52 protein-coding genes, 1 tRNA gene and 1 pseudogene (2 of these 54 cut by a window edge) are annotated in these 57,671 nt (G+C 45.1%); 23 read left to right on the top strand and 31 right to left on the bottom strand.

The genetic code is table 11. The annotated features are described in order from the left end of the window. Together EDC45_RS03350 and EDC45_RS03345 are read left to right on the top strand one after the other, a co-directional pair. Positions 1 to 1,287, top strand: partial view of a TonB-dependent siderophore receptor gene (locus EDC45_RS03350; protein WP_133543454.1) — the 3' portion only. Its footprint begins 924 nt before the window's first position; the window shows 1,287 of its 2,211 coding nt (coding positions 925-2,211); its start codon lies beyond the left edge, outside the window; the stop codon is at positions 1,285 to 1,287. A 63-nt stretch (positions 1,288 to 1,350) separates the two neighbouring features. Then, a complete protein-coding gene (locus tag EDC45_RS03345; RefSeq protein WP_133543452.1) occupies positions 1,351 to 3,111 on the top strand; it encodes an ABC transporter ATP-binding protein/permease in 1,761 nt (586 codons plus the stop codon). Positions 3,112 to 3,311: 200 nt separating this feature from the next. Here the strand turns inward: EDC45_RS03345 and pyk are convergent, their stop codons facing one another. After that, entirely contained in the window at positions 3,312 to 4,748 is a 1,437-nt protein-coding gene (gene pyk / locus EDC45_RS03340; protein WP_133543450.1) for a pyruvate kinase, read from the bottom strand. A 314-nt stretch (positions 4,749 to 5,062) separates the two neighbouring features. Here pyk and sixA point away from each other — a divergent pair, with 314 nt between their 5' ends. Next, positions 5,063 to 5,524 (top strand): phosphohistidine phosphatase SixA, encoded by a 462-nt coding sequence (sixA, locus tag EDC45_RS03335; RefSeq protein WP_133543448.1) that lies wholly within the window; start codon positions 5,063 to 5,065, stop codon positions 5,522 to 5,524. A 104-nt stretch (positions 5,525 to 5,628) separates the two neighbouring features. On the opposite strand, the gene EDC45_RS03330 is transcribed toward sixA, so the two are convergent. Next, complete coding sequence (locus EDC45_RS03330) at positions 5,629 to 6,165, bottom strand: ComEA family DNA-binding protein (RefSeq protein WP_133543446.1); 537 nt, start codon at positions 6,163 to 6,165, stop codon at positions 5,629 to 5,631. Positions 6,166 to 6,384: 219 nt separating this feature from the next. Further along, positions 6,385 to 7,812: a bifunctional D-glycero-beta-D-manno-heptose-7-phosphate kinase/D-glycero-beta-D-manno-heptose 1-phosphate adenylyltransferase HldE gene (gene hldE, locus EDC45_RS03325; RefSeq protein WP_133543444.1), complete on the bottom strand. Its 1,428-nt coding sequence runs from the start codon at positions 7,810 to 7,812 to the stop codon at positions 6,385 to 6,387. Positions 7,813 to 8,035: 223 nt separating this feature from the next. On the opposite strand from hldE, the gene EDC45_RS03320 reads away from it, so the two are divergent. Then, entirely contained in the window at positions 8,036 to 8,971 is a 936-nt protein-coding gene (locus tag EDC45_RS03320) for a Kdo(2)-lipid IV(A) acyltransferase (protein ID WP_133543442.1), read from the top strand. 53 nt (positions 8,972 to 9,024) lie between these two features. Here the strand turns inward: EDC45_RS03320 and smrB are convergent, their stop codons facing one another. Further along, on the bottom strand, positions 9,025 to 9,531 hold the full coding sequence (gene smrB / locus EDC45_RS03315; protein ID WP_133543440.1) for an endonuclease SmrB: 507 nt from the start codon (positions 9,529 to 9,531) through the stop codon (positions 9,025 to 9,027). A gap of 212 nt (positions 9,532 to 9,743) precedes the next feature. On the opposite strand from smrB, the gene prmB reads away from it, so the two are divergent. Continuing rightward, positions 9,744 to 10,694 carry a 50S ribosomal protein L3 N(5)-glutamine methyltransferase gene (prmB, locus tag EDC45_RS03310; protein ID WP_133543438.1) on the top strand — a complete coding sequence of 317 codons (951 nt, stop codon included), beginning with the start codon at positions 9,744 to 9,746 and terminating at the stop codon, positions 10,692 to 10,694. 63 nt (positions 10,695 to 10,757) lie between these two features. On the opposite strand, the gene EDC45_RS03305 is transcribed toward prmB, so the two are convergent. Continuing rightward, entirely contained in the window at positions 10,758 to 11,651 is an 894-nt protein-coding gene (locus tag EDC45_RS03305; protein ID WP_133543436.1) for a type I restriction endonuclease subunit R, EcoR124 family, read from the bottom strand. 153 nt (positions 11,652 to 11,804) lie between these two features. Here EDC45_RS03305 and EDC45_RS10375 point away from each other — a divergent pair, with 153 nt between their 5' ends. Continuing rightward, complete coding sequence (locus EDC45_RS10375; protein WP_208107243.1) at positions 11,805 to 12,179, top strand: hypothetical protein; 375 nt, start codon at positions 11,805 to 11,807, stop codon at positions 12,177 to 12,179. A gap of 63 nt (positions 12,180 to 12,242) precedes the next feature. Here EDC45_RS10375 and EDC45_RS03295 read toward each other — a convergent pair whose 3' ends face one another. The 7 genes from EDC45_RS03295 to nrdR form a co-directional block, all read right to left on the bottom strand. Further along, positions 12,243 to 13,496: a DNA cytosine methyltransferase gene (locus tag EDC45_RS03295; protein ID WP_133543435.1), complete on the bottom strand. Its 1,254-nt coding sequence runs from the start codon at positions 13,494 to 13,496 to the stop codon at positions 12,243 to 12,245. Positions 13,497 to 13,523: 27 nt separating this feature from the next. Continuing rightward, the gene (locus EDC45_RS03290) at positions 13,524 to 14,807 is read right to left on the bottom strand and encodes a hypothetical protein (protein ID WP_133543433.1); all 1,284 of its coding nucleotides are present in this window, start codon (positions 14,805 to 14,807) and stop codon (positions 13,524 to 13,526) included. Between the two features lie 4 nt (positions 14,808 to 14,811). Beyond that, positions 14,812 to 16,974: a sensor histidine kinase gene (locus EDC45_RS03285; RefSeq protein WP_133543431.1), complete on the bottom strand. Its 2,163-nt coding sequence runs from the start codon at positions 16,972 to 16,974 to the stop codon at positions 14,812 to 14,814. A gap of 1 nt (position 16,975) precedes the next feature. Further along, positions 16,976 to 17,086 carry a HaeIII family restriction endonuclease gene (locus tag EDC45_RS10440; RefSeq protein WP_279526594.1) on the bottom strand — a complete coding sequence of 37 codons (111 nt, stop codon included), beginning with the start codon at positions 17,084 to 17,086 and terminating at the stop codon, positions 16,976 to 16,978. Further along, positions 17,050 to 17,238, bottom strand: coding sequence for a HaeIII family restriction endonuclease (locus tag EDC45_RS03280; RefSeq protein ID WP_279526593.1), 189 nt, complete (start codon positions 17,236 to 17,238; stop codon positions 17,050 to 17,052). Before EDC45_RS03280 ends, EDC45_RS10440 begins: the two co-directional genes overlap by 37 nt. 325 nt (positions 17,239 to 17,563) lie before the next feature. Next, complete coding sequence (locus EDC45_RS10370) at positions 17,564 to 17,857, bottom strand: N-6 DNA methylase (protein ID WP_208107242.1); 294 nt, start codon at positions 17,855 to 17,857, stop codon at positions 17,564 to 17,566. Positions 17,858 to 18,916: 1,059 nt separating this feature from the next. Continuing rightward, positions 18,917 to 19,369 (bottom strand): transcriptional regulator NrdR, encoded by a 453-nt coding sequence (gene nrdR / locus EDC45_RS03265; protein WP_133543429.1) that lies wholly within the window; start codon positions 19,367 to 19,369, stop codon positions 18,917 to 18,919. Between the two features lie 139 nt (positions 19,370 to 19,508). On the opposite strand from nrdR, the gene EDC45_RS03260 reads away from it, so the two are divergent. The 4 genes from EDC45_RS03260 to EDC45_RS03245 all read left to right on the top strand — a co-directional run bounded on the left by EDC45_RS03260 (position 19,509) and on the right by EDC45_RS03245 (position 23,288). Further along, positions 19,509 to 20,006: a YbhB/YbcL family Raf kinase inhibitor-like protein gene (locus tag EDC45_RS03260; protein WP_133543427.1), complete on the top strand. Its 498-nt coding sequence runs from the start codon at positions 19,509 to 19,511 to the stop codon at positions 20,004 to 20,006. Positions 20,007 to 20,376: 370 nt separating this feature from the next. Then, on the top strand, positions 20,377 to 20,463 hold the full coding sequence (gene tnaC / locus EDC45_RS10455; protein WP_133543906.1) for a tryptophanase leader peptide: 87 nt from the start codon (positions 20,377 to 20,379) through the stop codon (positions 20,461 to 20,463). A 108-nt stretch (positions 20,464 to 20,571) separates the two neighbouring features. Then, positions 20,572 to 21,990, top strand: coding sequence for a tryptophanase (gene tnaA, locus EDC45_RS03250; protein ID WP_133543425.1), 1,419 nt, complete (start codon positions 20,572 to 20,574; stop codon positions 21,988 to 21,990). 59 nt (positions 21,991 to 22,049) lie between these two features. Beyond that, positions 22,050 to 23,288 (top strand): aromatic amino acid transporter, encoded by a 1,239-nt coding sequence (locus EDC45_RS03245; protein WP_133543423.1) that lies wholly within the window; start codon positions 22,050 to 22,052, stop codon positions 23,286 to 23,288. Between the two features lie 225 nt (positions 23,289 to 23,513). Here the strand turns inward: EDC45_RS03245 and hrpA are convergent, their stop codons facing one another. Continuing rightward, positions 23,514 to 27,425: an ATP-dependent RNA helicase HrpA gene (gene hrpA, locus EDC45_RS03240; RefSeq protein WP_133543421.1), complete on the bottom strand. Its 3,912-nt coding sequence runs from the start codon at positions 27,423 to 27,425 to the stop codon at positions 23,514 to 23,516. Between the two features lie 110 nt (positions 27,426 to 27,535). On the opposite strand from hrpA, the gene EDC45_RS03235 reads away from it, so the two are divergent. Beyond that, on the top strand, positions 27,536 to 28,351 hold the full coding sequence (locus tag EDC45_RS03235; RefSeq protein ID WP_133543419.1) for a 5'-nucleotidase, lipoprotein e(P4) family: 816 nt from the start codon (positions 27,536 to 27,538) through the stop codon (positions 28,349 to 28,351). A gap of 146 nt (positions 28,352 to 28,497) precedes the next feature. Here EDC45_RS03235 and mdh read toward each other — a convergent pair whose 3' ends face one another. After that, positions 28,498 to 29,433, bottom strand: a complete 936-nt coding sequence (gene mdh, locus EDC45_RS03230) for a malate dehydrogenase (RefSeq protein WP_133543417.1) — start codon at positions 29,431 to 29,433, stop codon at positions 28,498 to 28,500. Positions 29,434 to 29,663: 230 nt separating this feature from the next. On the opposite strand from mdh, the gene argR reads away from it, so the two are divergent. Together argR and EDC45_RS03220 are read left to right on the top strand one after the other, a co-directional pair. Continuing rightward, positions 29,664 to 30,125: a transcriptional regulator ArgR gene (gene argR / locus EDC45_RS03225; RefSeq protein ID WP_133543415.1), complete on the top strand. Its 462-nt coding sequence runs from the start codon at positions 29,664 to 29,666 to the stop codon at positions 30,123 to 30,125. A 2-nt stretch (positions 30,126 to 30,127) separates the two neighbouring features. Then, positions 30,128 to 31,015: a TIGR01777 family oxidoreductase gene (locus EDC45_RS03220; protein ID WP_133543412.1), complete on the top strand. Its 888-nt coding sequence runs from the start codon at positions 30,128 to 30,130 to the stop codon at positions 31,013 to 31,015. Between the two features lie 180 nt (positions 31,016 to 31,195). On the opposite strand, the gene EDC45_RS03215 is transcribed toward EDC45_RS03220, so the two are convergent. The 3 genes from EDC45_RS03215 to EDC45_RS03205 are packed head-to-tail and all read right to left on the bottom strand — an operon-like array spanning position 31,196 to position 33,651. Continuing rightward, positions 31,196 to 32,533, bottom strand: a complete 1,338-nt coding sequence (locus tag EDC45_RS03215) for an anti-phage deoxyguanosine triphosphatase (RefSeq protein ID WP_133543410.1) — start codon at positions 32,531 to 32,533, stop codon at positions 31,196 to 31,198. Positions 32,534 to 32,542: 9 nt separating this feature from the next. Further along, on the bottom strand, positions 32,543 to 33,229 hold the full coding sequence (locus EDC45_RS03210) for a CidB/LrgB family autolysis modulator (RefSeq protein WP_133543408.1): 687 nt from the start codon (positions 33,227 to 33,229) through the stop codon (positions 32,543 to 32,545). Continuing rightward, positions 33,226 to 33,651, bottom strand: coding sequence for a CidA/LrgA family protein (locus tag EDC45_RS03205; RefSeq protein WP_133543406.1), 426 nt, complete (start codon positions 33,649 to 33,651; stop codon positions 33,226 to 33,228). Before EDC45_RS03205 ends, EDC45_RS03210 begins: the two co-directional genes overlap by 4 nt. Before the next feature lie 178 nt (positions 33,652 to 33,829). On the opposite strand from EDC45_RS03205, the gene EDC45_RS03200 reads away from it, so the two are divergent. Genes EDC45_RS03200 through EDC45_RS03185 form a run of 4 tightly spaced genes read left to right on the top strand, consistent with a single transcriptional unit; the run spans position 33,830 to position 37,718 of the window. Next, positions 33,830 to 34,327: a thermonuclease family protein gene (locus EDC45_RS03200; protein WP_133543904.1), complete on the top strand. Its 498-nt coding sequence runs from the start codon at positions 33,830 to 33,832 to the stop codon at positions 34,325 to 34,327. Positions 34,328 to 34,339: 12 nt separating this feature from the next. Then, positions 34,340 to 35,539 (top strand): aminotransferase class V-fold PLP-dependent enzyme, encoded by a 1,200-nt coding sequence (locus EDC45_RS03195; protein ID WP_133543404.1) that lies wholly within the window; start codon positions 34,340 to 34,342, stop codon positions 35,537 to 35,539. A gap of 2 nt (positions 35,540 to 35,541) precedes the next feature. Beyond that, positions 35,542 to 35,928, top strand: coding sequence for a SufE family protein (locus tag EDC45_RS03190; protein ID WP_133543402.1), 387 nt, complete (start codon positions 35,542 to 35,544; stop codon positions 35,926 to 35,928). A gap of 17 nt (positions 35,929 to 35,945) precedes the next feature. Continuing rightward, entirely contained in the window at positions 35,946 to 37,718 is a 1,773-nt protein-coding gene (locus EDC45_RS03185) for a DUF4153 domain-containing protein (protein ID WP_133543400.1), read from the top strand. A gap of 272 nt (positions 37,719 to 37,990) precedes the next feature. On the opposite strand, the gene EDC45_RS03180 is transcribed toward EDC45_RS03185, so the two are convergent. The 8 genes and pseudogenes from EDC45_RS03180 to lptF form a co-directional block, all read right to left on the bottom strand. Next, entirely contained in the window at positions 37,991 to 38,320 is a 330-nt protein-coding gene (locus EDC45_RS03180; protein ID WP_133543398.1) for a helix-turn-helix domain-containing protein, read from the bottom strand. Continuing rightward, positions 38,317 to 39,638: pseudogene (locus EDC45_RS03175) on the bottom strand (type II toxin-antitoxin system HipA family toxin). The gene EDC45_RS03180 and the pseudogene EDC45_RS03175 overlap by 4 nt, the downstream one beginning before the upstream one ends. Before the next feature lie 204 nt (positions 39,639 to 39,842). Then, complete coding sequence (locus EDC45_RS03170; protein WP_133543396.1) at positions 39,843 to 41,354, bottom strand: DASS family sodium-coupled anion symporter; 1,512 nt, start codon at positions 41,352 to 41,354, stop codon at positions 39,843 to 39,845. A 156-nt stretch (positions 41,355 to 41,510) separates the two neighbouring features. Beyond that, positions 41,511 to 41,840, bottom strand: a complete 330-nt coding sequence (locus EDC45_RS03165; RefSeq protein WP_133543394.1) for a branched-chain amino acid transporter permease — start codon at positions 41,838 to 41,840, stop codon at positions 41,511 to 41,513. Beyond that, entirely contained in the window at positions 41,837 to 42,574 is a 738-nt protein-coding gene (azlC, locus tag EDC45_RS03160) for an azaleucine resistance protein AzlC (protein ID WP_133543392.1), read from the bottom strand. Before azlC ends, EDC45_RS03165 begins: the two co-directional genes overlap by 4 nt. A 27-nt stretch (positions 42,575 to 42,601) precedes the next feature. Further along, positions 42,602 to 43,528: a LysR family transcriptional regulator gene (locus EDC45_RS03155; RefSeq protein ID WP_133543390.1), complete on the bottom strand. Its 927-nt coding sequence runs from the start codon at positions 43,526 to 43,528 to the stop codon at positions 42,602 to 42,604. 154 nt (positions 43,529 to 43,682) lie between these two features. Continuing rightward, on the bottom strand, positions 43,683 to 44,753 hold the full coding sequence (gene lptG, locus EDC45_RS03150; RefSeq protein WP_133543388.1) for an LPS export ABC transporter permease LptG: 1,071 nt from the start codon (positions 44,751 to 44,753) through the stop codon (positions 43,683 to 43,685). 13 nt (positions 44,754 to 44,766) lie between these two features. Continuing rightward, complete coding sequence (gene lptF, locus EDC45_RS03145) at positions 44,767 to 45,864, bottom strand: LPS export ABC transporter permease LptF (protein WP_208107241.1); 1,098 nt, start codon at positions 45,862 to 45,864, stop codon at positions 44,767 to 44,769. A 318-nt stretch (positions 45,865 to 46,182) separates the two neighbouring features. Here lptF and EDC45_RS03140 point away from each other — a divergent pair, with 318 nt between their 5' ends. Then, the gene (locus EDC45_RS03140) at positions 46,183 to 47,664 is read left to right on the top strand and encodes a leucyl aminopeptidase (RefSeq protein ID WP_133543386.1); all 1,482 of its coding nucleotides are present in this window, start codon (positions 46,183 to 46,185) and stop codon (positions 47,662 to 47,664) included. 74 nt (positions 47,665 to 47,738) lie between these two features. Here EDC45_RS03140 and recR read toward each other — a convergent pair whose 3' ends face one another. The 6 genes from recR to rsgA all read right to left on the bottom strand — a co-directional run bounded on the left by recR (position 47,739) and on the right by rsgA (position 52,844). Continuing rightward, the gene (recR, locus tag EDC45_RS03135; RefSeq protein ID WP_133543384.1) at positions 47,739 to 48,341 is read right to left on the bottom strand and encodes a recombination mediator RecR; all 603 of its coding nucleotides are present in this window, start codon (positions 48,339 to 48,341) and stop codon (positions 47,739 to 47,741) included. Between the two features lie 66 nt (positions 48,342 to 48,407). Beyond that, positions 48,408 to 48,737 (bottom strand): YbaB/EbfC family nucleoid-associated protein, encoded by a 330-nt coding sequence (locus tag EDC45_RS03130; protein ID WP_133543382.1) that lies wholly within the window; start codon positions 48,735 to 48,737, stop codon positions 48,408 to 48,410. Positions 48,738 to 48,851: 114 nt separating this feature from the next. Then, positions 48,852 to 49,352: a PTS glucose transporter subunit IIA gene (gene crr, locus EDC45_RS03125; RefSeq protein ID WP_133543380.1), complete on the bottom strand. Its 501-nt coding sequence runs from the start codon at positions 49,350 to 49,352 to the stop codon at positions 48,852 to 48,854. Between the two features lie 60 nt (positions 49,353 to 49,412). Further along, positions 49,413 to 51,140 (bottom strand): phosphoenolpyruvate-protein phosphotransferase PtsI, encoded by a 1,728-nt coding sequence (gene ptsI / locus EDC45_RS03120; RefSeq protein ID WP_133543378.1) that lies wholly within the window; start codon positions 51,138 to 51,140, stop codon positions 49,413 to 49,415. A 100-nt stretch (positions 51,141 to 51,240) separates the two neighbouring features. After that, positions 51,241 to 51,498 (bottom strand): phosphocarrier protein Hpr, encoded by a 258-nt coding sequence (ptsH, locus tag EDC45_RS03115; RefSeq protein WP_133543376.1) that lies wholly within the window; start codon positions 51,496 to 51,498, stop codon positions 51,241 to 51,243. Between the two features lie 290 nt (positions 51,499 to 51,788). Continuing rightward, complete coding sequence (rsgA, locus tag EDC45_RS03110) at positions 51,789 to 52,844, bottom strand: small ribosomal subunit biogenesis GTPase RsgA (protein WP_133543374.1); 1,056 nt, start codon at positions 52,842 to 52,844, stop codon at positions 51,789 to 51,791. 74 nt (positions 52,845 to 52,918) lie between these two features. On the opposite strand from rsgA, the gene orn reads away from it, so the two are divergent. From orn to mutL, 5 genes are all read left to right on the top strand, one after another. After that, positions 52,919 to 53,467, top strand: a complete 549-nt coding sequence (gene orn / locus EDC45_RS03105; protein ID WP_133543372.1) for an oligoribonuclease — start codon at positions 52,919 to 52,921, stop codon at positions 53,465 to 53,467. Positions 53,468 to 53,555: 88 nt separating this feature from the next. Continuing rightward, positions 53,556 to 53,631 (top strand) — tRNA-Gly (locus EDC45_RS03100). A 192-nt stretch (positions 53,632 to 53,823) separates the two neighbouring features. Beyond that, positions 53,824 to 54,309, top strand: coding sequence for a tRNA (adenosine(37)-N6)-threonylcarbamoyltransferase complex ATPase subunit type 1 TsaE (gene tsaE / locus EDC45_RS03095; protein ID WP_133543370.1), 486 nt, complete (start codon positions 53,824 to 53,826; stop codon positions 54,307 to 54,309). A gap of 29 nt (positions 54,310 to 54,338) precedes the next feature. Beyond that, a complete protein-coding gene (locus tag EDC45_RS03090; RefSeq protein ID WP_133543368.1) occupies positions 54,339 to 55,952 on the top strand; it encodes a LysM peptidoglycan-binding domain-containing protein in 1,614 nt (537 codons plus the stop codon). Positions 55,953 to 55,962: 10 nt separating this feature from the next. Further along, positions 55,963 to 57,671, top strand: the 5' portion of a protein-coding gene (gene mutL, locus EDC45_RS03085; protein WP_133543366.1) for a DNA mismatch repair endonuclease MutL. It continues 187 nt past the right edge of the window; the window shows 1,709 of its 1,896 coding nt (coding positions 1-1,709); it begins with the start codon at positions 55,963 to 55,965; the stop codon falls past the right edge of the window.

Raw genomic sequence — 57,671 nt, 5'->3', positions numbered from 1 at the left:
AAATTGAATTTTGCCTACGCCTATGCAAGGGATAAATACAATTATCGCCAGACCCGTGTGGTTGCGGTTAATACCAGCCATAGCGACAACCTCAGTTATAAATCCGGCAATACCAGCAGAACCCTGGCACCGCGCACCGCTTTACGCCGTTTAGAAAAACAGGCGGCGGATCAGCGCCTGCATTCGGCTTCCCTCAATTTAGTCGGGGAATTCTCCCTCGGCGATATTGCCAACCGCTTTATTATCGGCGCAGACGCCAGCCGTAACTACCGCACCACCGGCCCGGTTTATAATAACGGCGGCTGGAGCAGTATTAATATCGATAATCCGGTTTACACCTCGCCCGATGCCAAAGAAACCGTGGCGGCCAACAACTGGCAGATTAATAATATCAAAACCCTGGGGCTCTATATTCAGGATACCGCATATCTTACCGAGCGCCTGATCGTTACCGGCGGACTGCGCTATGAATATTTCGATCAGGTGGCGGGGCGCCATGCCATCGGCAAAAACTTCGTGCCGAATACGGATCAGCACGACGGCAAGCTGCTCTATCAGTTCGGAAGCGTATATAAATTCAGCCCGAACTGGGCAACTTATGCGAACTATGCGGAATCGTTCCGCCCGCAGTACAGTATCGCCAATAAAGTAGATGCGGGTCTGGCGCCGGAGCAGGGGAAATCCGTTGAAATCGGAACCAAATACGAAAGCGAAAACATTAACGCCACCCTGGCTTTATTTAATATCAATAAGCGCAATGTGGCGGAAACCGATAGCAACGGCGATGTCTATATTGCCGGTAAGCAGCGTTCGCGCGGGCTCGAAGTGGATATTAACGGCTATCTCACCCGAGATCTCAGCCTGTCCGCCACCTATACCTATACCAAGGTGAAAAATATCGCTAACGATGCCTATCCTGCCGCTATCGGTAAACAGCTGATCGGGGTGCCGGAACATCAGGCCGCCCTGTTCCTTAGCTATGAACTGGGGCATTTCCTGCACGGCGACTGGCGGCTCGGTGCCGGCGCACGTTATTTAGGCAGCTGGAACGCCTATACTTCCAATTATAAAACCGCCTATAAAATACCGGATGCGGTAATTTATGACGCTTTTTTAGCCTATGACACCAAAATCGGCGGACAAAAACTCAGCCTGCAGTTAAACGGTAAGAACCTGTCCGACAAAGTCTACTACCAATCCACTTCAGGTAATGCCGACAGCTATATCGTACCTATTTCTCTCGGGTACGGACGCGAAGTGTTCCTGAATGCAAAAGTTGAATTTTAATCAATCAAGGCTAACCGGGTATCAGGGCCTGTGCGCCCTTTTACCCTGTGCGGAATCATCTCAATGAACTGGCAAACCCAATTAAACGGTAGTTTCAACTGGCTTTTAACTTCGTTATTCTGGATCATATTGGTGCTGTCCGTTTGTGCGTTGTTATGCAGAAATACGCCCTTCGGACGTAAATTTATACGCATCGTCGCCCCTTGCTTTAAGGCCGGCAATAAGTATAAAAGCATCGCTCTCATGCTGTTGCTGCTTATTTTTATCCTGCTTGAAGTGCGTATCAGCGTGCTGAATACCTTTTTCTATAACGGGCTGTACAGCGCACTGCAGGATAAAAAAGCCGAAGCATTCTGGTTTTTCGCCGCCATCAACGCCGCCTTGGTGCTGTGTAAAATTATCCATACCATTTTAAATTATCTGCTGCGCCAGGTATTTGAAATAAAGTGGTTGGAAAAACTCAATCACCTAATGGTAGACGCTTGGCTGGCGCATAAAAATTACTATAGGATCAAGTATAAAAAAGAGCTGCCGGATAATATCGATCAGCGTATCGAGCAGGACGCCAGAGAATTTATCAGCGGTACCTTGGATTTGCTGGACGGCGTTATCGGCGCCATTGTTTCCATTATTGAATTTACCCTGATTTTATGGATGCTTTCCGGGCTGCTGGAACTGTTCGGCATTGCCGTTCCGAAAGGTGCGGTATTTTTTATTTACAGCTTTATTCTACTGGCTACCGCCCTATCGGTCTGGATCGGCTATCCGCTGATTAAACTGAACTATGACAAAGAACGCTACAACGGAGATTATCGTTATTCATTGGTGCGGATAAGGGATAATGCGGAAAGTATCGCCTTTTATAACGGCGAACAAAAAGAGCGCTCAAATTTAAGCGGAAAATTTAGCCGTATTATCGATAACCGCTGGGCCATTGTGCGCCGAATGTTGGGACTGGACGGGCTGAATACCGGGGTTACCCAAATCGCCATGATCCTGCCGTTAATGTTGCAGGCTCCGCGCTTTTTTGCCGGACAGGCCACCCTCGGCGATATGCACCAAACCGTGCAGGCCTTTAACCGCCTGATGCGGGCGCTGTCCTTTTTCCGTTTATTTTATGAAGAATTCACCCTGTATCAGGCTCGTTTAAACCGTTTATACGGTTTTCTTTCCACGCTTGACGAACTGGACGCCAATCAAATTCATCATCCGACCCAATGTACTCACAGGGTCGCCCTGCGAAATTTCGGCTTAAAGGATCAAAAGGGCAATATATTGCTGCGCAATATTAACTTGGAGCTGAACCCGGGCGATGCCCTGCTGATTCAAGGCCCTTCCGGTGCGGGTAAAACCACCTTGCTGAAAGCGATTGCCGGTATCTATCCTTTTGCGACCACGGGCCATTGCGAACGCCCTTGCAGCAATATTCTTTTTCTGCCGCAACGCCCCTATATGCCCCAAGGTACCTTGCGCAAGGCCATTTGCTATCCCCATACGGATCCCCATCATCCGGAACTTATAAGCTATATGGAAAAATGTCGTCTGAGTAAATATATCGCTCAACTCGATCAGGAAAAAGACTGGCAAACCCTGCTATCTCCGGGCGAGTTGCAGCGTGTAGCCTTTATCCGTATCTTTCTGGCCAAACCCGATGTGGTGTTTTTGGACGAAACCACTTCCGCACTAGATGAGTCCACCGAGCATCTGCTTTACAGCAAAATCCGCGCCAAGCTGCCGGAGATGATTATATTAAGTATCGGCCACCGCTGTACCTTGCAGCAATTTCATAATAAACGGCTAGAAATTTGTGCGGAATCCCGCTAAATGGGGTTTAAAACCCCGTAATTTCCGCCGACGCCTACAAGGGCAACGGCAACGCTAATTTACAGCCTTTCCCCTTATGGGCAAGTCGCCACCCGATATTTCCGCCTGATTAAACATAAAAAAACCTGCCGGAAAATTCCGGCAGGTTATCCATGGAGAGATGTAAATAGCCCGCTTATTCGAGGCTATCTCCGACCCTCTTATTCAACAACCAGGGTACGGCAAACATTGGTTCCCGTACTCGGCTGATCGCCATGGGTCAGCAATACCAAATCGCCGCTAACCAAGAAACCTTTATCTTTCAGCAACTGCACTGCAACTCTGGCCGCTTCGGCTGTACGGCTTTCTTTTTCGAAATACACCGGAGTAACACCGCGATATAAAGCGCACAGATTTAAGGTGGATTCGTTACGGGATAAAGCGAAAATCGGCAATCCGGAGCTGATACGCGACATTAAACGCGCGGTACGACCGGTATTGGTCAGAGAAACGATAGCCGCAACCCCTTTCATATGGTTGGCCGCATACATTGCGGACATAGCTACGGATTCCTCGATGGAATCGAACTGAACGTCCATACGATGACGGGAAACGTTCACGCTAGGCATTTTTTCCGCACCTAAACAAACCTTCGCCATTGCCGCAACGGTTTCGGAAGGGTACTGCCCCGCAGCCGTTTCGGCGGAAAGCATTACCGCATCGGTTCCGTCCAGAACCGCATTGGCCACGTCCATAACTTCCGCACGGGTCGGCATCGGATTGCTGATCATGGATTCCATCATCTGGGTAGCGGTAATTACCACACGGTTCAGACGGCGAGAACGACGAATTAATTTTTTCTGTACGCCGACTAACTCAGGATCACCGATTTCAACCCCAAGATCGCCGCGCGCTACCATAATCACATCGGAAGCCAGAATAATATCGTCCATCGCTTCTTCGCTGGCAACCGCTTCGGCACGTTCCACTTTCGCCACGATTTTTGCTTTCAAACCGGCCTGTTCCGCCAGTTCGCGCGCATAGTTCAGATCCGCACCGGAACGCGGGAAAGAAACCGCCAGATAATCAACGCCGATACGGGCTGCGGTAATAATGTCCGCTTTATCTTTTTCCGTCAGCGCATCTGCGGATAAACCGCCGCCCAGTTTATTGATCCCTTTATTATTGGATAAAGGCCCGCCCACGGTAACCTCGGTAAAGACTTTCGCCCCTTCGGTGGACAACACTTTTAACTGTACGCGACCGTCGTCCAATAACAGAATATCGCCCGGCACCACATCTTTAGGTAAAGTTTTATAGTCCAGACCCACAGCTTCTTGGTTACCTTCACCTTTTGGTAATTCTGCGTCCAGAACGAATTTATCGCCGACACTTAAGAAAATTTTGCCTTCTTTAAAGGTAGAAACACGGATTTTAGGTCCTTGCAGATCGCCGAGAATAGCCACGTGTTTACCTAATTTTTTCGCGATTTCACGCACTTTCTCCGCACGCTGAATATGATCTTCCGGCGAACCGTGAGAGAAGTTCATACGAACAACGTTAGCACCCGCCGCAATAATTTTTTCCAAATTATTGCCTTTATCGGTAGCAGGGCCCATCGTACATACAATCTTGGTTCTTCTTAATCGTCTAGACATTCATTACTCCGTAATTTACTTAAATAAGTGATTTTAAAATTATCTTTCGTTTTGAAAGCTTAAAATATAAACTGACAAAGGCCAAAAACTGGTGGGCATTATACGCTGAAAATCCGCGTAGATCGAGTATTCGCCGGATAAAATTTTCCTTTCGCCGCCATTAGAAAATCTTGGGCGGAGAATAAATTTGTTTCTGCGGCGAGATTGCAATCAGCATAACTTTCAATAACAATAGCGGAGATAACTTGCAATATGCTTATATGCCTCTTACGGCCTTTGCGCAATAAGGGAATCTATATCTTAAGGGAGGGAAGATGAAAATTTTTATTATGCGCCACGGTGAAGCACAATTGCTTGCCGCCACTGACAGCGAACGGCATTTAACCGAACGGGGTGAACGGCAGGCCTATGCGCAGGGACAATGGTTACGCGAGCAGGAGATTCGTTTCGACAAAGTATTGGTCAGCCCTTATGTTCGCGCTCAAGAAACGCTGGCGCAAATTAACCGCTGCTTTGCGGGAGAGCTGGCAGCGAAAAGTGAAAACTGGGACGCCCTGACTCCCTATGGTAACGCCGCACCGATTCGGGATTATCTGGCGCTGCTGGCACAGGAAAATAATCATCAATGTCTGCTGTTGGTTTCCCATTTGCCGCTGGTGGGGGAAATTGTGGCTGAGCTGTGCGGCAACAATCCGGTAGGATTTAATACCGCAACCTTGGTACAGATTGAGTGGGACGGCAAGCTCGGACGGGTGGAAAAAGTAAAATCCCCATAAATCCAATCAAAAAATACCGCACTTTGCGCTTTAAGCCCGGTTTACAGCCGCTTTACGCATAAAAGTGCGGTGTTTTTTTCACCACTTTTTTTTTCAGAGGCGGATCAATAGCTTAAATAAGGGGAAATTTTCTCAATAGTAGCGGAACCTATTCCCGGAATGGCGGACAGATCCTGTGCATTTTTAATTTTTCCCGCTTTTTTGCGATACTCGATAATCGCTTTGGCTTTAGCCTCGCCTATACCGTTCAGGCTCTGCAATGTTTGCGCATCCGCAGTATTGATATTTACTTTAGTCGCCGCTTTAGCGCTAACCGTTTTTTTAGCACTTTCGCCCTTCTGTTGCAACTCGCTTACCTGTTTGCGGGCGGAATCCTTTGCCTTATCCCCTTTATCTGTCAAAGTTTTTTTAGTTTTTTCCAGTTTTTCCTTGCTTACATTGGCAGCTTTTTCAGTTGAAGTTTTTGCCGCACTCAGCTTATCTTTACTCTGCTGTTGCAATGTTGTGCTTTTTTGCGTCAAGCTGGTTTTGGCCTTTTCCTGCGCCGAATTAGGCTTATCGGCCGGGTTATCCGCCGCCAGTAGAGAATTGGAAACCATCAGCCCCAGACTTAAAGCTAAAATATGTTTTAATGCTTTCATTAAATGAATCCTTCTAAACAGAAATATTATTGCGCTCGACTTATGGCCGCCACGCATATCGTAGAACTACGACGCAGGCTAAGACAAAGCGAAGTACGCATAAGTTCATCACTAAAATAAAATAAGCATAAAAAATCTGCACCTTAGCGGGTTGGGGATTAGTCCGACTTTTGGGGTGCAGATTATTATTCTTCCTTTTTCCTGGCTTTATCCGGCAGCTTATTTTAACTGCTGAATACGCTGAATAATATTGCTGGTGGAACAGCCGTTTTCAAAATTCAGCACCCGGACTTCGCCGCCGTTAGCCCAAACTTCTTTACTGCCGGCGATTTCTTCGGGCTGATAATCGCCCCCTTTTACCAACAAATCGGGCAGGATTTCACCAATCAAACGCTGCGGCGTATCCTCCTCAAAGGCCACCAACCAATCCACCGAAGAAAGCCCCGCCAGTACCGCCATACGTTCCGCCAGGCCGTTAATCGGACGATTTTCACCTTTCAGACGTTTTACCGATTGATCGGAATTTACCGCCACAATCAGGCGATCCCCTAATTTCCGTGCATTTTCCAAATAAGAAACATGGCCCGGGTGCAAAATATCGAAGCAACCATTGGTCATTACGATTTTTTCACCGCGATCTTTAGCCTGTTTCACCGCCTCTTTCAGCGCTTCTTCGCTCATAATGCCGAAACCTGTGGCACTACGGCCGTGAATGGCATTTTCCAGCTCTACGGTGGAAACCGTTGAAGTTCCCAGTTTACCCACAACGATACCCGCCGCCACATTGGATAGGTAGCAGGCTTCTTCCAAGGAACGACCGTCCGCCAGCGCCGTGGCCAGTACGCTGATTACCGTATCGCCCGCACCGGTAACGTCAAAGACCTCTTTGGCTACGGTCGGCAAATGATAGGCAGGTTGACCCGGGCGCAACAGGGTCATGCCTTTTTCGGAACGGGTAACCAACAATGCGCTGAGTTCGATATCGGCAATCAGTTGCAGGCCTTTTTCAATAATATCCTCTTCGCTGCGGCAAGGGCCGACCACCGCTTCAAATTCCGACATATTCGGGGTTAATAGAGTGGCGCCGCGGTAGCGTTCAAAGTCCGTTCCTTTCGGATCGATCAGTACCGGTAAATTTGCCTTGCGGGCGAGGCGAATCATCTGTTGCACTTCGTTTAAGGTGCCTTTGCCGTAATCCGACAGCACTAAAGCGCCGAAATCTTTAACCGCATTTTCCAATTTTGCGAGCAGTTCCGTCCCGGAGGCATTATTGAAATTTTCTTCAAAATCCAAACGTAATAATTGCTGATGGCGGGACAATACACGCAATTTAGTAATGGTCGGATGGGTATCCAAACTGACGAAATCACATTGGATACGATTTTTATTCAACAGCGCGGTAAGCGCCGCAGCCGCTTCATCACGGCCGGTCAGCCCCAATAAGGTAACAGGTACGCCCAATGCGGCGATATTCATCGCCACGTTAGCGGCGCCGCCGGCCCGTTCTTCTTGCTCCTGAACCCGAACTACCGGCACCGGCGCTTCCGGGGAAATCCGATTGGTGCCGCCGAACCAATAGCGATCGAGCATTACATCGCCTAAAACTAATACTTTTGCATATTTAAACCAAGCTGAATATTGCGCCATTTTTTTCTCTCTTTCTGTTGCAAATCAGGCTCTTGCCCACAAAATTTTTGTTTCCCTTCAGGGAAAAACTGTGCCGATTTTATCACAGCAACGCTTTGCTGTACTTAAAATTTTATTAAATTTCCGCTAAACTAGCGCCTATATAAGCCTTCGGTCGATGCGTTTCTGCAAACAAAAGCAAATCCTAAGCGCCGCCGAAGCAAAATAACCTGTAGAACCTATTATGAAAAAAGAAAAACAACCGCACTTTCGGCGTGAATTTTTAGCACCCCGTTACTGGGGATTTTGGTTAGGCATCGGCATCTGGCGTTTGTTGTTGCTGCTGCCCTACCCGCTGTTATGCAAAATCGGTGGCGCACTGGGGTTGCTGTTCTCTCGCTTAAAGGTCGGCAAACGGCGAATGAAAATCGTGCGTCGCAATCTGGAACTTTGCTTTCCCGATTATCCGGCGGATAAAATCGAATATATCCTACAGCAGAATTTGCGTTCCGTCGGTATGGCCATTATTGAAACCGGCATGGCTTGGTTTTGGCCGGATAAGCGCATAAAAAAATGGTCGAAAATCGAAGGGTTGGAACATTTGCAACAAAATGCCCCGCAGGGGATTATTTTTGTCGGCGTCCATTTTCTAACCCTTGAACTGGGCGCGCGCATCGTCGGGCTGCATCACCCGGGTATCGGCGTTTATCGTCCGAACGATAATCCCGCCTTTGACTGGCTGCAATTTCGCGGCCGTATCCGTTCCAATAAAGCGTTGTTGGATCGTAAAGATCTGCGCGCCATGATTCGGGCGTTACGCGGCGGAGAAACCATTTGGTACGCGCCGGATCATGATTACGGCAGAAAAAATGCGGTCTTTGTTCCTTTCTTTGCGGTAAATCAGGCGGCCACCACCACGGGGAGCTATTATTTATTAAAATCCGCTCCCGGCTGCAAGGTGATTCCCTTTGCGCCGCTGCGTAACACCGATAATTCGGGCTATACGGTCAGCATCTCTCCGCCGGTGGATTTTACCCATTTCAGCGATGAAGAAAGTATTGCCATTGCAATGAATAAGCTGGTGGAAAGAGAAATTATGCGTGCTGCGGAACAATATATGTGGCTGCACCGCCGCTTTAAAACCCGTCCTCAGGAATCGGATCCGAGCCTATACGAATAGCCTCGTTGTAAAAAATGCCTTTAACGCCAGGGCTGAAAATCTAAGCTGAAGGGTTATAAAGCCACTAGGATCAAAATCGCCGCATCGCCGCCCCATTCTTTCGGTGCCTGATGCAAAGCCCTGACTCGCGGATGCTGCACCAACCAGCGCGGTATCTGGCGTTTCAGGGTATGGGTGCCGTATCCCGTCATAATACTGGCGCAGTGAATATGTTCATCGATACAGGCCTGCAATAGAGCAGCCAGTTCCAGTTTGGCCTGGGCTTTGGTTAAACCGTGCAGATCCAAAAACAACTCCGGGGAGAAATCGCCCCGCCGCAGCTGTTTCAGTAAATAGCTATCCTCTCCGGCGCGCAAATATCTGACCGCACTTTCTTCATTTAGTAAGGGTTCGTATTCGTCGGAAAAATAAAATAGGCTGTTCTCCCTTTCCCGAAGCTCGCGCCGTGCGGATTTTTTGCGCGCAGGCAAGCGCTGCTCCGGCATAAAAACATCCTGTTTTAGCCTTTTGGCACCCTTAATATTTTCTCGGAATAATTTTTTATCTTCATCAGTTAACATTATTACACCCGTTTTGGAAAGCGGCCCATCATAGCACATAATCCAGCGGATTTAAGCATAAGGAGATTTCCCTATCGGCGGAAATCCCATTTCCGTCCCTGGTTAATTCCTAGCGACTAAATACTTTTGCGCCGTTATGGCATATAATAAGCCCGATTTCCACTTTGGCGGTCGTTGCTAAAAATCCCGCCTTAATTTAAACAGGTATTGTTATGACATCACAGAGTTTCAATCAAGAGCTGCTTGAGGTTATTCACCTTGACGACGTTCCGAATCAGCTGCACACCATCAAAGATTATCTGCGCTGGACATACAGTATTTTCAACCGCGCCGATCTGTATTACGGCCACGGCCAGGACAACAGCTGGGACGAAGCCCTGCAGCTTATTCTGACCGGTCTGGATCTGCCCTTGGACGCACCGCAGGAATTATATGATACCCGCCTAACCCTGTCGGAAAAACAAACCCTGCTTAATCTGGTAAGTATGCGTCTTGAAAAACGTTTGCCGGTGGCATACCTGACCAACTCCGCCTGGTTCTGCGGACTGGAGTTCTATGTGGACGAACGGGTGATTATTCCCCGCTCCCCTATCAGCGCATTAATTCAAAACGGCTTTCGGGACTTAATCGAGCGTGCGCCGAAACGCATTCTGGATATGTGTACCGGCAGCGGCTGTATCGCCATCGCCTGTGCGGAAAAATTCCCGCAGGCGGAAGTGGATGCAGTGGATCTCTCCGTGGACGCCTTAAATGTGGCTGAAATCAATATCGAACGCTACAATTTATCGCACCGCGTATTCCCACTGCAATCGGATTTATTCAGCCGCCTGCCGCCGGATCAATATGATCTGATTGTTACCAACCCCCCTTATGTGGATCAGGAAGATCTGAGCGATATGCCGCAGGAATTTTTCCACGAACCGGAAATGGCGTTAGGCTCCGGATTTGACGGACTGGACATCACCCGAAAAATCCTGGCGAGCGCCGCCGATTATCTGAGCGAAGAAGGTGTGCTGGTTTGCGAGGTGGGTAATAGTATGGTGCATCTTATCCGCCAATATCCGGACGTCCCCTTTAACTGGGTCGAATTAAGCAACGGCGGCGTCGGCGTATTTGCTCTAAGCAAACAACAGCTACTCGAATACCGCCATGAGTTTGAATAAATAATAAAACAAGGCATAGCTAGCAAAAATATGATTATTTCTTGTTTGTATGCCTTGAGTAAATTAAATAGCAAAGAATCGCTCAAAAAAGGCTTTTAATTTTTCCAATACTGTTTGGCGTTTTTGACTGCGTTGATTATCCGGCGTAAATCGGGACATCGGTGGCAGGATTTTATCGACCAATGTGCCGGCCTCACTGAATGCCCTGTTTTCAAAAGTGGTTCTGATAAAATATTGAGTAGCTTCCTGATTTAAATTTTCATCGGCAATAATTTTGCTTAACTCGCTTTGTTTCGCCTGCTCAATATGGCTTTTCCAATCTTCGTCAATATCAGATTGAGGGGTTAAGGAAGCAATAAAAGATTGAATTAAATCCTTTTTATTGCGTAATTCCAAACTGGAATCCACTGCTTTTTCGATATTGACCAGCAATTCTTTATCTTCTCCGTTTTTCTCGTGATATTGTCGAATCAGCATCAGAATATAATCAATATTAATATCCACCTGTTTGATCAATTCCATTTCAAATACAATATCATCATTAATATTTTCCGGATCATCTTGCTTGGTTTTACGGAAATTTTCATAGAGGTCAATATACAAAGAATGATAATCCTGTACATCCCGTTCGCTTAAAATTTCCTGTCCGCTAAATTGATCAAAAACAGAGAGAATATTCCGTAATCTTAAAAATGCACCGTATAATTTAATAAATTCCTTTTGGCTTTGTTCACTATCAACTCGTTCTCCAACAGGATATTTTTCTAATAATTCGCTAACTATTTCCCTATATCCACGCTGCTTTTTGCCTTTTTCTTCATAGCCGTCATAATAATCTTGGAAAGATTTCATTAACACCAAGCCACCTGCTTCTTTATCGCCAAATAAAGCAATACTCTCATTGGTTGCTTGCTCTAAATTGCGAAAACAAACAATGTTTCCAAAGCGCAAGAGCATATCTTAGATAATGCTACTCAAAGAACCTATACTGTTAAAAAAGCGGGTAGGAAAAATAATAGATGTTGCAAATAATAAAAAGGTAAAATCAAACAAAGGCTATGAGTATTGGGCTACAAAACATAATTTGAAAACTGCAGCCGTGTTCTTTTGATGCGTGAAAAAGGATTTAAGTCTATATCCCAACTTAATGAAGTTATTAAGAAAAGTGCATTGAAAAGACAAAATACACAGGATAAAATCAAAGTCATAGATAACAAAATTTCGGCTCTATCAAATACCATGGAACAAGTCCATACCGTAAAATTGCATCGTCAAATCTATCTGGAATATAAGAAAGGTTCACTAGATAAGGCTTTTTTTGAAGAGCATAAATCAGAAATAACACTGTATCAAAATGCCCTTTCTGACCTTAAAAAATCTTACTCAAAGTTTCCAAATTCCAAGGATATTCTGAAAGAGCTTGATTCATTGAATGAAAAAAGAATACCCTTATGCAAGAGTATTCTTCTGCAAAATCCGATATGAAAGAACCGTATCAAATCAGGAAAAATTATGAAAAATATATGGGTAAGAAGATTGAAAGGTAGTTCATTCTCCTTTTTGTTCTCTCAAAAAATCTACAATGGCCATTGCAATTTTCTTAGATAGAATTGGCGGAACAGCATTGCCTATTTGTTTAAATGCAGCTGTTCGTGAATGTTCAAAATAAAAATCATCTGGAAATCCTTGTATTCTAGCTGCTTCTCTTACTGTAATTGAACGATTTTGTCTTAAATCTGGATGAATATAGTAATGTCCATCCTTTGCAATATGAGCAACAACAGTATGACTGACCGAGTCATAATCCAGAGCTTTATATCTATCTAAGAAAGATGTTGTATTAGAATGTGTTTGTAATTCTTCTGGTATATTGATGTAACTTAAATTCTTACCTTTTTTCTTAGCCTTTAATACCAACTTATATATCTTCAAATCATTTTTGTTATGAGGTCTTGCAGTATGCTGAGTTAAAATATCATCTTTATTTCTAATATATTTTCCAACAAATTGACTTGAGACATCACAGCGATATTTATGAGAGCTTTCTCCAGATTTTATACACGGCAAATCCTCAAATAATTCTTTTATGGTTGGAGCAATCTCCTTATACTCAGCTAAGCAATCAAAAAATGAATTATTGAACAATAAATCTTTTCTGTATCCAACAAGAATTAAACGCTCTCTTTTTTGTACTACACCATAATTGCTTGCATCTACTATTTGATAATTAGCTTTGTATCCACACTTATCAAATTCACAAATTATCTTTGGTAAGAGTAATTCTCCTGATAAATCTTTGAAAGAAAGTAATCCTTTAACATTTTCAAAAACAAAGAACTTTGGTTTATATTTTTCCAAAAAATCCAGGTAATGTTTATACAGATAAATTCTTTTATCAGTAGATTTTTTAGCCTTATTATTTGCTCTACCGATTGTAGAATATGCCTGACATGGTGGTCCGCCAATAATACCATCTAACTCATTATTTCCTAATCTTTGATCAATATATTCAAAAATCGAAGGTATGGTATCTTTACTGATTTCCTTATTCAATATATCTTTAGTTAGATTTCTTGGTATAATTGAATACAAATAATCTCTTGAGATTTTACCTTGAATATATTCAAAATATGGAGATAGGTTATTCTCTTTTTTTAAATAATAATATATGTTTCTTAATTCTAAAGAAGAGCAAGCATCTTTGTCCATTTCTATATGGCAAATAAAATTGTAATAGTCTTTATACCTAAATCCTTCGGTTAATCCACCTGATCCGGAAAACACATCTACTATATTCAGCATAACTACACCTCCTTTCTTAATGCCTCCTTATTTAAGATTACTCAAAACACTATCACTGTTAAACTCTGGCTGCCCTTGCCTATGATAATAAGAACTAAATCGAGCTACAATATCTCGTTTAAAACTCTCAGTTATTACCCCAATCTTTTTGTAATATCTGTTCTTAATCTTTCCTGTTTTACTATCATATTTAAGAGAAATTATAGAACGAAAATCTATAAATCCACCTGAAAATTTGCTAAACTTCGGTAAAAAATGATATCTAATTGAACCTGTATGGGCATTTCTAAACCATCTCGTTAAAGACTCTTTTGCTTTTTTTGCGTTTTTTGATGTTTTTGAAGGCTCTGTATTATATTTAGTTAGACTTTCTATAAATTGTGGTACCTCATTATATTTCTTTATTTTACATAATATAACTTCATCTATCTTTTTATTTGCAAGATCACATGATGGTGTCAACACAATATAATAATCACAGCTTTCCTTATACTTTCTCTCATATATATCGCAGTTACATACTTGTTCTATCGAATTCGGAAACATATACATTTCTATTGGCTCTGCATCTATATATTTTTTATCGAACATATATTTATTATTAAACCAACTTGATACATAACGTATTATAACTTTTTCTTGAATTTCTTTATCTAAGCCATTAAGTTCTTCTTTCTTATCTATAAAGCACGCCGGTAATATATTCCAAAAAAAATCTTTAATATATTCATCTACTTTTCCTCTTGACCCAAATATACTAAACATAGAAGTCTTATAGTAATCTATTAATTCTTTAACAATTTCTTCTAACGCAGGAGTCTCTTTAGAGTAACACTTAATAATGTTTTTATTTATCTTTTTAGTCATCTTATTAGGAAAACCAGTTCTAACAATTATAGGTAAAATTTCCTTATGAATAATGTTTTGCAATAAAATATTTCCAGAATAATTTTCATCGTCTTTGCGTTCATCTTCACTTTCTAATTTTAAATCTACAATTAAAGCATGAAAGTTCTCTTTATATAATAAGACCATTGCTTCCTCTGGTGTCTTAACAGCTTTATATACTACAGAGGAATTAAATAATTCATCAATCTCACTATTTAAGTTACCATCCTCTTTTAACTTACCATAAACTTCTTCTTTATTATCTAACATAGATAACCTTGCAATCTTATTTTCTTCAATAATTCCAAGTATTGTAACGGCTTTATTTATGAAATCTTTTTTATTAAAATTATCAATTGCTTCTTTTAATTGTTGTTCTTGCTCAAGCTCATCATCTATCAATAAAATTTTAAATTCACTCATACAATTAACTCCTTAATAAAGTTATTCTAAAACAAGCTCCTTTAGTAGCCTCTATAGCTTCTAGCTTTCCATTATTTCTTTGAATAGCCTCACCTGCTATGGCTAATCCCAAACCTGTGCCATTATCATTTGACACCCTTTTTTTACCAGAATATCCAGGAGTAAAAAGAATATCATCTTCCAAATCATCATCAGATATACCTAGACCATTATCCAAAACTTCTATATAAACTTTATCATCAACTCCATAAGATATTATCTCAATTGATTTTATTGGTTCCGATGAAAATTCGACCCAAAACATTGCATTTTCAATAATATTCGTCAATGCCATGTATAAATCTTCTTCTATAATATTTGTATACAGCTCCTCTACATTATCATACTTGATTTCAATCCCTTTATCCTTAGCAATTTCTTCAAACATTTCAACAATACCATTTACTTGTTTCGCAACACTTGTTTTTTTGCCCCCCCCTCTTTTGTTAGAGGCTAATGGATCTAAACGTTTAAAAAAACTACTCATTCTCATAGCTTCATCACTCAGTTTATTTATTTGATTTGACAATTTATTGTAACTAACTTCACTAAGTTCTTTACACTTATATAAATTATCTAAGTACTCTTTAATTGTAGGGATTTTATTAGTATACCAAGAAAGAGGTTTTCTCCCCTCATGCAGCACAACACTTATAACATTACCCAATGTAGTGTGCTTTTGATATATTGCAATAGTTTCTTTAACCTCTAGAAACTCAGTTTCTTTTTCTTTTTCTAAATTTCTTATTTCTTTACTGATTTCTTGGTTTAAAGCTTCTATATGTTCATCTGTATTCTCAGGAGACTTTTTTAACTTTTTATAAGCCTTATCTATTGCTTTTACCATATTTTGACTAACATGGCTAAAATCAAAAAGTTTATCTATTGCTTCAGGTTTCTTTTTTGTTGCTTTTTGTCTATATTTAAATCTTTCTTTTTCTAATAAGTTAAGACTCAAATCAGCTATTTGTTGTAATGTATCAAAATTAGAATTTTCATATAATCCGTCTCTCGCACTTTTTTCTTTTAGCCCAGAGTCCTCTTCGGATTCTATACTTATTTTACCATTTATCTGTTCCGAACCTATTGCCATACTAGGGTTTTGCACACGCTTAGAGTCCAAATTTAACCAATCAAATCCCTTATCTCCATACGGTCTTATTCTAAAATCATTTCTAAAAATACTAATGCCAGATTTGTCAATTAGCATATTTTTTATTTCTGCCTTAGAAAGATTCGTATTTTGATTCCCATTTATAAAATTCATTATTACTTCTATTCCCGATGGGTCTTTATCATAAACTCTGTAATCAATGATAATTCCACCACATGAGACATAATCAGGTAATTCCTCTTTAAAACTACCCTTAAATTCTTTTTCTTCCTTGGTGTAAAAGTTCGAATATTTTAATTCATAATTAAAATCCCTATCAATCTTACCTGATAATTTATAATGCCAAGCTTCATTAAATTCTAACTGCGAAATTTCCTTGCAAATGTTCTTTTCATGATCATCATAAAAATTTTTATAGCTAATTATTATCTTAAAATCATTTACATTTGATAATAGTTTCGATAATTCCTTTTCAACCTTTTGCGCATCAATTTTACTCATTTGATCAGCCGACTTATCGTTTGACTTATCGTTTGTAATGACAAGTTTAGTCCCTGTATTATCCATGGTTTCAGATGTTTTAATAATAATTGGGATTTCTCTCAACTTCTTCCCAGAATTGAATTCATCCCAATCAAAACAAGCCGTAGTTTTAAAACCATCTTTTATTGTAATTAATTCTAATTTGTTACCAAGTAAAGAAACAGCATACCTACCAATACCTTTTCTTCCTTGATAAATTCTGCCTTTTGGACTAGTTTTATTTTTAAGTTTATAATCTGTTGATGGCACCATCCAAGCATTTAAAACTATATCTTGACTCATTCCATGTCCATCATCTTCAACAATAATATTTAATTCATCTCCATTTTTTATATATGTAATTTTTACATAACTTGCATCTGCATCATACGAATTTTTCACAAGTTCTACTATAGCCGCTGGAAGATCTTTAATTAAATCTTTGCCAATTGACATTATCAGTCTACCTGTGGGTTCAAAATAACTTTTCATACTACATATCTCCTGACCGTCTGCAATTTATCGAAATGATAGTTGTTGGCATACCTATGATTTGTATATCAAACTTCAAACTTGATTCAACCTTAGTTGAAGCATTATGAATTCTGAAACTAAATTACCACCCACCATCACATCAAGGTATAGTTCCAACGTATTCTTACTGCCCAGTTTATATTCTAAGCTAACAATTCTTATTGGAAGTGTTGATATTGGCAATTCAACGCTTCTTTTACGCTTTTTACCTTGTCTATTCAATGTTCCTATCAAATTGTAACTTTGAGTTGAGTTCTCTTTTTATTATCAATCCCAATCACTTTGTAAAAATCAAATTCTTAGATAAAATAGCAAATCCTTTTGCTTCAATCGTGTCTTTTTTCACCTTAGTCATTTGCGTTCCTTCTTTATGCTGATGTACTGTTTACAAAATTTATTTTCATAATAACTGCTCTAAAAAGCACACCAACTATTCATTTTTTTGATTTTAAACTTTGGTAGAAGCTCTAAAATTCTTGTATTTACTTGACTATTTACCTGTGTCATTATTACGATACGAAACTCGCAAGTGGAGACATACACTTTATTAATATGGGTTTTGTCGCCAATCACAATTTTTGCCAGCAACTCTGGACACTTCTTGTGGCGTGAAAAACTCACCGCCCGATTTACTGGCATACATTTTCATTAGATATCCATAGGCATCACCAAATAAATCATTGTTATTGTCCTGATAATCTCCCAATTTTAATGAAGCGACTGCATTGAGAATTTTGGTCAGCCGTTCATTACGCTTCAGCACACTTGAGCCGAGCTTATTGCTATTCACATCAATATCGGCAAATAACCCTTTGAAATCCTCCTCACTCTCTTCACCCAACGCTGAATTTTCAATATTTTTAAATACTCAGCTCAAAATTTCATTCAGATTTTCCTGTGTGATTGACACATTCTGCTGCACATTGACGAATAAATCACTTGGTAAGATGTAGAAACCTTTGGCTTTTACCGTATCTTCCCGACCCAATTCAGCTGTGGCATTGTCCAGCTTGGTATAATCAAAATCTATATTGCCTGCATGATGTTCTTCTTGGTTGATTCAAATTCTCGGAAATAAAACGGTAAAACAGTATTCCCAGCACATAGGATTTAAAATCCTAACCGTCTACATTACCTCGTAATTCTTCAGCGATTGCCCAAATTGTTTTATGCAATTCTGCATGCTCTTGTTCTTTGCTCATGGTATCCCTTATAAAATAGTGAAATTTCCCAAATTCTATCAAATATTTATATCTAAATTCCAGATAATAATTCTAAGAACAAATAGATATAGGTATTTACAATAATTTCCCATTACACTGACTCTTTCGAAATTTAAACGATCATAATAAAAATAATCTTATACGGTATCTAACAGAATTATTTTTAATATTCACAATTTTTAACGAAATTACTCCTTAGATGACTAAATCCGCATAAAGATCCACTCAGTTGTTTACTGCAATCCGATCCATTTCCCTATAAGGTTGCCAGAATTATTGCAAGCCCTATCTTGCATAAAAAGACGAAGCACTTCAGCACCCTTATATTGTGGTTGTTATTTTCACAAATCCGTATCTGAATTAGTTTTAAACTACTTTAAAGAAAATATCTAAGCAGAGAATCTTAATCCCTATTAAGACTCAATCATTCCAGCTTTTCCACTAAGAGTATAAGGCCTACTTTGTAGGCGGTTTTATCGTATTAGCCAATAGATAGTTAAATTTAAATTGAGAGCGAATTTAATACTCAAATATCATATTTTATCCATAAAAAAACTTGGCATTCGCTGAGCTTAAAATTTTTATTACTATCTCTTAGCTGATAGCTGAAACTATGTCGGATTTAGTATTGCATCAAACTCCGGTAATTTTAGCGTCAATATCAGTTGCAATAAAAACTAACTATCCTTAAGCTTTTCAATTTCCTTACTAAATTCATTAATATCTTCAAAGCTTAAATAAACGGAAGCGAAGCGGATATAAGCTACTTTATCTAGGGTTTTTAGCTGTTCCATCACTAGGGTGCCGACCAGTTTGCTCGGTACTTCTCGCTCACCGGTTGCGCGCAGTTGATACATAATATGACTAATGGCTTTTTCCACATCATCGGAACTGACCGGGCGTTTTTCCAAGGCGTGCTGAATGCCGCGCCGCAGTTTATCTTCGTTGAAAGGCTCTCTGGTGCCGTTATTTTTGATAATCTTCGGCATTACCAACTCCGCCGTTTCAAAGGTGGTGAAGCGTTCGTGGCATTTGGTGCATTCACGCCGACGGCGAACCTGATAGCCTTCCGATACCAGCCGGCTATCGATAACCTTTGTTTCTTCCGTAGAGCAAAATGGGCAGTGCATAAGCCTTTCTCCTTAATAAAAAGAGCAGCCCCGTTATCGGCGGCCGATAAATATCAAAAGTGCGGAATATTTTAGCAAATTTATCTTCCGTTTACGATATGATAGCCTTATCCGCTTAAGGATTATAAAAGGAGGATTTATGCAAGTAACCAGTTCCGCCGTACAACAGGGCGTTTTTGCCGATAAATACGGAAAACGCGGCAACCAGTTTAGTCCGAACGGTATGCCGACCTATTCCATTCCCTTTGAAATTAGCGAGGCTCCGCCGGGAACCAAAAGCTTTGTCGTGGTTTTGGAAGATAAAGACGCCATTACCGCCAGCGGTTTTGTCTGGATCCATTGGCTAATCGCCAATTTAAAACGCACCTCGGTGGCGGAAAACGAAAGCCAAAGAGCGACGGATTATGTACAGGGCGCCAATTCTTGGGCCAGCGTACTCGGTCAGCTGGATATTGACGAAGCTTCCGCTTACGGCGGCATGGCACCGCCCAACTGTAAGCATCGCTATGAACTCATTGTTTATGCGCTGGATTGCGAATTAGCGCTGAGCCGGGGCTTTAGATTTAATGATCTGCACTTTGCCATGCAGGGGCATATTCTGGCGCAGGCCAGCCTGACCGGAAGCTACGACGTATAGATTCGCCGCTCTCCGAGCGTTCAGGTAAGCTGCACTAGGAAAAACCCGCCATCTGATGTAGGCGCCCGGTTGAATTTAATCCCATCGCCGGGTGCCTTATAGGTTTATATCCACCCCATTGATATTATTGGCATTATTGTAGAATAACCAGATAATACCGCGCTGTATCCCCAGTCTTTTTATTTACCGCCCTCTGCGGAAAAATCCGCTAAAAAACAACCGCTCTTTTATTCTTTAGGCTTATTTTGTGAGCCTCATCACAACTCCGTTATTTAATCAATGACGCTCACTTCTCCTTCATATATAGTAATTCCGGCTCAGTCGTATCCGTCCGTTGCAGTAGTTTTCAACTCTATATAGGAGAAATCTTATGCCTGCTGTACTTTCACCGAACCAGACTTGGGTATTAATAGATCACCGCCTTACCTGTTTCTTTCCCATAATCATTTCCTGCTGATTTTTCAGGCTTTCGCCTGGCTTTTCTTGTTTAATTTCATTAATCGCTTCGAATAGATTTTTTCAATTTCTATTCCGCTTTCTTATCACTTTTTGTAAGGATTTTATTATGGAAAACTTTAAACATTTACCTGAACCTTTCCGTATCCGTGTGATCGAACCGGTAAAACGCACCACCAGAGAATATCGCGAGCAGGCCATTCTGAAAGCGGGAATGAACCCGTTTTTATTGGATAGTGAAGATATTTTTATCGATCTGCTGACCGACAGCGGCACCGGCGCCGTTACTCAGGATATGCAGGCGGCGATGCTGCGCGGTGATGAGGCTTATAGCGGCAGCCGCAGCTACTATGCGCTGGCACAAGCGGTAAAAGATATTTTCGGCTATCAATATACCATTCCGACCCACCAGGGGCGCGGTGCCGAGCAGATTTATATTCCGGTATTAATCAAAAAACGCGAGCAGGAAAAGGGGTTGGATCGCAATAAAATGGTGGTTTTCTCCAACTATTTCTTTGATACCACTCAGGGCCATTCGCAGCTTAACGGTGCCACAGTACGTAATGTTTATATTAATCAGGCCTTTGATACCGGAGTAAAACACGACTTTAAAGGCAATTTCGATCTGGAAAAACTGGAAAAAGGCATTCAGGAAGTCGGCCCGAATAACGTGCCTTATATCGTTTGTACCATTACCTGTAACTCCGCCGGCGGTCAGCCCGTTTCTTTAGCCAATCTACGTGCGATGTACGCCATTGCGCAAAAATACGAGATTCCGGTGATTATGGACTCCGCCCGCTTTGCGGAAAACGCTTATTTTATCCAACAACGCGAAGCGGAATGTAAAGATTGGAGCATCGAGAAAATCACTTACGAATGCTACAAATATGCCGATGGTCTGGCGATGTCGGCGAAAAAAGACGCTATGGTACCTATGGGCGGCCTGCTCTGCTTTAAGGATAGCAGCATGGAAGATGTGTATCACGAATGCCGTACCCTATGTGTAGTACAGGAAGGTTTCCCGACTTACGGCGGTTTGGAAGGCGGTGCGATGGAACGTTTGGCGGTCGGTTTGAAAGACGGTATGCGTGAGGACTGGCTGGCTTATCGGATTAATCAAATCGAATATTTGGTTAACGGTCTGGAAGAAATCGGTGTGGTCTGTCAGCAACCGGGCGGACATGCGGCCTTTGTAGATGCGGGTAAACTGCTGCCGCATATTCCTGCCGAACAGTTCCCGGCTCAGGCTTTAGCCTGCGAACTCTATAAAGTGGCCGGAATCAGAGCGGTGGAAATAGGTTCGTTCCTGCTCGGCAGAGATCCGAAAACCGGCAAACAACTGCCTTGCCCGGCGGAATTACTGCGTTTGACCGTACCGCGTGCGACCTATACCCAGACCCATATGGACTTTATTATCGAGGCCTTTAAACATGTTAAGGAGAACGCCGCCAATATCAAAGGGCTAACCTTTATTTACGAGCCGAAGGTATTGCGCCACTTCACCGCCCGTTTGAAAGAAACGGAATAACCTCTAGCCATGACCGTACCGAGTGCGGTCATTTTTTTACAATGGATAAGGATTGGATTATGCAAAAATCACCTTCCGTTTTTGGCGGCGCCTGTATTATTGCCGGTGTCTGCGTAGGTGCGGGTATGCTGGGGTTGCCCGCCTCCGGTGCCGGCGCCTGGACCATTTGGTCGGTACTTATTATCGCTTTCACCATGATTATGCTCACCCTGTCGGGCTGGCTGCTGTTAGAAGCCTATAAGCATTATGATCTGCGAGCGTCATTTAGCACGGTTACCAAGGATATGTTGGGTAGCCATGCCAATATTATCAATAACCTCGCCGTGTATTTTGTCGGCGGTATCTTACTTTATGCTTACATCACCGCATCAGGCGGTATTTTGGAAGGGCTGACCCGGGATTTGGTTAATTTCGGCGAATTCGGGGCCAGAATCTGGGCGGTGATTTTCGTGCTGGTGTTCTCCGTCTTTGTCTGGCACTCCACCCGTTTGGTCGACCGCATTTCCGTTATTTTAATTATTTTTATGGCATTAACCTTTGCCCTGACGACTTCCGGATTGGTGCTGAATATTAACCTGCCGACCCTGTTCGACAGCCATAATGCCAACGGCGATTACGCCAAATATGCCATGGTGATGTTGCCCGTAGCCCTGACCTCCTTCGGTTACCATCATTCCGTATGTACCATGCGAGCCTATTACGGGGAAGAACGGAAAGCAAAATACGCCATTCTCGGCGGTACCCTTATCGCACTGGTACTCTATATTCTGTGGATGGTAAGTATTTTCGGCAATCTGCCCCGTGAACAATTCGGCCCGGTCATTGCCAGCGACGGTAATGTGGAAGTCCTGCTCACTACGCTGGACGGTGTTATTGAATCCGGCACGGTGAAACAGGCGGTGAACGCTTTTTCCATCGCCGCAATTCTGTCTTCTTTTATCGGAGTCGGCTTGGGGGTATTCGATTATCTGGCGGATCTGTTCAAATTCGATAACAGTAAGCTGGGGCGCACTAAATCCTGGGCGGTTACATTCCTGCCACCGTTAATTCTATCCGTTATCTTCCCCCTCGGATTTTTAAAAGCCATCGGCTATGCCGGTGCAGTAGCCACCATTTGGACCTGTATTATTCCGGTCTTTCTGGCTAAAAAATCACGTAGTATGGAAAAAGGTAAACAAGGGTTTATCGTCGGCGGCGGCAATGGCGTGTTGGCGTTAATTATGCTGTTCGGTATCTGTACCGCCATCTTCCATTTCTTAGCCATGTTCGGTTATTTGCCGATGTTTAAAGGAGAATAACCGCCATTCGCCCCTTTTATGCGCAAAAGTGCGGTTATTTTTAGATAAAGATTATCGGCATAAAGAAAGGGACGCTGCCTTAGCGTCCCTATATCTAATCTTTCGGCGCCCTCCTAAACTCTAGGTTTTTTCTGCGCCGAATAAAAAAACGGCGAAAATCAACCGCACTTTTCGTTAGCTTATGCCCTATCCGCTCGAATTATGCTTAAGCTCAAAAGCCGAAGATTAATCAATGGCCTGAATAGCATTTATTATTCGTTTATCCGAAATCGGATATTTGGTACCCAGCTGCTGGGCAAACAGGCTAACCCGCAATTCTTCAATCATATAAGGAATTTCCTGCGCCTGCGCCGGAATAGGTTTTGATTTAGGTAACTTAGCCAATAGCTGACGATAGGCGGCGCTAACCTGTTCGACCCGTAACATGGCGGCGCGATCGCGGTTAATGTCCTGCGCCAGCTTGTCGATACGCTTATCGATAGCCTGCAAATAGCGCAGAATATCCGGCAGGCGCGCATAACCGGTTTTTGCCACAAAACCGGGGGAAATCAGGGCGGCGAGCTGAGTTTTAATATCCGATAAGGCAAATGCCAAGGTGAAATCCATTTTTCCTTTCAGGCGTTTATTCAGTTCGAAACTCAGGATCAACAAACGTTCCACCTGTAAAGCGATATCCACGGTGATTTCATTTAAATTGGCGTGCACAAATTCCCGCAGCCGTTCGAAATCCTCTTCATTCCAGACCGGCCCGCCGAAATCTTCAATCAGTTTATCCGCCGCACAGGCGATACAGTCGTCGATCAACTCGGTAACCTTACCGAAAGGGGCAAAATATAGCCCCAGTTTGGATTTATTCGGCAGCTTTTCGTGCAGATATTTAATCGGCGAAGGTACGTTCAGCAGTAATAAACGGCGGAGTCCCTGCGCCATGGCAACCGCTTGTTCGTATTCGGTTTCAAACAGGCGGATCCCGACCGCATCTTTTTCGTCCACAATGGCAGGATAGGCCTTAAGGCTGAAGCCCTGCTTTTTCTGTTCGTAGCATTGCGGTAAGCGGGCAAAATTCCAGACATGGATTCCATGTTGTTCGATACCGTCCTCGGCAACGGCGGCAAGGCTTTCCTGCACCCGATCCTTAAGTTGGAATTTAAGGCCGTCCAAATCCATACTTTCCGCAATTTTTTTGCCTTTATCGTCAATCACTCGGAAGGTCATATTCAGATGGGCGGCAATCTGTTCCCTTTTCCATTCCTGCGGCTCCACCATAACCCCGGTCATACGGCGCAGCTCGTCGCTCAGGCTTTGCAGCAGAGGTTTGTCAAAATCCGTAATCCGTGCCAAGAAAGCCTCCGCATAGTTCGGCGCAGGTACGAAATTACGACGTAATGCTTTCGGCAGCGATTTTATCAGGGCGATAACCAGTTCTTTACGCAGGCCCGGAATCTGCCAGTCGAACCCCTTCATTTCCACCTGATTCAGTAAGGGTAAGGGAATATGTACGGTTACTCCGTCCGCTTCGGTGCCGGGTTCGAACTGATAGCTTAATTTCAGTTTCAGGTTCCCCTGTTGCCAATAGTTGGGAAAATCCAAACGACTGACCGGTTCGGCGGAATCTTTGATCAGGAAGGATTTCTCAAAGTTAAGCAACTCCGGATCCTGCTTCTGCGCCTTCTTCCACCAGCTGTCGAAATGTTTCTGCGATACCACTTCGCTGCCGATGCGCTGATCGTAAAATTCGAACAGGGTGGCTTCGTCCACCAGAATATCGCGCCGGCGCGACTTATGCTCCAAATCTTCAATTTCTCGGATTAATTTCCGGTTGGCAAAGAAAAAGGGATGACGGGTATTCCAGTTGCCTTCCACCAGGGCGGATTGAATAAAGATTTCGCGGCAAAGCACGGGATCTATGGAGCCGTAGTTCACCGTACGCGCCGCCACAATAGGTACGCCGTACAAACTGACCTTTTCGTCCGCCACGACCGCGCCCTGAGATTTTGCCCAGCGCGGTTCGGCATAGGATTTTTTAATCAAATGCCCCGCCAGCGGTTCGATCCAGTCCGGTTCGATCTGTGCCGCCATACGTCCCCATAGTCGGGAGGTTTCCACCAGTTCCGCCGCCATACACCATTTCGGCTGTTTTTTAAACAGTACGGAATTCGGGAAAATAGCAAAATGGGCGTTTCTTGCCCCGAGGTATTGCATTTTTTCCGCTTCTTTCATACCGATATGGGAAAGTAAACCGGCTAAAAGCGCTCTATGAATCTGCTCATAAGGCGCCGGCTCGGAATTAATCGGCAGACCGATTTCCCGCACGCTCAGGCGAATCTGATGATAAATATCCTGCCATTCGCGGATACGCAGATAATTCAGGTAATCTTTTTGGCATAAACGGCGGAATTGGTTTTTACTCAGCGCCTTTTGTTGTTCCTGCAAATAACGCCATAAATTCAAAAAGGCAATAAAATCCGATTTAGTATCGGCAAAGCGGCGATGCTTATCGTCCGCCGATTGCTGTTTTTCCTGCGGGCGTTCACGCGGATCCTGAATGGATAAAGCGGAAGCTATAATCATCAGCTCATATACGCAACCGAAATCCGCCGCACTCAGTAGCATTTTGGCCAGGCGCGGATCCAGCGGCAAACGAGCTAATTGTCTGCCGCTACGGGTCAGGCGGCGCTTTTCGCCATAGCGGGTCTGCACCCGCTCAAAGGCCTGTAACTCTTCCAACAGCTTAAATCCGTCCTGAATATGACGTTTGTCCGGTGCGTCCACAAAAGGAAAAGCCTCGATATCGTCCAGCCCTAAGGCGGTCATTTGCAAAATAACCGAAGCCAAATTGGTACGCAGAATTTCCGGATCGGTAAATTCCGGGCGGTTATTAAAATCCTGTTCCGAATAAAGGCGAATGCAAATCCCTTCCGATACGCGCCCGCAACGCCCCTTACGCTGATTGGCGGATGCCTGGGAAATAGGTTCGATGGGCAAACGCTGTACCTTGGTACGATAGCTGTAACGGGAAATTCTTGCCGTACCGGGATCGATAACATATTTAATACCTGGTACGGTCAGAGAGGTTTCCGCCACATTGGTGGCCAATACGATGCGGTTTAATGCGCCGGGGTGAAAGATTTTATTCTGTTCCTGCGCCGATAAACGCGCATATAAGGGGAGAATTTCCGTATGAACCAATTCCTGCTTGTGCAGCGCCTCCGCCGTATCGCGAATTTCGCGCTCGCCGTTCAGAAAAATCAGAATATCGCCGCGCCCTTCGGCCTGTAATTCGTCCACCGCATTCAGGATACCTTGCAGCTGATCCTGTTCTTCATTTTCTTCCACCGGACGATAGCGGACTTCCACTGGGAAAGTACGGCCGGAAACCTCAATTATCGGCGCATTATCGAAATGTTTGGAAAAGCGCTCAACGTCAATAGTGGCGGAAGTGATGATCACCTTCAGATCCGGTCGGCGCGGTAATAGCTGTTTCAGATAGCCTAAAATAAAATCATTATTCAGACTGCGCTCGTGCGCTTCATCGATAATCAGCGTATCATATTGATTCAGATAGCGATCCTGTTGAATTTCCGCTAATAGAATACCGTCGGTCATTAGCTTGACCCGGGTATTTTCCCCCACCTGATCATTAAAACGCACTTTATAACCCACAATAGCCCCGAGTTCCGTATCCAATTCCTGTGCGATACGGGAAGCCACCGAACGGGCAGCGATTCTGCGCGGCTGAGTATGACCGATCATGCCCTTCAGCCCCAGTCCCAATTCAAGGCACATTTTCGGCAGCTGGGTGGTTTTACCGGAACCGGTTTCACCGGCGATAACGACAACCTGGTGAGCGGAAATCAATTTCTGAATTTCCGCCTTACGCTGGCTGACCGGCAAATTGGACGGAAATTCGATAATTCCGAGCGCACTTTGGCGGGCCTGAAAACGCGCCTGAGCCGCCTGAATCTGCTGTTGAATTTCAGTCGCCGCTTGCTGCTGTCTTTCTTCCCCTTTAACTTCGCCCATAGCTTTAATCCGTGCGTACAGGCGACGACGGTCAAGGATCATCATTGAATCTAATTGAGCGGAAAGGGATTTTTGCAGCGGGCTGAATTGAGTTTTATTAATCGGTTTCTTCATAATTCCTAATAAAATACGATCAGGATCACATTGTGATAATTCTGTTAATTTTTACCCCGACTATTATATGCTAAATTATCGGGCGCGAATAAATAAAAAAAGGAAAACCCATGAAAACAGCAAAATTCACATTTATCGCCTTAGGTCTTGCCGCCGTACTTAGCGGCTGTAGCGCACAGCATAGCGCAAAACATGAAGAAGCGGTCGTGCAAAACCAGGCCGCACTAGGTATCCTCTGGATGCAACAGTCCGGCGAATATCAGGCCTTGGCTTATCAGGCCTTTAATGCCGCTCTGTCCGAATTCGAACGCAGCAAAGCGGCGAAAGGGAAAAAGAAAGCGGTGGTGGTGGATCTGGACGAAACCATGATGGATAACAGCCCGTACGCCGCCTGGCAGGTAAAAAATAATATGCCCTTCGAAGCGGAAACTTGGACGCAATGGGTCAATGCTCGCCAGACATTAGCCATTCCGGGGGCGGTGGAATTTGCCAATCGGGTAAATGCCAAGGGAGGAACGGTATTTTACGTTTCCAATCGCCGTGATGATGTAGAACGCAGTGCGACCATTGAAGATATGCAGAAACTCGGTTTTCCTAAGGTCAATGACAAAACCCTGTTGTTGAAAAAGCAAACCTCAAATAAAGCGGAGCGTTTCAAGCAAATCACCGCACAGGGCTATGATATCGTCGTATATGTGGGCGATAATCTGAATGATTTCGGCGAAGCCACCTATCGTAAATCCAACCGTGAACGCCGTGATTTCGTCGCCGCCAACCGTACCCGCTTCGGTAGCAAATTTATCCTGTTACCGAATCCGAACTACGGCGATTGGGAAGGCGGTCTGCACAAAGACTATTACAAAGGCGGAGCTAAAAACAAACTGGAAATCAGAAAGGCTACCTTGAAAGCTTGGGATGGAAAATAATTAGCGCCTTAAAGTAAGTTTTCCCTTGCCGCCCGGAGCTATAATAAAACTCCGGCCGACCGGAAGCGGAAAGCTAAAAAATAAGCGATAAAAAACCGGCTCTTTTGTATCTTAGCCGGTTTTTTTATTCCGTTAATAACGTCGGATTAAGGATTGACGAATTTCTCACCCAATTCGATATCCGCACGCAGGGTCGGCAGCATCGCTTCCAAAGCCTCTTGTTCAAATTGGCTTAACGGCCCTAAAGGTAATAACGCTTCTACCCCCTCTTTACCCAAACGTACCGGCTGAGCGAAGAAACGAGCATAGCGGCCGTCGCCCTCCACATAGGTACATTCTACGACGGTTTCGCCGTTTAAAGCTTTAACCAAAGAAGTACAGAAACGAGCCGCCGCCTGAGCCATGGAAAGAGTGGCGGATCCGCCGCCGGCTTTGGCTTCCACCACTTCGGTACCCGCATTCTGAATGCGTTTGGTTAAAGGTGCGATTTCCTCATCATTCCACTGCGCATAATGCACCTGTGAAAGCAACGGCAGAATGGTTACGCCGGAATGACCGCCGATAACGGGCACATTCACCTTATCTACATTCAGACCTTTTAATTCGGCCACAAAGGTTTCGGAACGCAGGGTATCCAATGTAGTTACGCCGAATAATTTGCGTTTATCATAAACGCCGGCTTTTTTCAGCACTTCCGCCGCAATAGCCACGGTGGTATTAACCGGGTTGGTAATAATGCCGACACAGGCTTTCGGGCAAACTTGCGCCACTTTTTCAATCAGATTGCGTACGATACCAGCGTTGATATTAAATAAATCCGAGCGATCCATTCCGGGTTTACGCGCAACCCCGGCGGAAATCAGCACGATGTCCGCACCCTGTAGCGCAGGAGAAGGATCTTCACCGGCAAATCCCTGAGCTTTTACCGCTGTCGGAATATGGCTGACGTCTTTCGCCACGCCCGGAGTTACCGGCGCGATATCATACAGAGACAGCTCCGAACCGGCCGGTAACTGTAATTTTAATAAAAGCGCCAATGCCTGACCGATTCCGCCTGCGGCACCTAAAACTGCTACTTTCATTTTCCACTCCTTTATCTATGTGCTTTGAATAATGAGAACGAATAAGGCTTTGAAACGTCGACTAGTTTAAAATTAAAAATAAGCGAATTCAAATGAAGAAATCCAAATTTGAGATCTGGCACAGGTTTTCATTATTTGTCTTTTTTACTCAAATGTAATTTTTTATTGATTAATCCTGCATTTTTATGCAAACTCTGAGCAACTCATTTCCCTTGAAAAGGTAGGTTTTTATGGAAAAAACGGATAACTTATCAACGGCATTTAAAGAATTGCTGGCCCAGGAAAAATTCGGTTCACAAAGCGAAATCGTTGCCGCCTTACAGGCTCAGGGGTTTCATAATATTAACCAATCCAAGGTTTCCCGTATGCTGACCAAATTCGGTGCGGTGCGAACCCGCAATACCCGAATGGATATGGTATATTGCCTGCCGGGCGAACTCAGCGTTCCCAATACCAGCAGCCCGTTGAAAAATCTGGTAACGGATATCGATCAGAACGGTTTTTTAATTGTGGTGAAAACCAGCCCCGGCGCGGCGCAGCTAATTGCCCGTTTGCTTGATTCCCTAGGCAAAAGCGACGGCATATTAGGTACCATTGCCGGTGATGATACCATTTTTATTACCCCTACCGTCGCAACCGATATCCATAAGTTAAAAGCAAATATCGAGCAATTATTCGAGAATTCTTTATAACTATGCATATATTTATTAGCGGCGCCACCGGTTTAATCGGTTCGGCACTGATCGAGCGCCTTCTTGCCCGCGGTGATAAAGTTACTTTGTTAACCCGATCTATAGCCAAAAGCAAAGCGCGATTTACCAACGGGGTCGAGGCGATTGATTCAATAGAAAACCTGACCGATCTGGATCAATTTGATGCGGTAATTAACCTTGCCGGCGAGCCGATTTTCGCCAAACGCTGGAATCGGCGCCAAAAAGCCCGCTTGGAAAACAGCCGTATCGAGCTAACCGAGCGCCTTGCCTACTTAATTAATAACGGCAGCACGCCGCCGCACACCTTTATTTCCGGTTCCGCCTGCGGTTACTACGGTGATTGCGGCGATAATCTGACCGATGAAAACACTCCGGCCGCCGATAATTTTATCGCTAATCTTTGTCTTAATTGGGAAAAAGCCGCATTAGCGGCCAATTGTCGCGTCTGTCTGCTGCGTACCGGTATCGTACTGTCGGCGGCGGGCGGCGCACTGGCACAGATGCTACCCTTGTATCGCCTCGGTCTGGGTGCCAAACTCGGCGGCGGCCGACAATTCTGGGCCTGGATAGCCCTGCAGGATATGGTTGAGGCTATTTTATTTTTACTTGAGCATAATCAATGCAGCGGCGCCTTTAATCTGGTTTCCCCCTGCCCCGTTCCCCAGGCGGAATTTAATCGCACCCTGGGTCGATTGCTGAATAGACCGCACTTTGCGAATGTGCCAGGTTGTATTTTGAGTATCGCTTTCGGTGAACGAGCTAGAATTCTTCTGGATAGTCAGCGGATTATCCCGGCTAAATTACTGCAACAGGGCTTTCGCTTTAAATTCACGCATTTGCATAAGGGATTGGAAGCGGCGCTTAAATAAGCGGGAGGTGAAAAGCGGCATAAAAGACATAAAAGTGCGGTTAAAAAAAGCAAAGTTTTTCCAAAATTAGGTAAGTCCATAAATAAGGACGCCATATCGGCGTCCTTACAATTTTAATTTCCTTTATATTATTCTCTTGTTTTCCCGGCAAATATATGCCGTTCAGAAAAGAAGGAAAGCTTATAATTGTTGATACACTTTCAGTGCATAGGCGTCGGACATACCGGCAATATAATCGCAGATAATACGTTTTTTCCCCGCTTCCTCCGCATTCCTCCAGCGGTTTGCGGTATTACGCGGCAGCAGGCGTTCCGGATCACTTTCAAAAATAGCGAACATTTCCGTTAACATACGCTGTCCTTTGTATTCGATGCGTTGCGTTTCCACATCCCGAATCACATATTTCCACACAAAACCTTTAAATACGTTGAGTACTGCAATCACTTCCGGCGGCAGCTCCGCATTATAGCCTAACAGCGGTTCTTCAAACTCCGCCCTTCTTGTCCAGCGAACATGAGTGATAAAATAATTAACCAGTGCGCCTATGGCGTTTTTGCGCTGATAATGATATTCGGAAAACAGGTTTTTGCTGATTTGTTCGATATTATTACGCACCCAGTCCGAATCGCTTTGCTTTAATTCCTCGTAAGCTTCCTGCCATTGCTGTTGATTAACCACCCCGACCACAATGGCATCTTCCAGATCATGTACGCCGTAGGCAATATCGTCCGCCAACTCCATAATACTGCAATCCAGAGATTTATACCGAGTTTTTAAAATTTGCTGCGGCGCCGTACGTTCATGCTGATAGCTGCCGAACAAAAGCCGATCCTTAGCGGACAAAGGTTGCAACAGCCAGTCCAGCATATCGCCGTCATCGCGGAAAACCCCTTTGCCCGGGCGCCAGTCATGAATCCGTACATATTGTTCCTCATGCTTTTCCTTTTCCGCCAATTGCTGATACTGGGGGGAAGACAGATCCAACAGCGTCGGGTATTTCAGCACGCCGAGTATGGTGCGTCGGGTTAGGTTCATACCGGCATTCGGCGTATAAGGTTCCAGCTTAGTGAGTAAGCGAAAGGTTTGCCCGTTGCCTTCAAAGCCGCCGTGCCGCCGCATCATATAATTTAAGGCGATTTCTCCTCCGTGGCCGAAGGGAGGATGACCTATATCATGTGCGAAGCAGAGGCTTTCGATCAGATCATTGGAAGGCAGCAGGCTTTTTAAACTGCTCTGAACCTCCGCCTTGTCCGTATAATCGGCAAAGGCTGCGTCGAATCTAAGCTGAGAAACCAGACTGCTGCCGATTTGCGCCACTTCCAACGAGTGGGTCAGGCGGGTGCGGTAAAAGTCGTTTTCACCGACGGCATGAATCTGAGTTTTGGCCTGTAAGCAACGAAAAGCGGCGCTGTGCAGAATTCTGGCGCGATCCCGCCGAAACGGCGGACGCTGATCCTTTTCGCGCGGTTCGTCCGGCATAAAACGCTGTTGCCAGGCGGGATTAATCCGATTGATCAATATTTTTTCCTAACTAACGATAAAATAAAGTAATTTAAATACGAAGGGGGCTAAAATCGAACTGATAATACCACATAATACCAATGCGATTGAACTGTAACTTCCGGCTTTAGCATCTGCCTCCATACAACTAACCGTACCCAGTGCATGGGATACAGCCCCCACCGACAGTCCGATAGCTTCGGCATTTTTCAGTTTTAGTTTTTTCAACAGCAGATAGCCGAATACGGAGCCTTGCAGACCCGCCACCACAACCCCCACCGCCGCAACCGCCGGAACGCCGCCGATACTTTGCGCCACCGACATGGCAATCGGGGTGGTAATGGATTTCGGTAAAATGGTCGCCACGATTTCCGGGCTGGCCCCCAGCAATAACGCCAATACCGCACCGCTTAACATTGAAAACAGAGAGGCTAGGGTTACAATCAGCAGAATAATTTTCCAACGCGCCGCAATCTGGTGCAGTTGCTCGTATAGGGGCAATGCCAGCGCTACGACACTCAGTCCCAGCAGGTTATTCAGCGGCGCATTACCCGCCATATAATCGTCATAAGGAATGTTAGCACTTAGCAAAATCCCAATCAGAATTAATACGGTCAGTACAAAGCTGTTAAGCAATACGGATTTCAGCCGTTTGCTGATTTGTAACGCCAGCCAGAACCCGAAAATAGTCAGTAACGAATAGAAATAAATCATGCCATATCTCCTTTATTCAGTGCGTTGCGTTTCTTGATAATTTTTCTGCGCAAACGAGCAAAGGAATTCAAGGAAAAGAGGTAATCGGCCAGAAAACCGATTAGCACCAAGGTCAGACAGGTACTGATAATATTCGGAATCAGCAACGCATTGGCCTGAGAAATCAGTAAATCGGAATATTTAATAATACCGACGCTGACGGGGACAAACAGTACCGCCATATAACGAATCAGTAAATTGGCGCTAAGAAAAATCCATTCCACCCTAATAATATGGGTCGTCAGGCCGAAAAACAGGAGCAACAGCCCGCAAATACTGCCCGGAATACCCACTGGTACTAAGCGAACAATCCAATCTCCGAGAAATAACATTAAATATAAAATAGCGAAAGATCGCACAAAATGAAAAAATTTTAAGCCCATAATTTATCCTGTATCGGTTCCTCAACTTTTTTTATAAAAGTTGCTAAATAATTTTACTCTCATTTTTACCAATTTGTTATTTATTTTAGGTAGAATACAGGTCTGTCTTATTGATTCAGGCCAAAGAATGTCAAAAAAATCAGGCGACTTTTTATCCCGAATATCCTTAGTAAGGGCAATGCCGAAATCTATATTGCTATGCTTTGCAGCGCTGCTTCTCGCCTGTCAGCCCGTTGCAGCAAAAAATTCGGTTAAAACGCACAGAATGCTGATCTGCCGGGTAATAAAAATTACCGACGGGGATACGCTGACCTGTCGGCCTGATAAAGGCAAGGCGCTAAAAGTTCGTTTACAGGAAATTGATGCGCCGGAAAGGGGGCAGCCCTTCGGCAATAAATCACGCCGTACCCTGAGTATGTTGGTGTATAAACAATATGTCAGCCTATGGATTTCCGGCTATGATCGCTATGGTCGGCTGCTGGCCACCCTGTATAATGGACGGCGGCAAAATATTAATCTGCAGATGGTACGTCTTGGCATGGCATGGGCTTATCCCCCTTATGTTAAAGATCCCGCTTATCTACAGGCACAGCAACAGGCGCAACGACAAAAACTCGGGCTTTGGCGCCAACGGAATCCCATACCGCCGAGCCAGTTCCGCCGGCAAGCTTATTAACAGAGAAATACTATGTTCAATCCCCAGCAATTCCGGCTGCAGTTCCCCTATTTCCGGGATACACAAGCCGTTACCTATTTAGACAGTGCGGCCACCGCATTAAAACCGCAAGCACTGATTGATGCGACCCTTGATTTCTATCAATCCTCCGGTTCCGTACATCGCAGTCAATATGATGAAAAACAAACCGCACTTTACGAACAGGCGCGCCATCGGGTGAGAACCTTGCTCAATGCCGAAAGCGATAATGCCGTGATCTGGACTTCCGGCACTACACAAGCGATTAATACCGTGGCTAATGGTTTGCTGGCGCATATTAAGGCGGGAGATGAAATCATTATCAGCGAGGCCGATCACCATGCAAATTTCGTTACTTGGACGGAAACGGCGAAAAAGTGCGGTGCCAAATTACATATTTTACCTATCGGCGACGACTGGTTAATAGATAAGTCCGCACTGCTTGCCCGTTTAAACCCCAAAACCAAGGTGGTGGCGCTGAATTTTGTTTCTAACGTAACAGGTACGCAGCAACCGATTGAAGAGCTGATCACCCTCATTCGTCGCCACAGTCAGGCGCTGGTGCTGGTAGATGCGGCACAGGCGATTAGCCATCTTGCCATTGATGTGCAAAAAATCGATGCGGATTTTATTGCTTTTTCCGCCCATAAACTTTACGGGCCGAATGGTATCGGCGTACTCAGCGGCAAACTCAAGGCGTTGGAAATGTTGGAGCCGCTGAATTTTGGCGGAAAAATGGTGGCGCGAGTCGATAAAACCGCCATCAGCTTTGCGGAATTACCCTATCGGCTGGAGGCCGGTACCCCGAATATTGCCGGAGTTATAGGTTTTAATGCGGTACTGGAATGGTTGCAACAATATGATATTGCGCAAATGGAACAACATGCCGTCGCCCTGGCGCAACAGGTAAAAAACCGATTAAAGACTTATGCGCAATGCCGCCTATTCGATTCGCCGCAGCCAAGTTCGGTAGTTTGCTTTCTGTTCGAGCATATTCACTGCGCCGATTTAGCGACCTTAATGGCGGAGCAGCATATCGCTCTGCGCAGCGGCGTTCATTGCGCCCAGCCTTATCTGGCCCGCTTAGGTCGGAGCGCGACCTTGCGTTTATCCTTTGCGCCTTATAATCTGCAACAAGATGTGGAAAACTTCTTTGTGGCTTTAGACAGCAGCCTTGCCTTGCTAAGGGAATAACCATGGATATCCTACAACAATTAACCGAGGCCGAAAGCTGGGAACAGCGCTATCGCCTGATTATTCGGGCAGGAAAAAACCTGCCCGTGCCGGAAGAGCGAGAACTCGCCGCTATGGAGAAAATCGCCGGTTGCGAAGCTGCAGTATGGTTTGCTTGGTACAGGGAAGAAAATAACCGTACTTTTGTCTTTCGCGCCTACAGCGAATCACGTATTATTAACGGGCTGTTATGGCTTATATTACAGGAAGTGAACCACAAGGATAGGCTGCAGTTACGCCATTTCAGTATTAGCGATTATTTTTCTTCACTGGGTATCGCCCAGCGTTTAAGTAACACACGCCTGAACGGACTGAAGCAAATCGAAAAAATAATCAATGGATTGGAATAATTATATAAGGACGATGTATGCAACAGAATTATCGGCCCGCCGATAAAATCAAGGAATTTATTTACACCTACCCTATCGAATTAACTTTTATCGCGCTTTTTTCTTTTCCCCGCTTGCTGATAGCGGTGGAAAACAGCGAACTCCATACCACCTTAACCGCTTTCTGGCTGCTGGCCCCGATTTATTTCGTTGCCATTTACCGCCTGCGTTCGCTTAAACGGAAAGGCTATTTTCTTTCCCTACTGTTGCCCCTCGCAGGCTGTTTGATACTTTACTATTTTTCCATCGGCACAGAGGAACTGCTGTTGTCAGCCCCCTTTTATTGTGCCGTCTTGAGTGCTTTTATTATATTGCTGAGCTCAAACTGGGCCTATGATAATTCGCTGTTTATGCGCCGGGCATTCACTATTCTGAGTCGCCTTATCCTTGCAATTTTCGCCGCCATACTGGGCGCTTTGCTGTGCTGGATTATCCTGCTCGGCATTGACAACCTACTGTTTAGCCTTCCGCTGCCGGAACTTAGCCTGCGCCTATGTTCTTTTTTAGCTTTTATTCTCTGCCCCCTCGCCTTTCTGTATTTTGAATATCGCGGCAGGGAGCGGCACAAATCCCATGATTTTCTGAGCTTTATTCTGCGCTATATTCTGCAGCCCGGCTTATTGGTTTACAGTCTGATTCTCTATGCTTATGCGGCCTTGCTTCTGTTGGAAAAGCAATTGCCCTCCAATATGCTCCTGCCGCTGACCCTCCCTTATTTAATCGGCGGAATTATCTGTCTGGCGCTGGATCGGCTACCCCCCGCCTCGGCAACCTTTCTAAGAATTTATCGCTACCTGGTATTTCTCCCCCTCGCACTAGCCTGCTATAGCCTATATATTCGTATCGAAGCCTACGGATTAACGCCGGATCGAATTATTATTTGCAGCCTGCTCGGTTTTATCTGCCTTCATTATTTATTTAATCTGTATCCTCCGCTGATGCGTTACCGCTATTTAAGCGCTGCCGCACTGATTCTGCTGTTTCTGTTAGCCTGGCCCTTCGAACCGCAAAAAACCGCTTATCTGGCACAAATCAACCGTCTGCAACAGAGCCTGCAACAACTGGATATACTGGACGGCGAAGGAAAAATAAAACCGGATAGCGATTTTCTTACGCTGGCCGACAGCGCTCAAAATCACTCCCGGTTGCGCAGCGCCGCTGCGGCCGCCCATTATTTACAGGGGACTGCCTATAGGCACAAGTTTACCGACGCCGATAGGGAAATTAACCGCCGCTACGGTGAGGAAATGATTCGCCGCCTTATCGAACAAGCGGAATTGTTGGCGCAAAATCATTACAACAAACAGTTGGCGGAACAGGCTCGAGAAAATGCCAAAACCGCCGTTTACCATAATGCCCATGCCGATGAACAGGCTATCGGTTACGAGCTGAAGGAATTCGCCTATTTATTTAAAAACGATAATAGCCGCAGCGCTCTGATTGAAATCGATAAGGTAAAGGGATTGTATGAGGTTAGTTACCTTAACTTATCTTCAAGCCCTGCGGAAAAACGGATTCGGTTGGATATGCAGGCTCATCTTGAGCAAGCATTTGAAAAATATGCGATGGATTATCGTCGTCCTTATCCGTCGCAGCAACTGGCTAAAGTCGATCATGCCCTGCTCAGGGTCGAACAGGAAAACCATCTGATTCTGTTGCATAATTTCCCGTTGGAATATATCGAGGGCAAAGGCTATAGCTTCAAAGCGGAACAGATTCGAGTTTTATTGGTACTGGAGAGAACAAAATAAAAAACATAGGGACGCCCGCACGGCGTCCCTACAACGGGTTTAAATTAAAATTTTTCCGGAAAATTTAAGGCATAAGGGACAAAAGTGCGGTGCTTTTCAGCCGACTTTTTTAGCGACGCTGCCTTATTACCATTCTGTCGCCTCCGTATTAAAGCACCGCCGTGGAAAACCTTAGCCCGGCGCCCCAAAAATTGCTGGAGTGCTTAAGTTTTCGATGTCAATCGATAGGCTGAACAGAGGTTCAAACTTACGCGCTAATTTTAATTTCGCGATTATTTAAGAAAAGAAGCCATTAATTCTTTTGAAATAGGCATAAGGCCTAACTTTAAACCCATAGGTTTAAAAACCTGATTAATCGTATCTATGCTATAGTTTCCCTTATCATTTTCAATATTAGAAAGGGTTTGCCGAGAAACCTTAGTTAATTTTAGATAATCTTGCTGATTTATCCCCAGAGCCTCCACCCGTAATCGACGTAGTGCCTGCCCTTGGCTAATCTCACCTGTTAAAAGTTGTAAGATAATATTTTCACGAATCAATTGTCGTTCAATACCATCTATTTTAGGACGTTTGGGCGAGGCGTTTTTACGTTGCATAATCATACTAACCCCCAATGCCGTAACTTCTCCGGTAAATAATCAAAACCAATTGCAGGGAAATCTGAAATACTCCTCGGCACTCCTCGCTTCGTAAGCCGAAATTTTAAATCTACAAGTTGTGCTGCAAGCATTCTTAGCTCCCTTAATAAGTTATCCGGTTCAACAAGATCGGATAAACTATCCGCTATTTTATCAAAACGATATTCTCCGGCTAATTCTTGAGGATTTTCTCCCTGTTTAGACCAGGTGATAGTTCTAATAATCCCCTCCGGATCTGCCCGCATAGGGGCAAAATCATAGATGGGAGATAGCCAAATACAATTATCATCACGTAAAAATGCTGTATTTCTGCCATGATTATCACTATTTCCGAAAGCAATATTGAGTAAATCTCGCTTTACCCATTCAATAACGAATTGTCGGCGATCAAAACGGCTGGAAAATTGAGAAGTTGAAATGACTTTGAGTAAATCACGAATAGTCTGTTCATGTTCAAGATTTCCGCCGTATCTTTGCAGCATGGAATACACCGATTCCATGGCATAGCGCTCCCATTTTCCATCCTCGAACTTCATATCGAATCTAGGCAACCATAAAGAGGGATAACGTTCGCCCTCTTCTAATTTCATAAACTCAATATCTATAGTCGAAAATCCCAATGCATGCAGTTCATGATAATAATGATATTCCGCCCTTAAAATATCACAATCCAAATCCGAGTAATTGCCGCGAGGATATTTCACTAAATAGGCCCTGTCCCAATCTGACCCCAATTGTAAATTATCAACCCAAACTTGTTTATCCTGACGCTTGAGTAATAGCTTCGGCGCTTCACCTCCCGCACCGGTTGCCCCGCCGACTATAGCGCCGGTTTGATTTGCGTATTCTAAAAAATCACTCTGTCTGTTGTGTACAACATGTAGCTGGAAATAACGTTTGCTTTTTATTTCCGGCACGGCCTCTTTAATACGAACATTGCTTATGGGAGATATTGCCCCATTTTTCAGTAATAAGTAATTTTGCTGAGGAATAGGCAACTGTTTGATATCAAGAGCCTCCAGCCAATAACGCCGACTTGCCCCGGCAGGAATAATATCGACAAAAACTGCCATCAACTTATCGCTACGATCAATAAACACATTTACAGGATAATTAATGGATATGGCTCTTGCATTGGCTTGCTCAAAAAAATCAACGGCAGATATTCCATGCTCTCTAATTCATAATGCGTATTAAAATAACGCTCCGCCATATCTCGCCACATATTATCAACATAGGTCTGCAAGGTTAATTTTCTATTTTTGATAGATATATCATTCATAATCACGCCTTTTTAGCAAGTTTTGATTGATATATCATACAAAACAAACTTGTAGAACAAGTCAAATTGCTAGCCTAATAAGAGGTAAAATTTATCAGCGTCATTTTTTATTCCTCATCGCCCATAAAAAATCCGCATCCGAAGCGGCGGAAATTTTCTTCAGCCGTTCGAATGCGGATAGCATGCCGCTTCAAATAACGGAGATTACCACCAGCCGAGCAGTTTCATCCAAATTCCGCCGATAATAAACCAAATCAGCAGGGAAGGAATAGAAACCAGGAAGCTGATCCCCCACCATTGCCCGGTACTGTTATAGCCCGAACCGAACAACGCAGGCCCCGGCCCGCCCGCATATTGGGTCAGACTCATGGATAAGGTGGAAGTGTAACCTAAGCCGACAGCCGCCAACATCGGCGGAGTACCTACAGCAATAGCCGCAGCCAGAAAGGCCAGATACATAGCCGAAATATGCGCCATGGCCGAAGCGAAGAAATAGCGAGTATAAAAATACACCAATACCAGCACGCTAAAAGCAAGAGGCCAGCTTAGGCTTCCGATGGAAGAAGATATCAAACCGGAAATCCAAGCGATAACGCCGTATTTATTTAATGCCGTCGCCATCATCACCAATACCGCAAACCAGAACATGGTATCCCAGGCGGTGGTTTCCGCCACAATGTTTTTCCAGGTCATTATATTGGACAATAGCAGAATCACCAGTCCGATAAAGGCCGATACCGTTGCCGGAATGCCGAACAGCAAGTCCCCTACCGTCCACAGCAACAATAACAGAATAAAGTCAATGGCCAGAATCCATTCCGCTTTACTCATTTTCCCCATACGTTCCAGTTCTTCCTTCGCCATTTGCGCCATTTTAGGCGTTTTCTTTAACTCCGGCGGATAAATCAGATAGACGAAATAAGGTAATAGAATCAAGCTGACAATACCGGGAACTATAGCGCCTAAAAACCAGGTAATCCAAGTGATTTCCACCCCTTGGCTTTTCGCCAGTTCAGCCACCAGCGGGTTACCTGCCATGGCGGTTAAAAACATGGTACAGACAATGGTATCGATCTGCGACACCGCAATGGCTAAAAAGGCGCCCGCTCTTCTGGCCGTAGGCCCCGGTTTGGAATCATAAGTATCCGCAATAGATTGCATAATCGGATACATAATGCCGCCTCCGCGCGCCGAAGCGGAAGGTATTCCGGGGGCGATTATGGTATCCGCCAATGCGATCCCATAAGCTACGCCCATCATGCGGTTACCGAATTTAGAAATAAAATAAAGGGCGATACGATGCCCCAACCCGGTTTTAATCACCGCCCGTGAAAGGAACATTGCGATACCGATCAGCCAGATAGTTGCGTTGGAAAATCCGGACAGCATGGCCACTTCTTCCTTACCCGCTTTAATAGGCGTTAATCCGGTTAAACCGCTGATAACCAATGCCACCAAGGTCGCCGCCCCCATAGGCATGGCTTTCGCAATAATTGCGACAATAGTCGCTACAAATAAAGCGAACATTCCCCAAGCGCGAGGAGTTAATCCTTGCGGTGTCGGGATAAACCAAATTCCTAATCCGACGATTAGTGCAATGATTAACCCCGAGAGGTTAAAACCTAATTTCACTTCAATTGCGGGACGGCTAGGCTTCGGCGTAGGTACGGAAGGCCCGCTCCCGGATTGTGGGACTGTATTTTCGTTATTTGCCATAATTTGCTCCGATCCAAGTAGTTAGAAACAAAGCTGAAACGTTTTTTCTTATCAGCCAAAAATTATCGAAATCCCTTCCGTGAAATTTCGAAAAACTCAGTAGATTCTAAAACAATGGCAATACTTATGCAATGAAGCGCAACGAAAGCTGCGTTCCTAAACGAAAATCTTCTGTACCAGCAGCATATACAGGAGCGTACCCACCGCCATGGAAAGAAACAGATTCCGCTTCCACAGATGCAGAATCAGGGTAACGCTACCGGCGAGAATATCCGGTAAGCCGTGATACTGAGACAACAGGTCGATATTTTTATAGCAGTACACCACCAGCATACCGAACATGGCGGCCGGCAATACCTTGCCCAAATAACGGATATATGCGGGAATGGGACGATTGGCAGGAAACAGCCAAAAGGGCAATAAGCGGCAAAACTGTACGCCGACAACCCCCATGGCAATGGTAATAATTTGTTCGTTTAATGTCATGCTTGCTCCGATTTTTTCAATTTTCGGCTCAGATTAGGACGCCGCAGGGTTAATATCACCCAAATTCCCAGCAAAGTCGGAATCAAAAAGTTATCCTTGCCCACCAGAAGCAAACAACCCAATGCGATGCCCAACCCGATCAGCGAACTTTCATGAGATTTTTCTTTCGCCCAGTTTTCCGCAAAAATCACTATAAAGAGTGCGGTCATGGCAAATTCCACGCCCTTTAGATCAATGGGGATCAATGCACCGAACAGGTTTCCGAGTACCGCCCCCGTTACCCAATAAATTTGCAGATACAAACTGACAAAAAACATATACCAGCCCTTATCCAAATGAGCGGGAATTTTCGCCATATAATTTAAGGAAAAGGCTTCATCTACCAGGGTGGAAATCAGATACCAGCGTTTTTTCCCTATATGTGCGCCATATTTTTCCAACATAGAAATGGCATAAAAAATCTGGCGACCGCTCACCATGAGGCAGATAAGTAAAACGCTGAGCGGGGAGAAAGGAGCGATTAAGGCGGCCGCAACGATAAACTCTACGGAACCTGCATAAATCAGCAAGGCCATAAAGAAAGGAAACCAGGCGCCGAAGCCGAGGGCTTTCATATATACTCCGTATGCGATCCCAAGGAATAAAAACCCGGCGATCATCGGCGCGGAATAAGGAAAAGCCGCTTTGGCGGCCGCTTTAACAGGGTGTTGAATAGATAATCTTGGTTCAGACATAAATTTAGGATTAGGCTCGGAATGCAATTATTCTAACACCGACAAGCCCGGTAAGGTGGAAAAACTCTGCGCCTTCACGGTTTCATAAAAATCATCAATATAGGCGCTATCCGCATCGGCTTCTCGGTAGGCGGCATACAGATTGCTGTACAGTCCCTGCGAGGTTATTTTTTTCGCCACCACATAACCGCGATCCAAATAGGGCTTCGCCGCCCAAAAAGGCAGGGCCGCCACCCCTCTTTTACTGGCCACCAGCTGAATAATGGCGATAGTTAGTTCACTGGTACGTCGCACCGGATCAACCCCCGCCGGTTTCAATACCTGACGCAGTAAATCAAGCATATCATCGGGGACAGGATAGGTTATCCAGGTCTGATCGATAAAATCTTCCGCTTCCCATACGGCTTTGGCTGCCAAAGGGTGATCCTTGGCGCATAAACCGACCATTTCGTAAGAGAACAAGGGCTTATGAATAATCCCCGGGGTAACTTCGATTTCAGAAACCACCGCCCAATCGGCGCGATGGCTTAACAACAAGCCCACCGTATCCGTATGGAATCCGGAAACAATATCCAGCTCCACCAACGGCCAGTGGCGACGGAAACTATCCATAGCCGGCATCAGCCAGTCAAAACAGGTATGGCATTCCACCGCTATTCTCAGTTCGCCCGCTTCGCCCTGCTTAACCCGAGCCAGATCCCGCTCCGCTTCAATGACTTTCGGCAAAATATCCTGTGCCAATTTAATCAGACGCTCCCCTGCCGCAGTGAAATGTAAAGGCTGAGTTTTACGTTCAAACAAGGCTAAGCCGTACTGTTCTTCCAGTAATTTTATCTGATGAGAAAGGGCGGATTGAGTCAGATATACGCGTTTTGCCGCCATGGAAACGCTGCCCGTTTCTTTCAGGGCGATCAGGGTCTTTAAATGTCTGAGTTCAAGGAAAATCGGTTTCATTTATGTAATTCGGGTTAATAGTTAAAAATACGGCTTTTACAGCCCCGAAAAATTCGGCGGTTCGGCTTCCTTTAATCCCCCGCTCTTACCGGCTATGTCAAAAGTGCGGTGAAAAAAGACAACGTTTTTTGTGAGCGCGGCAATCCGTTACCTATTAATCCCGCTTCCGGCTTAACAGCCACCAGGTAATAATTAAAAACAGAATGCTCGGCATCAGCGCTCCCGCCAAGGGTGCAACGTTATACACCAGGCTGAGCGGCCCGAAAATTTCATTCACCACATAGAACAGAAAACCGAAGCAAATACCGGTAACGATACGCGCCCCGGGGGTAACGCTGCGCAAGGGGCCGAAAATAAAGGAGAGCGCCAATAACATCATCACGCCTACGGAAATCGGCTGGAATAATTTCCGCCAATAGGTTAGCTCGAATTTTTTACTGTCCTGTCCGGTTTGTTTTAAAAAGGCAATATAATCGGAAAGCCCGGAAACCGATAAGGAGGTGGGACGCAAAGACACGATCCCGAGTTTATCCGGGGTAAGGCTGGTTTTCCAGTCCCTATTCAGAAAATTCAGGGTGGTGATTTCCTCTTGGCCTATTTGCGATTCATTCACTTGCAACAGCGTCCATTTTCCTTCTTCAAACCGCGCCTGATCCGCATGACTGACGCGCAGCAACTGACGATTATCATTGAAATGATAAATATATACGTTGCTCAGTAAGCTATCGTTGGTTACCTGCTGTACATAAATAAAATCATTACCGTCTTTTGCCCATACGCCGTTTTTCACCGAAAGCATGGAACCGCCGGAAATGGCTTTCGAACGCATATCCCGTGCGAACTGCTCCGTTTGCGGAATCCCCCATTCCCCGATCGCCATAGTAATAAGTACCAGCGGCAATGCGGTTTTCATTACCGCCATACCGATTTTTAGACGGGAAAAACCGGAGGCTTGCATCACCACCAGTTCGCTGCGAGCGGCCAGATTGCCCAGAGCAATTAAGGCGCCGAGTAAAGCCGCCATCGGAAAAAAGGTTTCGACATCTTTCGGCATGGTCAGTACCGTATACAGAACCGCCTGCATAATATCGTAGCTTCCCTTGCCCACGCTACGGAACTGTTCCACAAATTTAATAATGGCGGATAAACCGACCAGGGTAAGCAATGTGGCGAAAATCGCGCCTAAAATACTCTTACCTATATAACGATCCAATGTATTCATCATAATCCGGGCTACCTTATACCGCTCTGCCGCCGAAGAAATGGCGAACTCTATACATAAATGCGCTATGCCAGCCGTTAAGCAGGAGGGCAATAATCAAAAACAGTAAATTTACCAGCGGCATCAGAATGCCCGCCTCTAATTTACCTGCCGCTCCGGCGGATTTAAGCGAACTCTGCAACAGAAAATAAATTAAATACAATAATAAAGCCGGCAGCATCTTGGCAAACCGCCCCTGACGCGGATTAACCCGGCTCAGCGGCACCGCCAGCATGGCCATAATAGGTACCGCCAAAATCAGGGTAATCCGCCATTGTAATTCTGCCGTAGCCGCCGGGCTGCCGCTGCTCAGTAATTGCTTCAGGTTCAGCATTTCCGTTTCATTCGTATCGCTATCCGCACTATGATAGCCAAGGTAGGCTTGGTATTCGTCAAAACGGGTGATACGAAAATCCGGCAATGCGGCGGAACCCTCGATTCGTTCGCTATTTTGCAGTTTCAAAATCTGATCGCCGTTCGGCAAAGAAGAAAGCTCGCCGTTTTCCGCAACAATTACCGCAGGCTTGGTATTGCCTTTTTCTTTGGTCTGAAACAAATAAATATCCTGCAAACGATTATCGCGAATATCACTGATGAAGAGGACAAAATCATTATTCTCAGCCCCCATAAACTGTCCGGCGGATAAGGCGGACATACGGGGATTAGCCTTAGCATCTTCTACGATTTCAGTTTGCTTCTGAATTGCCCAAGGTGAAACCCAGAGCGCATTATAAGCCGCCAGCCCTGCGGTAAATAAAGACAATAGCAAGGCGACATAAACCAGTTTGCGCTGTCCCACCCCACAGGCTCGCATTACCGTAATTTCACTCTCCGCATATAAGCGGCCGAAGGTCAATAAGATGGCGATAAACAAACAAAGCGGCAACATCAGTTGCGCCATGGTCGGCATACCCAGCCCGAGCAACGACAGAACCAAATCTGCCGGCACTTTGCCGCTTGCCGCGGAGCCCAGAACACGCACCAGTTGCTGGCAGAAGAAAATCAGCAGCAGAATAAATAAAATCGCTATCTGGCTTCTGAAAACTTCACGGGTTAAATATCTTGTTAAAATCACAATATCGCCTATTTTTTCTTGCAATTCAAATCAAACGCATTTTATTCAGGGGCCATATCATACCTTATTTTGCCGGCGTAAAATAGAGTTTATCAGTAATTCCTCGCGGCGCTTTTACTCTCCCTAAGAGCCGTTTTCAGCCTCTGCTCTAAGGGCAACTTATTGTTTAAAAAGCCTATTCGAAAAATAGCAATAGCAATCGGACGGGGGTAAATAATACGAGCATATCTTAAGGAGAAGGCGGCTCTGTTGATCATTGGCGCTAATTCGGGTAAATTCGGCTTACATTCGCATTGTTTGAGAATTAGGAAAAATACAATGAAATATTCAATCAAAAACACCGCACTTGATGCAGATCATATCCAGGCCGTTATTCTGGCGATTTTTGAAGGAGGCAAGCTCAGCCCGGCAGCGGAAAGCGCGGACAAGCAACTCCAAGGGGAAATCAGCAAACTGATCCGGCTCGGTGATCTGCGCGGTAATTTCGGGCAAACCCTGCTGTTACATAAAGGCGAACGCCGTATTATCTTGGTCGGCTGTGGTAAGGCTGAAGAAATCAACGAACGCCGCTATAAACAGCTCTGTCGAAAAGTCGTTCCCCTATTAAAAGAGATTGCCGCCGACAGCGTATTGAACGAATTAACCGAAGTTGCCCTGCCCGGGCGTGATCTGTACTGGAATATCCGCTTTGCCATCGAAACCACGGAACAGGCCTTCTATGCTTTCCACCGGTTTAAAACCCGTCAAAAAGATGAAGCTAAAGCACCGAAAGAAATGATTTTTTCCGTTGCGGATAAAGAAGCGAACTCAGCTCAGCAAGCCATATTACACGGAACGGCAATTGCTTCCGGAATTAAACAGGCCAGAGATATCGCCAATTGCCCGCCGAATCTGTGTAATCCCGCCTATCTGGCAGAGCAGGCCTTGGCATTAGCGGAACGGGAGGCCCGAATCCATACCCGAATCCTCGGCGAACAGGAAATGGCGGAGCTGAAGATGAATGCCTATTTAGCCGTATCGCGCGGTTCGGCCAATGAAGCGAAATTATCTGTGATCGAATACAAAAATCACCCTGATCCCCAGGCGCAGCCCATTGTCCTCATCGGTAAAGGGCTAACCTTTGATGCCGGCGGCATTTCTCTTAAACCGGCCACAGATATGGATGAAATGAAATACGATATGTGCGGTGCCGCTGCTGTTTTCGGCGTAATGAACGCCATTGCCGCCCTGAACCTACCGCTCAATGTGATAGGTATGCTGGCCGGTTGCGAAAATCTGCCGGACGGTAACGCCTATCGCCCCGGCGATATTCTGACGACGATGAAGGGATTAACTGTCGAAGTGCTGAATACCGATGCGGAGGGGCGTCTGGTGTTATGCGATACCCTAACCTACGCCGAATCCTTCAATCCGCGGGCGGTCATTGATATTGCGACCCTAACCGGCGCCTGTGTCGTCGCTCTCGGGCAGCATAACAGCGGCTTGCTATCCGATAATGATCAGCTTGCCCATGCCATCGAGAATGCGGCGCAACAAGCCGATGATAAGGCCTGGCGCTTACCGCTCAGTGAAGAATATCAGGAACAGTTGAAGTCTAATTTCGCCGACTTAGCCAATATCGGCGGCCGTTGGGGCGGAGCGATCACCGCTGCGGCCTTTTTGTCTAACTTCAGCGGGGCTTATCCTTGGGCTCATCTGGATATCGCCGGTACCGCTTGGCTGCAAGGCGCAGAAAAAGGCGCTACCGGACGTCCGGTATCCTTATTGGTGCAGTATCTGATAAATCTGAGCGAGCAATAAAATCGGCCGGAATCAAGGCTCTCGAAATATCGGTATCTGCGCATACCGATATTTTTTTAGTCCCCGGATTTCCACTAAAGCATTGGACGTCGGCCTAGGAAAGAATGGCTCAGGGTCGTGCCGTCCACCGCCTCCAATTCGCCGCCGACGGGAATACCATGTGCAATACGGCTTACCTTAATATGCTGCTGCATACATAATTCGGCGATATAATTTGCGGTAGCATCTCCCTCTACGGTGGGATTGGTCGCCAGAATCACTTCGGCAAAACATTCCTGCTGTAAACGACGCTGTAATATGTCCAAACCTATTTCACGCGGCCCGATACCGTCCAAGGGCGACAGATGCCCCATAAGCACAAAATAGCGCCCTGCATACTGTCCTGTCTGCTCAATGGCCTGAATATCCGCCGGCATTTCCACTATGCAGAGCAAACCGCTATTCTGACGGCGCGGGTTATTGCAGATGGTACAGGTATCCTGCTCGGTAAAGGTTCGACAATGCTGACAATGACCTATTTTCGACATTGCTTCGGTCAGGGCGCGCGCCAGTTCCATACCGCCGCCGCGGTTGCGTTGCAATAGATGATAAGCCATACGCTGTGCGGATTTCGGCCCCACGCCGGGCAGGCAACGTAAATTTTCCACTAGATTTTCTAAAAGGGGGCTGGTTTGCATAATAACTCTCGAATAAAGCAAAAATAAACCGCACCTAAAGTGCGGTCGGAATTTACCAATTTTTTATCAGAACGGCATTTTGAAGCCCGGAGGTAACGGCATACCCGCAGTAACCGAAGCCATTTTTTCTTTTTGCAGTTCTTCCGCACGGCGTACCGCATCATTAAATGCAGCGGCAATTAAATCCTCCAGCATTTCTTTGTCATCTTCCATCAGCGAAGGATCGATCTCAATACGACGGCAATTATGGGCGCCGTTAATGGTTACCTTCACCAATCCCGCACCGGATTCGCCGCAGACTTCCAGTTGTGCGATTTCTTCCTGCATCTTCTGCATGCGCTCCTGCATTTGCTGCGCCTGCTTCATAAGGTTGCCTAAGCCGCCTTTTCCAAACATAGTTTTTCCACCCGATGTGTAATAAGGGGCAGCTCGCTGCCCGCAAGATTAAATAAAAAGTTCGCTTAATGAAACAAGCGAACTCCAATCAAAGATAAAAAAATGAATCTGTGCCTATTTTTTCAAAATTAAAACAACGGACTCACCGGCAACCACTTCACCTGTTCTTTTCTCAATATGGCTGATTTCGTCCATATTGGAAATAACCACCGGAGTCAGTACCGATTTTGCCTTTTGCTCCAGCAATGCTAAATCAAATTCGATAATAGTATCGCCGCGGCTGACGGCCTGACCTTCCTGAGCGATGCGGGTAAAACCTTCACCTTTCAGTTCAACGGTATCGATACCGAAGTGAACGAATAATTCGACCCCTTCTTTGGATTCGATAGAAAAAGCGTGATTGGTTTCAAAGATTTTTCCGACCACACCGTCAACAGGTGCCACTATGGTATTACCGTTCGGACGAATAGCGATACCGTCGCCGACGATTTTCTCCGAAAATACCACATCCGGAACATCTTCAATATTGACAATCTCGCCGGAAAGCGGCGCATAGATTTCAACTTCCGTCGCTTTATTGCTTTTTGAACCGAATAATTTATCAAATAAGCCCATTTTTTATCTCCTAAACTTAAGATTCGGCGATTATTCTACCTGAAAAACATCAAATTGTATCTAATTTAATGCTTTTTCCGCCAAAAAATCGGCAACCAGTTTTTCGATTTCCGCAGCGGTTGGTAACAACAGGGCTTTATCCGCCAGGGCTTTAGCATCTGCATAGTTGACGTTACGAATTAATTTTTTAATCCGCGGAACGGAAATCGAACTCATGCTGAATTCATCCAGTCCCATACCGAGTAGCAACAGGGTAGCCTTTTCATCTCCCGCTAACTCGCCGCACATACCTGTCCATTTGCCTTCCTGATGGGAAGCATCAATCACCTGTTTAATCAGGCTCAGCACAGAAGGGGTCATTGGGTTATACAGATGAGAAATTAATTCGTTCCCCCGATCCACCGCCAGAGTATATTGGGTTAAATCATTGGTACCTATACTGAAGAAATCCACTTCTTTCGCTAGGAAACGGGCATTTACCGCAGCGGAAGGGGTTTCCACCATTACGCCGATCTGAATATTTTCATCAAAGGCTTTACCTTCGTTGCGCAGTTCCTGTTTTAGGGTTTCAATCACCCCTTTCAATTCACGGATCTCTTCAACGGAGATAATCATCGGGAACATTACCGCCAATTTGCCGAAAGCGGAAGCACGCAATACCGCTCTTAACTGAGCATGCAAAATTTCGCGGCGATCCAAGGCAATACGAATGGCACGCCAGCCCAGGAAGGGATTCATTTCTTTCGGCAAATTCAGGTAAGGTAATTCTTTATCGCCGCCGATATCCATGGTACGCAATACCACCAAGCGTCCGTTCATGGCCTCTACCACTTCTTTATAGGCAACGAACTGCTCTTCTTCACTTGGCAACTGATCGCGATCCATAAACAGGAATTCGGTACGATACAAGCCCACACCTTCCGCACCGTTACGATCTGCGCCTTCGCAATCACGAATGGTACCGATATTGGCAACCACATCCACGCGATGGCCGTCTAGGGTCAACGCAGGTAAATCCTTCAATTTGGCTAATTCGGCTTTTTCTTCCGCCAGCTGCTTTTCCAGCGCCTTCAGACGCTCTATGTCTTCCTGAGCCGGATTAACATATACGCTATTATTAACGGCATCAAGAATCAGATAATCGCCGCTGTTAACAAGCTGAGTTACGTTATTGGTCCCCACAATAGCCGGCAATTCCAAAGAACGGGCCATAATCGAGGTATGCGAGGTTCTGCCGCCGATATCGGTAATAAATCCCAATACCTTTTCTAAATTCAGCTGGGCGGTTTCGGAAGGAGTCAAATCATAGGCAACTAAAATGGCTTCTTCATTGATATCGCCTAAATCGACAATTTTCATGCCCAGAATATTTTTAATTAAACGATTACCTATGTCGCGAATATCGCCGGCACGCTCTCTCAAATATTCATCATCGATCTCGGAAAGCATATCGACCTGCTGATCAATAATTTTACTGGCCGCCACACCGGCATTAACCTTATGAGAACGCAGGTAATCGATAATTTCTTCTTCCAGCTCTTCATCTTCCAGAATCATCAGATGGCCGTCAAAAATTGCGGCTTTTTCTTCCCCTAATGATTTTAAGGCCCGATCTCTAATGGAACTAAGCTGTTCAATCGCATTGCTGCGTCCCTGATAAAAACGCGCTATTTCGGATTCAATTTGTTCTTCTGTGATTTTTTGCGTATCAAGTACAATCTTTTCTTCTTTAAGTACGATGGCCTTGCCGAATACAATGCCCGGGGAAGCCGGAATTCCAGAAATCATATGTAACCTTCCGATAATAATGAAATAAAACTGCCAGATGGAATATAGCCATAAAACCCATGCCTAATAAATATTCGGATTTTATGGCTACAACGAGAAATTATTCTAATGTAGGGATTAAAGCGACCAGATGTTCCACCGCTTGCTGTTCGTCTTCTCCTTCGGCGGAAATGGTGATTACCGTTCCCTGAGTAAGACCCAAGGTTTGTAATTTAAACAGGCTTTTCGCACTTGCACTTTTACCGCCGGAGGTTACGGTTACATCGCTGGCGAAAGCTTTCGCTTCTTTTACGAATTGTGCTGCCGGGCGGGTATGTAAACCGTTAGGTGCTGTAATTTCAACGTCTTTTGCGTACATAATAGTTACCTCTGAAGTAATGTTTAAAATATGAGTTTTATTCTGTTATCCGTTATCGGGCAGCCCTATGATGTTAATTTATCATAGCCGGCTTGATCGCTGAGGCACTTTAACCCATTTCCCCAAGGAGTTCAAAATAAATCTGGCGCTAAGTATCAATATTATGCCCGAAGAATCAAGCCGCCCCTCGAAAAAATTTGAAGTCGATCACAAAAAAACAGCGAAAACGAACAATATTTAACCAGCAAATATTCCTTTGCTGAAACGTAACAGTTTCCTTATTTATGGGCTTAGTCCGTATTTTCTATAAAATGACGTTTTGATCTGTTTTCCGTTCTGGCGTTAATTAACCGATGATAATTCTCAAACCGCTGCGGATGAATTTTTCCCTCTTCCACCGCCGCTCTCAGTGCGCATTGGGGGTCGTCCAGATGCTTACAATCGCGGAATTTACAGCCCCCAAGAAAAGCATGAAACTCAAGGTAACCTTGGGTAATTTGGCTTTCTTCCAGATGCCATAAACCGAACTCACGTATACCCGGCGAATCGATTAAATCTCCGCCGCAGGCTAAATGATAAAGGCGCGAAGCCGTGGTCGTATGCTGCCCCAACCCCGAATTTTCACTAATATCGCCGGTTTTTACTTCCTGCTCCGGTAACAGATGCTGAATCAGGCTGGATTTTCCGACCCCGGACTGCCCTACGAAAATCGAGGTTCCCTGAGCTAAAAGTGCGGTCAGTTTTTCCATATTTTCTCCGCTTTCGGCAGAAAGTATCAGGGTTTGATAACCTATATCACGGTAGATACCCAGCTGTTCCTCCGCTTGACTGCGCTGTGCCGGGCTAAGCAAATCCGCTTTATTCAGCACGATAATTGCCGGAATACCCGCCGTTTCGCAAATTACCAGGTAGCGGTCGATAATATTCAGCGACAAGGCGGGCAAAACGGACGAAACGATAATAATACGATCGATATTTGAAGCCATCACCTTCATACCGTCATAATAATCCGGACGGGAAAGTTCATTACGGCGCGGCCGTATAGCTTCAATTACACCGCTGATGCCCTGTAACTTTTCATGTCCGCGCCGCCAGAGAACCCGATCGCCCACCACTACACCGGACAAGGTACGACGCAGGTTACAACGATAAATACAGCCCTGCCCGTCTTCAACATCCGCATGCATGGAATAGCGTGTAACCACCAAGCCTTCTTGGGTATCTCCCAGCATATTTTCCTGCCAGTCAATATCCTGCTGCGGTTTGCGGCGATGGCGTTCTAGGGCTTTAACATTATTTGAGGCGATTCGTCTTTTCTGATTTTGGGTTAATTTACGTTTGGCCAAAGGAAATCCTTAAAGTACGCTGGTTTTTCAGATAGAATATGGCGATTAATTAATGCTATAGGATACCTGAAATTATGCAATTAGATAAACAAAATCTGATTTGGATCGATCTGGAAATGACCGGGCTTGATCCGGAAAAAGAACGTATTATCGAAATCGCTACCATAGTAACGGATAAAAATCTGAATATTCTGGCCGAAGGACCGGTTTTGGCGATTCATCAAAGCGAACAACTGCTGAATAATATGAGCGACTGGTGTGTCAAAACCCATAATCAGAACGGTTTGGTGGCGCGAGTAAAACAGAGCTCGCTAAATGAACGGGCAGCCGAACTGCAAACCTTGGATTTTCTAAAACGCTGGGTTCCGAAAGGCGTTTCACCCATTTGCGGTAACAGCGTTGCCCAAGATAAACGTTTTTTAGTTAAATATATGCCCGAATTGGCCGATTATTTTTATTACCGTTATCTGGATGTCAGCACCCTGAAAGAGCTGGCCGCACGTTGGAAACCCGAATTACTGCAAGGTTTTGCAAAGAAAAACACGCATCTGGCGCTAGACGATATAAAAGAAAGCATTGCCGAACTCGCCTATTATCGTACCCACTTTATCCGTCTGGATTGAGCAAAAACCAAGCAAGCGCAACATTTTTCCCAATTTTGTGCTTGCGTCCCCTAAAAATATTCGTATAATGGCACTCACTTCAAAGGACGCGGGAATAGCTCAGTTGGTAGAGCACAACCTTGCCAAGGTTGGGGTCGCGAGTTCGAGCCTCGTTTCCCGCTCCAATTTATTTCATATCATTTATATTCTTAATTCGTTTCTTTCTATTATTAGCTTAACTTTAATATTTTTTGGCTTATTCATATCTTTATTTGCTTGGAAAAGACCGGCGCCCCAAACCTTAAATCGCTACATAAATTTATAAAAGTGCGGTACAATCCGGAACTATTTCGGATTAAAGCGGACTGATAAAAAGCATGACAACCTTTTCACCTTACAACAAATTTATTCCCGACGAAAACGCCATGTGTGATTTTGGCGGGCAATTAATCCGGGCCATTTGCCGGCTTGACAGTACCAAAGAAGTCGTGATTCATTTGAACGGCGATCTGGGCGCCGGAAAAACCACCATCAGCCGCGGTATGATTCAAGGGTTGGGATATCAGGGTAAGGTAAAGAGTCCCACTTATACGCTGGTGGAGGAATATCAGCTGCAAAACAAGCGTATTTACCATTTCGATCTGTATCGCCTGGCGGATCCGGAAGAATTGGAGTTTATGGGAATCCGCGAATATTTTAAGCGCGATTGTATTGTCCTGATTGAATGGGCGGAAAAAGGTCGAGGAATATTGCCGCCGCCGGATCTTATCCTTCAAATAGACTATTGCGATTCGGCACGTAATATTGCGCTTACCGCTTGTAGCGCACAGGGCGAAAATATTCTTAACCGGTTAGCCTGTTAAATAACGAATATTGATATTATCGGTATAACATGAAAGCTATTTTTTCATTTTTTTTAATTTTTATTTCCTTGATGGCACCCTTGCGGGCCGAAGTCTGGACAATTGCCATCGACCCGGGGCACGGCGGAAAAGATCCCGGCGCCATCAGCCGTAATCTGAGAATTTATGAGAAAAATGTAACTCTTTCCATTGCCCGTGAATTAAAAGCCTTGTTAGATAAGGATCCTAATTTTCGTTCCGTACTCACCCGTAAAGGCGATTACTATATTTCCGTGCCGGATCGTTCCGAAATCGCCCGCCGCAACAAAGCCAATTATCTGATCTCCATTCACGCCGATTCTTCGGAAAATCCTTCCCTGCGCGGAGCTTCGGTCTGGGTACTTTCCAACCGCCGTGCCAACAGTGAAATGGGACAATGGCTGGAAGATCATGAGAAACAGTCGGAATTGCTCGGTGGAGCCGGCAGCGTACTGGCTACCCATAATGAACGCTATCTGAACCAGACCGTACTGGATTTGCAATTCGGACACAGCCAACTGGTAGGTTATGAATTGGGGCGGACTATCTTAAATAATTTTGCCAAAATAACCCCTTTAAGTCGTAGTACCCCACAACATGCCAGCTTGGGCGTATTACGTTCACCGGATATTCCTTCCGTCCTAGTGGAAACCGGTTTTTTATCCAACGCCGATGAAGAAGCCAAACTAAGCAGTCCGGCCTATCGCCGACGTATCGCTTATATTATTTATCAGGGTATCGTGGAATACCGTAAGCGTAACCTGCGGGAGGAAACCAATACCTCCCGTAAAGCGACCATCGCCGACAAAGCTTCGGATATTACGGATAGCGGCACTCGCCACCAAGTAAAATCCGGCGAACGCTTAGACCAGATTGCTAAAAAATATCAGGTGTCCGTGCAGGATATTGTCAGCCTTAACAGTTTGAAACGGCGCGAACTGCTGATCGGTCAGTCCCTTAAAATTCCGCAGTCCGCACAAAAACAGGCGGCAGCCAAAAATGAGAATAAAGACAGCGCACCCACCGTCCAGCCAAAGGACAGTGGTACCCGCCATCAGGTAAAATCCGGCGAACGCTTAGACCATATTGCTAAAAAATATCAGGTGTCCGTGCAGGATATTGTCAGCCTTAACAATCTAAAACGGCGCGAACTGCTGATCGGTCAGTCCCTTAAAATTCCGCAGTCCGTACAAAAACAGGCGGCAGCCAAAAATGAGAATAAAGACAGCGCATCCACCGCTCAGCCAAAGGACAGTGGTACCCGCCATCAGGTAAAATCCGGCGAACGCTTAGACCAGATTGCTAAAAAATATCAGGTGTCCGTGCAGGATATTGTCAGTCTTAACAATCTGAAACGGCGCGAACTGCGCATCGGTCAGCAGCTAAAAATTCCGGTCAAACCTAAGGCTCAAACGGTGGATAATAGCTCCGCTACGGAAAAAAATAAAAAAAGCACCAAGGATAAAGGCAAACAAATTCCGCAATATCATCAGGTAGAAGCGAATCAAACTCTATATGCCATATCCAGAGAATACGGGATTTCCGTCGACAGCCTGATAAAATTAAATCCGAAACTGAAAGACGGCAAAATCCTGGTAGGTCAAAAAGTAAAACTCAGAGAATAGGAAGTAAGATATGCCGATTCAGATTCTGTCCGCACAACTTGCCAACCAGATTGCCGCAGGCGAAGTGGTCGAACGTCCGGCTTCGGTGGTAAAAGAATTGGTGGAAAACAGTCTGGATGCAGGCGCCTCGCATATCCGGATTGATATTGAAAAAGGCGGTGCCGGCTTGATCCGTATCCGTGATAACGGAATAGGTATCCCTAAGCAGGAACTGGCGCTGGCATTGGCACGCCACGCCACCAGTAAAATCGCTTCTCTGGAAGATCTAGATGCTATTTTGAGCCTGGGTTTTCGCGGCGAAGCCCTGGCCAGCATCAGTTCGGTTTCTCGACTGACGCTCACTTCCCGCACTCAAGAGCAAAATGAAGCCTGGCAGGTATATGCGCAGGGGCGGGATATGGAAACGACGCTAACGCCCGCTTCACATCCGGTTGGAACTACGGTAGAAGTGGCTAATTTATTTTTTAATACCCCGGCGCGGCGCAAATTTTTGCGTACGGATAAAACCGAATTCGCTCATATTGACGAAGTTATCCGTCGCATCGCTCTGGCTAAACCTCAGGTTACCTTTGTGCTAACTCATAACGGCAAAACCCTGCGTCAGTATAAAAGCGCGACGAACAACGAACAGCGCTTAAAACGCGTTGCCGCTATTTGCGGGCAAGAATTCGTACAAAATGCCCTGCAAATCGATTGGAAGCACGAGGATTATCATCTCTACGGTTGGGTGGGTCTACCTCGCTTTTATCGCCTGCAGAACGATTTGGCCTATTGTTATATTAACGGGCGTATGATCCGGGATAAGGTCATTACCCATGCTATTCGTCAGGCCTATGCCGAATATCTGAGTAACGAGCAATACCCCGCTTTCGTGCTCTTTCTGGATTTAAATCCCCATGAAGTGGATGTCAATGTCCACCCCACTAAACATGAAGTGCGCTTCCATCAGTCCAGACTGATTCACGACTTTGTCAGTCAGGGGGTCAGTAATGCCTTGCAGTCGGATTTAGCCTCGGAGCAGCCGATGCTAAGGGACAGAACTCAGCATATTGAAGAAACCCGGGCGCCTTGGCTGGTTAGCGGCACGGAGCCGAAACCCAACCGGGCGGCAGCAGGTCAAAACAAATTTACAGCCCCCGAAACTTCAGCGCGGATTCCGCAAAAAAATACGGATTTTCGACCGCACTTTTTGCCCGAATCTAATATTCCGAGCAAAGCCGAGCGACAAGCCTACCGCCAGCTAATGACAACCTTGCCGCAAAAGGCGGCAGGCGCTGCAAAACAATCGCCCGCTGAAGAATTGCAGGCCGAAGCGCTCAAAACTCGAGTATTAGCAAATTCCGAAACCGAGCATAATCAACCGCCGCACCAGGAGGCATCGGCTCCGGACATCTATTTGCGCAGCCTGGCGCTGATCGAAGATAAAGCCTTATTACTACAGCGCAAGCAATGTTTCTATCTATTGCCGTTGGAACCTCTGCAACGCTTAAAGCTGCGGCTTAGTCTTGCTCAAGCGCATATCCCCACCCAGCCTTTATTAATTCCGATTGTATTTCGTCTGGATCAGAACCAATACAAGCAGTGGCAGAGATTGAAAAGTTTTTTTGCCGACGCCGGATTTGAATTCGCCGAACATAGCGGGCATTCGCATATCACCTTAAACCTTGTCCCTAACTGTTTGCGCCGCCAAAACCTACAAAACCTGATTATTTCATTGCT

The sequence above is a fragment of the Mesocricetibacter intestinalis genome, from assembly GCF_004363295.1.
GTDB classification, from domain to species: Bacteria; Pseudomonadota; Gammaproteobacteria; order Enterobacterales; family Pasteurellaceae; genus Mesocricetibacter; species Mesocricetibacter intestinalis.
Note: the sequence above shows the minus strand (reverse complement) of the source record. Positions and strands in the feature narration are given on the sequence as shown.

What these genes read in the sequence shown, in the direction of transcription:
- EDC45_RS03195 (WP_133543404.1), top strand. Translation starts at nt 34,340, where the DNA reads ATGTTCAATCCCCAGCAATTCCGGCTGCAGTTCCCCTATTTCCGGGAT.
- EDC45_RS03200 (WP_133543904.1), top strand. Translation starts at nt 33,830, where the DNA reads ATGCCGAAATCTATATTGCTATGCTTTGCAGCGCTGCTTCTCGCCTGT.
- lptG (WP_133543388.1), bottom strand. Translation starts at nt 44,753, where the DNA reads ATGATGAATACATTGGATCGTTATATAGGTAAGAGTATTTTAGGCGCG.
- EDC45_RS03290 (WP_133543433.1), bottom strand. Translation starts at nt 14,807, where the DNA reads ATGAGTGAATTTAAAATTTTATTGATAGATGATGAGCTTGAGCAAGAA.
- hldE (WP_133543444.1), bottom strand. Translation starts at nt 7,812, where the DNA reads ATGGCGCAATATTCAGCTTGGTTTAAATATGCAAAAGTATTAGTTTTA.
- recR (WP_133543384.1), bottom strand. Translation starts at nt 48,341, where the DNA reads ATGCAAACCAGCCCCCTTTTAGAAAATCTAGTGGAAAATTTACGTTGC.
- EDC45_RS03285 (WP_133543431.1), bottom strand. Translation starts at nt 16,974, where the DNA reads ATGAAAAGTTATTTTGAACCCACAGGTAGACTGATAATGTCAATTGGC.
- EDC45_RS03090 (WP_133543368.1), top strand. Translation starts at nt 54,339, where the DNA reads ATGAAAGCTATTTTTTCATTTTTTTTAATTTTTATTTCCTTGATGGCA.
- EDC45_RS10375 (WP_208107243.1), top strand. Translation starts at nt 11,805, where the DNA reads ATGCGTGAAAAAGGATTTAAGTCTATATCCCAACTTAATGAAGTTATT.
- EDC45_RS03210 (WP_133543408.1), bottom strand. Translation starts at nt 33,229, where the DNA reads ATGATTTATTTCTATTCGTTACTGACTATTTTCGGGTTCTGGCTGGCG.
- EDC45_RS03320 (WP_133543442.1), top strand. Translation starts at nt 8,036, where the DNA reads ATGAAAAAAGAAAAACAACCGCACTTTCGGCGTGAATTTTTAGCACCC.
- EDC45_RS03155 (WP_133543390.1), bottom strand. Translation starts at nt 43,528, where the DNA reads ATGAAACCGATTTTCCTTGAACTCAGACATTTAAAGACCCTGATCGCC.
- EDC45_RS03180 (WP_133543398.1), bottom strand. Translation starts at nt 38,320, where the DNA reads ATGATTATGCAACGTAAAAACGCCTCGCCCAAACGTCCTAAAATAGAT.
- EDC45_RS03345 (WP_133543452.1), top strand. Translation starts at nt 1,351, where the DNA reads ATGAACTGGCAAACCCAATTAAACGGTAGTTTCAACTGGCTTTTAACT.
- EDC45_RS03140 (WP_133543386.1), top strand. Translation starts at nt 46,183, where the DNA reads ATGAAATATTCAATCAAAAACACCGCACTTGATGCAGATCATATCCAG.
- EDC45_RS03260 (WP_133543427.1), top strand. Translation starts at nt 19,509, where the DNA reads ATGCAAGTAACCAGTTCCGCCGTACAACAGGGCGTTTTTGCCGATAAA.
- ptsH (WP_133543376.1), bottom strand. Translation starts at nt 51,498, where the DNA reads ATGTACGCAAAAGACGTTGAAATTACAGCACCTAACGGTTTACATACC.
- mdh (WP_133543417.1), bottom strand. Translation starts at nt 29,433, where the DNA reads ATGAAAGTAGCAGTTTTAGGTGCCGCAGGCGGAATCGGTCAGGCATTG.
- tsaE (WP_133543370.1), top strand. Translation starts at nt 53,824, where the DNA reads ATGACAACCTTTTCACCTTACAACAAATTTATTCCCGACGAAAACGCC.
- tnaA (WP_133543425.1), top strand. Translation starts at nt 20,572, where the DNA reads ATGGAAAACTTTAAACATTTACCTGAACCTTTCCGTATCCGTGTGATC.
- EDC45_RS03305 (WP_133543436.1), bottom strand. Translation starts at nt 11,651, where the DNA reads ATGCTCTTGCGCTTTGGAAACATTGTTTGTTTTCGCAATTTAGAGCAA.
- pyk (WP_133543450.1), bottom strand. Translation starts at nt 4,748, where the DNA reads ATGTCTAGACGATTAAGAAGAACCAAGATTGTATGTACGATGGGCCCT.
- crr (WP_133543380.1), bottom strand. Translation starts at nt 49,352, where the DNA reads ATGGGCTTATTTGATAAATTATTCGGTTCAAAAAGCAATAAAGCGACG.
- azlC (WP_133543392.1), bottom strand. Translation starts at nt 42,574, where the DNA reads ATGTCTGAACCAAGATTATCTATTCAACACCCTGTTAAAGCGGCCGCC.
- EDC45_RS03170 (WP_133543396.1), bottom strand. Translation starts at nt 41,354, where the DNA reads ATGGCAAATAACGAAAATACAGTCCCACAATCCGGGAGCGGGCCTTCC.
- EDC45_RS03295 (WP_133543435.1), bottom strand. Translation starts at nt 13,496, where the DNA reads ATGCTGAATATAGTAGATGTGTTTTCCGGATCAGGTGGATTAACCGAA.
- EDC45_RS03220 (WP_133543412.1), top strand. Translation starts at nt 30,128, where the DNA reads ATGCATATATTTATTAGCGGCGCCACCGGTTTAATCGGTTCGGCACTG.
- EDC45_RS03235 (WP_133543419.1), top strand. Translation starts at nt 27,536, where the DNA reads ATGAAAACAGCAAAATTCACATTTATCGCCTTAGGTCTTGCCGCCGTA.
- EDC45_RS03205 (WP_133543406.1), bottom strand. Translation starts at nt 33,651, where the DNA reads ATGGGCTTAAAATTTTTTCATTTTGTGCGATCTTTCGCTATTTTATAT.
- prmB (WP_133543438.1), top strand. Translation starts at nt 9,744, where the DNA reads ATGACATCACAGAGTTTCAATCAAGAGCTGCTTGAGGTTATTCACCTT.
- EDC45_RS03185 (WP_133543400.1), top strand. Translation starts at nt 35,946, where the DNA reads ATGCAACAGAATTATCGGCCCGCCGATAAAATCAAGGAATTTATTTAC.
- sixA (WP_133543448.1), top strand. Translation starts at nt 5,063, where the DNA reads ATGAAAATTTTTATTATGCGCCACGGTGAAGCACAATTGCTTGCCGCC.
- hrpA (WP_133543421.1), bottom strand. Translation starts at nt 27,425, where the DNA reads ATGAAGAAACCGATTAATAAAACTCAATTCAGCCCGCTGCAAAAATCC.
- tnaC (WP_133543906.1), top strand. Translation starts at nt 20,377, where the DNA reads ATGCCTGCTGTACTTTCACCGAACCAGACTTGGGTATTAATAGATCAC.
- nrdR (WP_133543429.1), bottom strand. Translation starts at nt 19,369, where the DNA reads ATGCACTGCCCATTTTGCTCTACGGAAGAAACAAAGGTTATCGATAGC.
- argR (WP_133543415.1), top strand. Translation starts at nt 29,664, where the DNA reads ATGGAAAAAACGGATAACTTATCAACGGCATTTAAAGAATTGCTGGCC.
- EDC45_RS03330 (WP_133543446.1), bottom strand. Translation starts at nt 6,165, where the DNA reads ATGAAAGCATTAAAACATATTTTAGCTTTAAGTCTGGGGCTGATGGTT.
- EDC45_RS03245 (WP_133543423.1), top strand. Translation starts at nt 22,050, where the DNA reads ATGCAAAAATCACCTTCCGTTTTTGGCGGCGCCTGTATTATTGCCGGT.
- ptsI (WP_133543378.1), bottom strand. Translation starts at nt 51,140, where the DNA reads ATGATTTCTGGAATTCCGGCTTCCCCGGGCATTGTATTCGGCAAGGCC.
- EDC45_RS03190 (WP_133543402.1), top strand. Translation starts at nt 35,542, where the DNA reads ATGGATATCCTACAACAATTAACCGAGGCCGAAAGCTGGGAACAGCGC.
- EDC45_RS03130 (WP_133543382.1), bottom strand. Translation starts at nt 48,737, where the DNA reads ATGTTTGGAAAAGGCGGCTTAGGCAACCTTATGAAGCAGGCGCAGCAA.
- orn (WP_133543372.1), top strand. Translation starts at nt 52,919, where the DNA reads ATGCAATTAGATAAACAAAATCTGATTTGGATCGATCTGGAAATGACC.
- smrB (WP_133543440.1), bottom strand. Translation starts at nt 9,531, where the DNA reads ATGTTAACTGATGAAGATAAAAAATTATTCCGAGAAAATATTAAGGGT.
- EDC45_RS03165 (WP_133543394.1), bottom strand. Translation starts at nt 41,840, where the DNA reads ATGACATTAAACGAACAAATTATTACCATTGCCATGGGGGTTGTCGGC.